The organism is Stenotrophomonas pictorum JCM 9942 (assembly GCF_001431585.1).
In the GTDB taxonomy this organism is placed as follows: domain Bacteria; phylum Pseudomonadota; class Gammaproteobacteria; order Xanthomonadales; family Xanthomonadaceae; genus Stenotrophomonas; species Stenotrophomonas pictorum.
This window is the reverse complement of the sequence record NZ_LLXS01000001.1, coordinates 1-57,237: the sequence shown is the minus strand read 5'-3', so window position 1 is coordinate 57,237 and position 57,237 is coordinate 1. Positions and strand designations below refer to the sequence as shown.

Sequence of the window (57,237 nt, the reverse complement as noted above, 5' to 3'; positions counted from 1 at the left end):
AGCGCTCCAGCGAGGGGATGTCGGCCGTGGCGGCAATCGTGTCCTTGTGGAAGGCGTGGGCGTACTCGCCCAGCCGCGCCGGGGTGTCCCGTTCCGGGTCCACCGAAACCAGCACTACGCGCGGACGCAGGCTGTCGGGCAGGGATTCCCATTGCTTCTGCGCGGCGGCCAGCTCGGTCAACGTGGTCGGGCACACATCCGGGCAGGAGGTGAAGCCGAGGAAGACCAGGGTCCAGTGCCCGCGCAGCTCGCCGGGAATCAGGCGGGTGCCGTCGGACTGGGCCAGATCAAACTCCGGCAAGGTGCGCGGCGTGCCGTAGAAGATGATCGAGCTGTCGCCCCCGACCGGGGTCTTGCCGGGGCCGAACACCTTCTGCGCCAGGACCAGACCGAGGCCGGCGGCCAGGGCGATGGCCAGGATGATGCCGACATTGCGATTGAACATGGGCGGTTTTTCCGTACAGGTGCCAGGCGTCGCAGCAGGCGCTCGGCCATGGGCAGGACCCGGGAGTGTAGGGGATTGCAGTGGCCCACCAGCACGCGAGGGCGCGGTTTGCCGTCGGATTCGGCGCCTGATGGCGGGTGTTGCCGAAGTTTCGGCTGCAACTGGGCGCTCAATATACCGGGCACGCGCCTATAATCGCAGGCCATTCTGTACTCCTGTATCGCCATGACTGCCCAAGCGGCCGCTGAACTCCACACGATCGTCGATCTGATCCGCTACGGCGCCAGTCGTTTCAATGCCACCGGCCTGACCTTCGGTCACAGCTATGACAACGCGTTGGACGAGGCGACCCAGCTGGTCCTGCACAGCCTGCACCTGCCGCCGGACCTCGGCCCGGCCTATGGCTCGGCGCGCCTGCTGCAGGAAGAGCGCGAGCAGGTGCTGGCGCTGTTCCAGCGCCGTATCGATGAGCGTCTGCCGGCGGCCTATCTGACCGGCGAGGCCTGGTTTGCCGGGCTGAGCTTCAAGAGCGATGCGCGCGCGCTGGTGCCGCGTTCGCCGATCGCCGAGCTGATCCTGGGCGGTTTCGAGCCGTGGCTGGCCGGCCGTGAGGTCACCCGTGCACTGGACCTGTGCACCGGTTCGGGCTGCATCGCCATCGCCATGGGTCACTACTACCCGAACTGGCAGGTGGATGGCAGCGACATCAATGATGCCGCGCTGTCGCTGGCCCATGAGAACAAGCAGCGCCTGCTCGCGCACAACGTCGAAATCATCAAGTCCGACCTGTTCGACGGGCTGGAAGGGCGCGTCTACGATCTGATCGTCACCAATCCGCCGTACGTCACCAACGACGAGACCGATGCGCTGCCGCAGGAGTATTCGCACGAGCCGGATCTGGCGCTGCGCGCCGGCGACGACGGCCTGGACCTGGTGCTGAAGATCCTGCGCGACGCGCCGGAGCATCTCACCGAAGACGGTCTGCTGATCTGCGAAGTGGGTGATTCCGAGCAGCACCTGATCAAGCTGCTGCCGGAAGTCTATTTCGCCTGGATCGAATTCAAGGTCGGGCAGATGGGTATTTTCGCCGTCGAAGCGGCCGAACTGCGCGCCCACCACGCGCGTATCGCTGAACTGGCCAGCGTCCGCTGAGGGCGCCGGTTTCACAGAACAACGCCGGTGGTATCCACGCCGGCACGCAGGCGTCTGCAAAGGTCGTGCATGTCCAGTAACTCGTTCGGAAAGCTGCTTACGGTCACCACCTTCGGCGAGTCACACGGGCCGGCCATCGGCTGCGTGATCGACGGGTGTCCGCCGGGACTGGAGATCAGCGCCGAAGAGTTCGCCCACGATCTGCAGCGCCGGGCCACCGGCAAGAGCCGCCACACCTCGGCGCGGCGCGAAGCCGACCAGGTGGAGATCCTGTCCGGTATCTACGAGGGCAGGACGACCGGTACCCCGATCGGTCTGCTGATCCGCAACACCGACCAGCGCAGCAAGGATTACAGCACCATCGCCGCGCAGTTCCGTCCTGGCCATGCCGATTACAGCTACTGGCAGAAGTACGGCATCCGTGACCCGCGCGGTGGTGGCCGCTCCTCGGCGCGCGAAACCACCATGCGCGTGGCCGCCGGCGTCATCGCCAAGAAGTGGCTCAAGCAGCGCTATGGGGTGAGCGTGCGCGGCTATCTGTCGCAGCTGGGCGAGATCGTCCCGGCGGGGCACGACTGGAGCGCGGTCGAGGACAATCCGTTTTTCTGGCCCGATGCCGCCCAGGTGCCGGCGCTGGAGGCGTACATGGATGCGCTGCGCAAGTCCGGCGATTCGGTCGGTGCGCGCGTGACCGTGGTCGCCGACGCTGTGCCGCCCGGTTGGGGCGAGCCGATCTACGGCAAGCTCGACGGCGATATCGCCGCGGCACTGATGAGTATCAACGCGGTCAAGGGCGTGGAGATCGGCGACGGTTTCGCCAGTGCCGCGCAGAAGGGTACCGAACACCGGGACCTGATCACCCCGGACGGCTTCCAGTCCAACCATGCCGGTGGAATCCTCGGCGGCATCGCCACCGGCCAGCAGATCGTCGCGTCGATGGTGCTCAAGCCGACCTCCAGCCTGCGCCTGCCCGGTGCCACCGTGGACACGGGCGGCAACGCGGTGGAGGTCATCACCACCGGTCGCCACGATCCGTGCGTCGGCATTCGCGCCACCCCGATCGCCGAGGCGATGCTGGCGCTGGTGCTGATGGACCAGGCCCTGCGCCACCGCGCGCAATGCGCTGATGTGGGCGAGATGACACCGCGTATTCCCGGCAGTGTCGATGGCTGAGCAGCGGCCACGCGTCTGGGTATCGCAGCCCCTGTTCGACGATACCGTCGCGCAGCTGGGGGCGTACTGCGATGTGGTGGCTACCCCGGAAGTCACCGCGCACGACAGTGCCGCATTGGCCGCGCAGCTGGCAGGCATGGACGGTGCGCTGGTCACGCTCAACGACCGTATCGGTGCGGCGGAAGTTGCCGGCGCGGCGCGCCTGAAGGTCATCGCCAATGTCGGCGTCGGCTACAACAACCTCGATATCCCCGCGTTGAGTGCGGCCGGCATCCTCGCCACCAACACGCCGGATGTGTTGACCGAAACCACGGCCGATCTGGGATTTTCCTTGCTGATGGCGGCGGCGCGGCGCATCGTCGAATCCGACCGCTGGCTGCGTGAAGGCCAGTGGGGGCAGTGGTCGTTCACCACCATGCTCGGTGCCGATCTGCATGGCAGCACGCTGGGCATCCTGGGCATGGGGCGGATCGGCCAGGCGATTGCTCGCCGCGGCCACCAGGGCTTCGGCATGCCGGTGCTGTACCACAACCGCTCACAACTGCCGGCCGAGCAGGAGCAGGCCGTCGGTGCGCGCTACGTCGGCTTCGATGAATTGCTGGCCCGTGCCGATCATCTGCTGCTGGTGCTGCCGTATACCGCGCAGAACCACCACATCATCGATGCCGCTGCGCTGGCGAAGATGAAACCGACCGCCACGCTGGTCAACATCGCCCGCGGCGGCATTGTCGATGAGCGGGCGCTGGCCGACGCACTGGCCAACGGCCGGCTGGCTGCAGCGGGGCTGGATGTCTACGAGAACGAGCCACAGGTGCCCCCAGAACTGCTTGGCCTGCGCAATATCGTGCTGACCCCGCATATCGGCAGCGCCTCGCTGGCCACGCGCCGGGCGATGGTGCAGCTGGCGGTGGACAATCTGCTCGCCGGCTTGGGGCTGGGGCCGGATGCCGGCCATCCGGCCAATGCGATCAATGCCGACCTGCTGACCTCCGGTGCGGCGCGGCTGGCTGTTGCCCGCAGCAAAACCATCATCAAAAAACGGTAGGGAGCCTCCGCGGCGGTTCGCCGGAGGTTCCCCGAACCTGGCTCGACGTGTGTCCCCCCTCTCCCTTTTTTCGAGTGCACCCCATGAGCAATGAAGCCCGTCGTTTCCATGTAGCCGTTGTTGGCGCCACCGGCGCGGTCGGCCAGACCATGTTGTCGATCCTGGCCGAGCGCAACTTCCCGATCAGCACGCTGACCCTGCTTGCTTCCGAGCGTTCGGCCGGCCAGCAGGTCGACTTTGAAAGCGACAAGATCACCATCCAGGACCTGGCCACGTTCGACCCGGCCGGCGTCGAGATCGCCCTGTTCTCGGCCGGTGGCGGTATTTCCCGGGAATTCGCGCCCAAGTTCGCCGCTGCTGGCGCCGTGGTGATCGACAACTCCTCCACCTTCCGTTATGACGATGACGTGCCGCTGGTGGTGTCCGAGGTCAACCCGGAAGCGGCGAAGAACCGTCCGCGCGGCATCATCGCCAACCCGAACTGCTCGACCATGCAGCTGATGCCGGTGCTGGCGCCGATCCACCGCGAATACGGCATCGAGCGCGTCAACATCGCCACCTACCAGTCCGTGTCCGGTGCCGGCCAGACCGGTATGGAAGAACTGGGCAAGCAGACCGCGCAGCTGCTCGGTTTCCAGGAGATCGAGCCGAGCAAGTTCCCGGTGCAGATCGCCTTCAACCTGATCCCGCATATCGACGAGTTCCTCGACAACGGCTTCACCAAGGAGGAAATGAAGCTGGTCTGGGAAACCCGCAAGATCCTCGGCGACGACAGCATCCTGGTGAACCCGACCGCGGTGCGGGTGCCGGTGTTCTACGGTCACTCCGAGGCGGTGAACATCGAGACGAAGAAGAAGATCAGCACCGAGCAGGCACGCGAACTGCTGTCCGCCGCACCGGGGGTGAAGGTGGTGGACGAGCGCAAGGCCGGCGGCTATCCGACCCCGGTCACCCATGCCTCGGGTACCGATCCGGTCTATGTCGGCCGCATCCGCGAGGACATCTCGCACCCGCGGGGGCTGAACATGTGGGTGGTGGCGGACAACATCCGCAAGGGGGCCGCGCTCAACGCCGTGCAGATCGCCGAGCTGGTGGCCGCCGGCGGGTGATCGGAAACAGCGGGGCCGGCCCGCCTGGCCGGCTCGCGAATCGGCACCTGTTTCCTGCGGTATTCGAAATCGGGGCGAGCCGTTATATTGGCTCCATGAAAAATAGGGGCAGGAGCGCCATGCGCTCGATACAAGGCGTGCTTGTTCTCATCCTGGCGCTGTTCAGCAGCGCCGCGATGGCCTTGGGGCTGGGCGACATCCGCGTGCTGTCCAAGCCGGGCCAGCCCTTTCTGGCGGAGATCCCGATCATTTCCAGCGATCCGGGGGAGCTGGAAAACGCCACGGTTGGTCTGGCTTCGCCGGTCACCTTCGAACGTGTGGGCCTGGCCCGCCCGCAAGGACTGGTCAGCGAGTTGCAGTTCCAGTTCGCGCAGGACCGTGAGGGACGTGCGGTCATCCGCGTTACCAGCGCCGCGCCGGTACAGGTGCCGGCGCTGGGCTTCCTGATCGAAGTCGATTGGGGCCAGGGGCGGCTGGTGCGCGAATATTCGGCATTGGTGGCCGCGCCGGAAACCGCCACCGCGGTGGCCGAGCCGGTGATTGAAGCCCCGGCGGCGGCACCTTCCAACCTGATCGTGCGCGAGCCCGAACCGCTGCGCGAAGCGCCGCTGCCCAACGCACCGGCGGCTCCCGCCGCGGCGCCGGCGACGCCAGCTCCGGCGCCCGCGCGTCCGGCGGCGCAGGTGCCGGGCCAGCTGGCGCCGGTACAGCGTGGCCAGAGCCTGTCGCAGGTCGCCAGGGAACTCTCGCGCGAAAGCGGCACTTCGCTGAACCAGACGATGGTGGCGCTGATGCGCGCCAATCCGGAGGCCTTCATCCGCGGCAACATCCACCTGCTCAAGCAGGGCGCGGTGTTGCGTACGCCATCGCAGGAAGAGTTGGCACGGGTGGATGCGGCCGAGGCACGGGCCATGGTGCGTGAGCAGACCGCGCAGTGGCGGCAGGCTCGCGCGCCGGTTCCGCAGCCGGCGGTCGCCGATGCCGCCGCACAGCCGGCGCGTTCCGCTTCTCCGGCGGCCGCGGCCACCGGCGCGCGGCTGGAGATCGCCGCGGCGGCCGCCGGTGCACAACAGACCGCAGGAATGACAACCGGCCTCGACGCCGGGGGCGAGGGTGACATGCTGGCAAATGAACAACTGCGGCAGGCCAAAGAAGATCTGGCCACGCGTGATGCCGAATTGCAGGAACTGCGTGATCGCGTCGGTGAGCTGGAGAAACTGCAACAGCAGCAGCAAGCGCTCATCGCGATGAAGGATTCGGACCTGGCGGCCGCCCAGATGCGACTGGCCGAGGCCGGCAGGCGTGAGGACGGGGCTTCATTGGGCTGGTTGTGGTTGGGTCTCATACTGGTGGTGGTTGCCGCGCTGGGCTGGTGGCTGGCGCGCCGTCGCAAGCCGCTGCCGCCTGCCCCGCGCCGCGACTTTGGTGCCGACGGGCTGGTGGCGGCGATGCCGGTGATGGGCATGGCCGCCGATCAGGTGGACGATCAGAGCGCAGATGTCGCCCGGGGGCGGGATTCCGGGGCTGAAGCGGTTATGGTCCAGCCAGTGGCAGAAGACCACGTCGCGGTGCAGCCGGACGCCTATGAAGAGCCGATGCCGGCATGGCTGAGGGGCGGTCCGGCGATCTATGCCGAGCCGCTGCCGCCGACTGTTGAGCCGGCGCCCGCGGCGCTGGGGGAGGCCTCGCCCCCGGTGGTGGAAGCGCCCGAGCTGTCGGCGATAGTGCAAGCGGAAGTACCCGAATCGGCCTGGGATGCGGCTGACACCGCGCCGGTGGCGCCCCTGAGCCCGGCACCGGCCGGTCGCGAGCGGCTGGAGCTGGCCATCGCCTATCTGGACCTGGGGGACGCGGAAACCGCGCGCACGCTGCTGGGCGAAGTGATGCAGGGCGGCGATCCGCAGGCGCGGGACGAAGCGCTGGAACTGCTCGGCCGGATGCGGTGACGGAGGTTGCGATGAAGCGCGAGCGTGGTATCGATTACGTGGAATTTGCCTCATCCGACCCGGCCGCCAGTCGCCGCTTCTTCGAGCAGGTGTTCGGCTGGCAGTTCGAGGACTACGGCCCGGACTACACCGCGTTCGATGACGGCCAGCTGCAGGGTGGTTTCTTCCGCGGCACGCCGGTGACCACCAGCGCCGGCGCGCCGCTGGTGGTGCTGTATGCGGCGCAGTTGGCGCCGGTGCAGGCCGCGGTGCTGGCGCATGGCGGCGAGGTGGTGAAGCCGGTGTTCGTGTTTCCCGGCGGCCGCCGCTTCCAGTTCATCGAGCCCGGTGGCAATGAGCTGGCGGTGTGGTCCGAGCGCGACAGCGACTGACCGCGCCGCGATATCCGCGGTAGCGAAATTCCAAGAGGTTTGACGATGCGTTACGCGCTGGGCGTGGAGTACGACGGCAGCGAGTTCAAAGGCTGGCAGCAGCTCGGTGAGAGCGGCTGTGCCAGCGTGCAGGCGACGTTGCAGGATGCGCTGTCCTCGGTGGCGGACGCGCCGATCCATGTGGTCTGTGCCGGCCGTACCGATGCCGGCGTGCATGGCGAATGCCAGGTGGTGCATTTCGACAGCGAGGTTGCGCGCACGCCGCGCGGCTGGATGTTGGGAACGACTACACGGCTGCCGCCCTCGGTCTGCGTGCGCTGGTGCGTGCCGGTCGACGAGGAGTTCAACGCCCGTTTCTCGGCCCGTGCGCGTCGCTACCGCTACCGGCTGATGAACCGGCAGGTCCGGCCCGCACTGTACCGGCAGACCCTGAGCTGGGAGCGGCGGCCGCTGGATGCCGATGCGATGCACCGGGCCGCGCAGGCGCTGCTGGGCGAGAACGATTTCAGCTCGTTCCGCAGCGCGCAGTGCCAGGCGTTGCACGCACGCCGTGAGCTGCAGGCGATCTCGGTCCGCCGTCATGGCGAGGTGGTGGAGGTCGAAGTGCAGGCCAATGCGTTCCTGCACCATATGGTGCGCAATATCGTCGGCTCGCTGCTGATGGTGGGGGCGGGCGAGAAGCCGGAAAGCTGGATCGCCGACGTGCTGGCGGCCCGTGATCGCAATCAGGCCGGGCCCACCGCGCCGCCGCAGGGGCTGGTGTTCGTCGGTCCGCTGTATCCTGAGCACTGGCAATTGCCGGCCGAGGTGACGCTGTGAGTCGCACGCTGTTCCGTACCCGCATCAAGTTCTGCGGCATGACCCGCGCCGGTGACATCCGCCTGGCCAGCGAGCTGGGGGTGGACGCGATCGGCTTCATCTTCGCCAAAGGCAGCGTGCGCCGGGTGGCGCCAGCCGAGGCGCGCGCGATGCGCCAGGCGATCGCGCCGATGGTGGACGTGGTGGCGCTGTTCCAGAACAACAATCGCGAGGAAGTGCGCGAGGTGCTGCGTGCGGTGCGGCCCACCGTGTTGCAGTTCCATGGTGATGAGGACGACGGTTTCTGCCGCAGCTTCAACATGCCGTACCTGAAGGCGATCGCGATGGGCGGTGGCACCGAGATCACCGCACGCGGGCTGCAGCAGCTGTATCCGCATACGGCCGGCTTCCTGTTCGACAGTCACGCGGTCGGCGGCAGTGGTGGCACCGGAGTCTCGTTTGACTGGTCGCAGATTCCGCCGGGCGTGCATCGCCCGTTCCTGCTGGCCGGCGGTCTCCGCCCGGAGAACGTGCACGACGCGATCCTCGCCACCCAGCCGTGGGGCGTGGATGTGTCCAGCGGCATCGAGTCGGCGCCGGGTCTGAAGGACGGTTACAAGATGCGCCAGTTTGTCGAAGAGGTGCGCCGTGCCGACATGGCCGCCGACGACACCACCGAGGCGGGTTCAGCCCTGTAACTGGCGCTGCAGCCACTGTGCCAGCAGTTCCACGCGCGGGTCGTCGCCACGGGTGGTGCACAACCCCCAGCTGCCGTCGGTATCGACAAAGCCCCACGGCGCGACCAGCCGGCCACGGGCCAGCTCTTCGGCCACCAGCGGCTGTGGGGCGATGGCCACACCGAGCCCGGCGACGGCCGCTTCCAGCAGGTAATAGAGATGCTCGAAACCGGTGCCGTAGTGCAGGCGCTGGTGATCGATACCGTTGCGCATGGCCCAGGTTGGCCAGGCCTGCGGGCGCGAGCGGGTGTGCAGCAGCGCGTGCTCGTGCAGGGCGCCGGGCGGCTGCTGTGCCAGTAGCTGCGCGCCGGGCATGGCCGGGCTGAACACCGGCCCGATCCGCTCCTGCGCCAGGGTGTGGACCTTCCAGCCCGGCGGCCACGGCGCCTGGCCGAGCATCAGGGCGGCATCCAGGCCTTCCAGGCGCGGGGTGAAATCGCCTTCCTGCGCGGCCAGGTGCAAGGTCAGCTGCGGCAGGTCGTGCTGCAGGTCGGGCAGGCGCGGAATCACCCAGCGGGCGAGGATGCTGCCGGGGCAGCCAAGCACGAACGCCGCGTCGCGTTGTGGCCGGCGCAGCGCCGCCGCGCAGTCACTGATCTGCGCAAAGGCCGCCGAGCTGGCCTCGAGCAGGCGATGACCTGCGGCACTGGGGCGGATGCCACGGCCATCGCGTTCGAACAGGGCCAGCCCCAGCTCCTCTTCCAGTGCCCGCAACTGGCGGCTGACCGCGCCGTGGGTGACGTGCAGTTCCGCTGCGGCCAAGCTGACGCTGCGCAGCCGTGCGGCGGCCTCGAAAGCACGCAAGGCATTGAGTGAGGGCAGGGCGCGATCGTCTTTCATGGCGCACGTCTGACCGCCACGGATGGCGGGAATGCCGGTTTTGCAGGAGCAAAAGCCGGCCCTGCGCCACCCTTCGGGCGTTTTTGTCGTGAGAAACGACTGTCCTGCTGTTTTTTCATGTGAGTTTTTCTAACACATGAATCAGGATTTATCGATATTCATGTCAGCTTGGCTGGGCTAGATTGCAGTCCTGTTCCTTGTTGCCGTGATTGCCATGACCGCCTCGCCGATCGACGATTTCCACGCCTTCCCGGACGCCCGGGGCCACTTCGGCCGCTATGGCGGCAGTTTTGTCGCCGAAACGCTGGTTGGCCCGCTGCAGGAGCTGGCCGCCGCTTACGACCAGGCGCGGGTTGATCCGGCCTTTATCGCCGCCTACGACAAGGATCTGAAACACTACGTTGGCCGGCCGAGTCCGATCTACCATGCCGAGCGTCTGAGTCGCGATGTGGGCGGTGCGCAGATCCTGCTCAAGCGCGAGGACCTCAACCACACCGGCGCGCACAAGATCAACAACACCATCGGCCAGGCGCTGCTGGCCGCGCGCATGGGCAAGACCCGCATCATCGCCGAGACCGGCGCCGGCCAGCACGGTGTGGCCTCGGCGACGGTGGCCGCGCGGCTGGGCATCGAGTGCGTGGTCTACATGGGGGCCACCGATATCGAGCGGCAGAAGATCAACGTCTACCGGATGAAGCTGCTCGGGGCGACGGTGGTGCCGGTGAGCAGCGGTTCGGCCACGCTCAAGGATGCGCTCAACGAGGCGATGCGCGACTGGGTGACCAATGTGCGCGACACCTTCTACATCATCGGCACCGTGGCCGGTCCGGACCCCTATCCGCGCATGGTGCGCGACTTCAATGCGATTGTCGGGCGCGAGGCGCGCGCGCAGATGCTGGAGGATTACGGCCGCCTGCCCGACGCGATCACCGCCTGCGTTGGCGGCGGCTCCAACGCCATCGGCCTGTTCCACGCCTTCCTCAACGATCCTGAAGTGAAGATCTACGGTGCCGAGGCGGGCGGTGATGGCATCGCTACGGGTCGCCACGCCGCGTCGATATCGGCCGGTCGGCCGGGTGTGCTGCACGGCAATCGCACCTATGTGCTGTGCGATGACGATGGCCAGATTACCGAAACCCATTCGATTTCCGCCGGTCTGGATTACCCGGGCGTCGGTCCGGAGCATGCGTTCCTGGCCGACACCGGTCGCGCCCAGTACGTGGGCATCACCGACGAGGAAGCGCTGGCCGCCTTCCATCGCCTGACCCGTACCGAGGGCATCCTGCCGGCGCTGGAATCCAGCCATGCGGTGGCGCAGGCGATCAAACTGGCACGCGAACTGCCCAAGGATGCGCTGGTGCTGTGCAACCTGTCCGGCCGCGGCGACAAGGATGTGCACACTATCGCCGCGCGTGAGGGGCTGGTGCTGTGAGAGCCGCCGCGATGCGAGCTCCGTTGCTGATCGGCCTGGCCGTGGCATTGACGGCGTGCACGCCTTCTGCGACACCGCGGGCGGCGACGGCGTCCGCCGCGTGTGTATCACCGGAAGGGGATTGCGCCACCTGGACCGGCAACGCCGCCCGCGTGGCCCTGCGCCTGGAAACACTCCATGGTCTGCTGACCCCGCTTTACTGGGGCCAGCCGGACGCGGTTGAACTGATTGAAGGATGTGCCTGAGATGTCCGTAACCCGAATTGACGACTGCTTCGCCCGCCTGCGTGCCTCCGGTCGCAAGGCGCTGATTCCTTTCATCACCGCCGGCGATCCTTCGCTGGAGGCGACCGTGCCGGTGATGCATGCGCTGGTCCAGGCCGGCGCCGATGTGATCGAGCTGGGCGTGCCGTTCTCCGATCCGATGGCCGATGGGCCCACGATCCAGCGCAGCTCCGAACAGGCGCTGGCACGCGGGGCTGGGCGGCAATATGTGCTGGATACGGTGGCGCGCTTCCGCCAGACCGATGTGACCACGCCGGTGGTGCTGATGGGCTATCTCAACCCGGTCGAGATCCGTGGCGCTGTCCGTTATGCACAGGAGGCGGTCGCCGCCGGTGTGGATGGCGTGCTGCTGGTGGATCTGCCCCCGGAAGAGGCCGAGGATATCCGGGCAGCCTTCACTTCCGCCGGCTTGGCGCTGATCCTGCTGGCGTCGCCGACCAGCAGCCCGGTCCGTCTCGATGCCTTGTGCGAAGCGGCGCAGGGGTACCTGTACTACGTGAGTTTCGCCGGCGTCACCGGTGCCTCCGAACGACTGGACAGTGCGGCCGCGGGCGAGCGCCTGCGGCTGTTGCGGGCCGGTGCGAAAGTGCCGGTGGTGGCCGGTTTCGGTATCAAGGACGCCGCCAGTGCGGCGGCGATGGCGGTGGATGCCGATGGCGTGGTGGTTGGCAGTGCGCTGGTGGCGCGAATGTCTGCCGCGGCCGATCCAGCTGGGGCCGCGGCATTGGCGGGCGAGTTCCTGCGGCCGTTGCGCGCGGCGCTGGATGGCGCTGGCTTGAGCCCGGGCAGGCCGGTTGCCCGCGCCCCGTGTAAGGAGTGAAACGTACGCGGGGGTAGGGTTTGCGTCGTCCGGGCATAGGCCCGGATGTGTGCAGGCGGGGGGCGCCACCGTCGCAGGGGTGAGCTAGACTGTGGGCCCTGTCGCGGCCGCAAGGTCGCCCTGAACGGAACCGTCACCCCGCATGAGTTGGCTCAGCAAGTTGATGCCGTCCGGCATCCGTACCGACAACACGCCTTCCAAGAAACGCAGCGTCCCCGAGGGCCTGTGGGAAAAATGCAGCAGCTGCGGCGCGGCCCTGTACCGCCCGGAACTGGAAGAGAATCTCGAGGTCTGCCCCAAGTGTGGCCATCACATGGCCATCCGCGCCCGCGCGCGCCTGGCCTCGTTGTTTGATGCCGACAGCACCACCGAGATCGCCGCCCGCCTCGGGCCGACCGACGTGCTCAAGTTCAAGGACCAGAAGAAGTACGCCGAACGCATCAAGGCCAGCCAGAAGAACACCGGCGAGTACGACGCGCTGGTGGCGATGCGCGGCCTGCTGAAGGGCCGCCCGCTGGTGGCCTCGTCCTTCGATTTCGCGTTCATGGGCGGTTCGATGGGGTCGGTGGTCGGCGAGCGCTTCTCGCTGGCTGCGGAAACCGCACTTGAGCTGGGTTGCCCGTATGTGTGTTTCTCCGCCAGTGGCGGCGCGCGCATGCAGGAAGGCCTGTTCTCGCTGATGCAGATGGCCAAGACCTCGGCCGCGCTAGGCAAGCTGCGTGACGCGGGGTTGCCGTATATCTCGGTGCTGACCCATCCCACCACCGGGGGCGTGTCGGCCTCGTTCGCGATGCTCGGCGATATCAACATCGCCGAGCCGCACGCACTGATCGGCTTTGCCGGCCCGCGCGTGATCGAGCAGACCGTCCGCGAGAAGCTGCCGGAAGGCTTCCAACGCTCGGAATTCCTGCTCGAGCATGGCGCCATCGACCAGATCTGCGACCGTCGCGAAATGCGTGACCGCCTGGCCGAGCTGCTGGCGATGATGATGCGACAGCCTGAGAACGAAGACGAAGCGGCCTGATGAGAACACGCAAGTATTTCGGCACCGACGGCATCCGTGGCCGGGTCGGCCAGGGCGTCATTTCCGCTGATTTCGTGCTGCGTGTGGGCAATGCGCTGGGGCGGGTGTTGCTCGAACGTACCGGGCGCCGGCCGACCGTGGTGATCGGCAAGGACACCCGCATCTCGGGCTACATGTTCGAGGCGGCGCTCGAGTCCGGGCTGGTAGCCGCGGGGGCCGATGTGCAGCTGCTGGGGCCAATGCCGACCCCGGCAGTGGCGTTTCTGGCCCACACGCTGGGTGCCGACGCCGGCATCGTCATCAGTGCCTCACACAATCCGCATCACGACAATGGCATCAAGTTCTTCTCCGGTGAAGGCGAGAAGCTCGACGATGCCACCGAGCTGGCGCTGGAAGCGGCACTGGAGGCGCCATTTTCTACGGTTGAGTCCGACCGGTTGGGCAAGGCAATGCGTGCCCGCGACGCGGTCGGCCGCTATATCGAGTTCTGCAAGGTCAGCGTGCCGCGCGATTTCTACCTGCGCGGGCTCAGGATCGTGCTGGACTGCGCCCATGGCGCGACCTACCACATCGCGCCGCTGCTGTTCCGTGAACTGGGGGCCGAGGTGATCGCCATCGGTGCCGAGCCGAACGGCATCAACATCAATGACGGGGTGGGGTCCACCCATATCGACAACCTGGCGCGCAAGGTTGTCGAGGTGGAGGCCGATCTGGGCATCGCCTTCGACGGTGACGGCGACCGTGTGCTGATGGTGGACGATACGGGCGCCGCCGTGGACGGTGATGGCCTGCTCTATATCCTGGCCAAGGCCTGGCAGGCCAGCGGTCGTTTGCGTGGGCCGGTGGTCGGTACCTTGATGACCAATTACGGGCTGCAGCAGGCGCTGGAACGGCTGGACATCCCGTTCGTGCGGGCCAATGTCGGTGATCGCTATGTGCATCAGGCGCTGGTCGAGGGCAAGGGCGTGCTGGGGGGCGAGGCGTCGGGACATATCCTGTGCCTGGACCGGGCCACGACCGGTGACGCCATCATCAGTGCGTTGCAGGTGCTGGAAGTGCTGGGAAGTGCCGGCCAGACCCTGCGCCAGGCGGGCGCGGGGCTGGTGATGGTGCCGCAGAAGACCATCAATGTGCGCTTGGAGTCGGGGGCGCGCGAAGTGGTCAGGAGCGCGCCGGTGCAGGCGGCGCTGGCCACGGCGCAGGCGGCGGTTGCCGGACGGGGCAGGGCGTTCCTGCGGCCGTCGGGCACCGAGCCGGTGGTGCGGGTCACCGTCGAGGCCGACCAGGCCGGGTTGATGACGGACACGCTCGAAGCACTGGCCGACGCCGTCCGTTCGGCTGCCGCACAGGTTTGAGCTGGATCATGGTGTTGCTGTCGGGGTCCCGGTTCCAATAGCCGGCGCCCCGTTTCCTTCTCTGGAGTAGTTGAATGAGTTCCCGTATTCCCACCCTCGACATCACCCGTTTCGATACCGACCGTGACGCCTTCGTGGCTGAGCTGGGCGCGGCGTATCGCCAGTGGGGGTTTGCCGGTATCCGCAATCACGGTATCCCGCAGGCCGAGATCGATGCCGCCTATGAGGCCTTCAAGGCGTTCTTTGCGCTGCCGGAGGCTGTGAAAAAGCAGTATCACCTGGCCGGTGGTGGTGGTGCTCGCGGTTACACGCCGTTCGGGGTCGAGACCGCCAAGGGTTCCAAGCATTTCGACCTGAAGGAGTTCTGGCATATCGGCCGTGAGATTCCGGACGATTCCAAGTACCGCGAAGTGATGCCGCCGAACCTGTGGCCGAGTGAAGTGCCCGGCTTCAAGGAGTACGGGTACGGTCTTTACCAGAAGCTGGACCAGCTGGGCGCGCGCGTGCTGTCGGCGCTGGCGCTGCACATCAGTCTGCCGGAGGACTATTTCGCCGACAAGACCAACAACGGCAACTCGATCCTGCGGCCGATCCACTACCCGCCGATCACCACCGACGACATCCCCAATGTGCGTGCCGGCGCCCATGGCGACATCAACTTCATCACCCTGCTGGTCGGCGCCAGTGCCGCCGGCCTGGAAGTGCAGTCGCACGAAGGCGAGTGGGTGCCGTTCACCTCCGATGCCGACACCATCGTGGTCAATATCGGCGACATGCTGCAGCGCCTGACCAACCACGTGTACCCGTCGACCATCCATCGCGTGGTCAATCCTCCGGGTGAATTGGCCCGCCAGCCGCGCTACTCGGTGCCGTTCTTCCTGCATCCGAATCCGGATTTCCTGATCGATGTGCTGCCTTCGTGCGTTAGCGCGGAGAATCCGAGTCGTTACCCCGAAGCGATTACGGCCCATGGCTTCCTGGAAGAACGCCTGCGCGAGATCAAGCTGAAGTAACGCGTTGGCCGGCCGGTCTGTCCGGTGCGGCTCCGCCACAACGCCGTCGCGGCCTGCGGGTCCGGCGGCGTTTGTGCATGTTGTCCCGGATTGTCCGGTGTTGTCCTGTCGATGGCCGCAATTCGGCTATCCTTCGCCCACCTTTTTACGGGGAGTCATTCCTGAATGCGCCAGAAGATCGTTGCCGGTAACTGGAAGCTGCATGGCAGCCGTCAATTCGCCACCGAACTGGTGGGGCAGGTGGCCGCTGGCCTGCCGCTTGAGGGGGTGTCGCTGGTGATCTTGCCGCCACTGCCGTATCTGGGCGATCTGATCGAGGACTTCGAGGGCACGGAACTGGCATTCGGGTCGCAGGATGTCAGCAGCAACGAAAAGGGCGCCTATACCGGCGAGGTCTCCGCCGCCATGCTGGTGGATGTCGGGGCAACGCATGGGCTGGTAGGGCACTCGGAGCGCCGCCAGTACCACAACGAAAGCAGTGAGCTGGTGGCACGGAAGTTCCTGGCGGCCATCCATGCCGGACTGATCCCGGTCTTGTGTGTCGGTGAGACGCTGGAGCAGCGTGAGGCCGGTCGGACCGAGCAGGTGATCGCCTCGCAACTGGCGCCGGTCCTGGATCTCGCCGGAGTCGATGCATTTGCCAAAGCGGTGGTGGCCTATGAGCCGGTCTGGGCGATCGGTACCGGAAAGACCGCGACGCCAGAGCAGGCGCAGGCCGTGCATGCGTTCATTCGTGGCGTAGTGGCCAAGGCCGATGCTAGAATCGCTGATTCGTTGTCGCTCCTTTATGGTGGCAGCGTCAAGCCCGACAATGCTGCAGAGCTGTTTTCACAGCCTGACGTCGATGGCGGGCTGGTAGGTGGCGCTTCGCTGGTGGCGGCTGATTTTCTGGCCATCGCGAGAGCAGCGGCCGGTCGCTAATCGGGTGGAATTGTCCGGGACGGATTTCAAATGCTGATGTTGATCCTCAATGTGGTCTATGTGCTGGTGGCGGTCGCGATGATCGCGCTGATCCTGATGCAGCGTGGCTCGGGTGCTGCAGCTGGCTCGGGATTTGGTGCGGGTGCGTCAGGTACGGTGTTCGGCGCGCGTGGCGCCTCGAATTTCCTATCCAAGAGTACCAAGTGGCTGGCGGTGGTGTTTTTCGGTATCAGCCTGTTCATGGCCTGGTATGCAAGCCACGGCGCGCGTCCGGCGGGTGAGGGGCTCGGGGTCATGTCCCAGGCGGTAGCGCCGGCAGTGGCTCCTTCGGTGCCCGTGGGTGAGTTGCAGGCGGTGCCGCAGGTGGCGGCAGTGGGTGATGTGCCGCAGGCGGCCGCTCCCACGGAAAATATTCCGGTCCAGAGTGAAGAAAAGCCCGTCGAGGGCGCACAGAAAGACTGAAGACGGTTACAATACGCGGCGCACTGCAAAACAGTTGCGCTGACGTAAGCCCAGGTGGCGGAATTGGTAGACGCACTACCTTGAGGTGGTAGCGACGAGAGTCGTAGGGGTTCGAGTCCCCTCTTGGGCACCATTAGTATTTGCGGGTTCGCGGGGCGCGTTGGCGCCCCGTCATCACATTCCCGACAATCACCCATGCCGCGGCGCCCGCAGGTGCCAAGGCAGAGGCAAGAGAGAATCGCTGTGCTGGCCGAATATTTGCCGTCTCTGCTGTTTCTGATCGTCGCCACCGGTATCGGTATCGCGCTGATGCTGATCGGCCGGTTCCTCGCTCCGCGTAGCCCGGACAGTCAGAAGCTTTCGCCGTACGAGTGCGGCTTCGAGGCGTTTGAGAACGCGCGCATGAAGTTCGACGTGCGCTACTACCTCATCGCCATCCAGTTCATCGTCTTTGATCTGGAAATCATCTTCATCGTGCCTTGGACCCAGGTCTTCATGGAGCTGGGCGCCCGTTCGCTCGTCACTATGGGGCTGTTCGTAGGCATGCTGTTCCTCGGCTTTATCTATGTGTGGAAGAAGGGAGCGCTGGAATGGGAGTGATTCAAACTCTCGACGGCCTGATGAACAACCCGATCCCGGAAGGGCGGGTCGACGACATCCTGCGGCCTGAAGGCGACAATCCGCTGCTCGAGAAGGGCTATGTGACCACCAGTGTCGATGCGCTGTTGAACTGGGCGCGTACCGGCTCGATGTGGCCGATGACCTTCGGTCTGGCCTGCTGTGCGGTGGAGATGATGCACGCCGGTGCGGCGCGTCTGGATCTGGACCGTTACGGCATCGTGTTCCGCCCGTCGCCGCGTCAGTCGGACGTGATGATCGTGGCCGGCACGTTGGTCAACAAGATGGCGCCGGCGCTGCGCAAGGTCTATGACCAGATGCCGGATCCGAAGTGGGTCATATCGATGGGCAGCTGCGCCAACGGTGGCGGCTACTACCACTATTCGTATTCGGTGGTCCGTGGCTGTGATCGCGTGGTGCCGGTGGACGTGTACGTCCCGGGTTGCCCGCCGACCGCCGAGGCGCTGGTGTACGGCATTTTGCAGTTGCAGAAGAAGATCTGGCGCACCCAGACCATCTCTCGCTGATTTCCCTTTCAAATCAAGAGCACGCCAGCCCCCATGGCCCAGCAAGCACATTCATTGATCGATCGACTTCGCGCCCGTTTTGCCGGTGCGCAGGTCTTCGTGATCGAACCGCGCGGCGAAGTTACGTTGGAGGTGGCTGCGGCCGACTGGCACGCAACCGCCTTGGCGCTGCGTGACGAGTTCGGCTTCGAGCACCTCACCGATCTTTGCGGCGTCGACTATCTCGGCTACGGCAGTGACGAGTGGGATACCTCGGACGTGTCCTCGCACGGCTTCAGTCGTGGTGTGGAAGGAAAGAGCACGGGCCGCTTTGCCTGGGGCGAGTTCCCCAGTCATGAGTCGACCGCTGGGGCGATGCCTGACGCCATGCCGAAGCAGCGTTTTGCCGTGGTTGCCCAGCTGCGTTCCTACCAGCACAACCAGCTGCTGCGCATCCGCTGTTTTGCGCCGAACGAAGAGTTGCCGGTGGTCGCTTCGTTGACCAGCGTCTGGCCGGGTGTGAACTGGTTCGAACGCGAGGCGTTCGATCTGTTCGGCGTGATTTTTGAAGGGCATCCGGACCTGCGTCGGATCCTGACCGACTATGGTTTCGTGGGCCATCCGTTCCGCAAGGATTTCCCGCTGATCGGCAACGTCGAAGTGCGTTACGACGAAGAGAAGAAGCGCGTGATCTATGAGCCGGTGACGTCGGTTGAACCGCGCGTCGGCGTGCCACGCGTTATCCGCGACGACGCTCGCTTCCAGACCGCGGAAGGCGAGCGCGCGCAGACGGAGGCAAGCAAGTGAGTGAGTTCAAGCAGGCCTCGCAGGCCTTCGCCAGCAATCCTGTTGAAGCCCAGCAGGAGATCCGCAACTACACGATGAACTTCGGTCCGCAGCATCCGTCTGCTCACGGTGTGTTGCGTCTGATCCTTGAGATGGATGGCGAGACCATCATGCGCGCCGATCCGCATATCGGCCTGCTGCATCGTGGTACCGAAAAGCTGGCCGAATCCAAGCCGTTCAACCAGTCGATCGGCTACATGGATCGCCTGGATTACTGCTCGATGATGTGCAACGAGCATGCCTATGTGCGTGCCATCGAGAATCTGGTCGGTATCGAAGCGCCGGAGCGGGCGCAGTACATCCGTACCATGTTCGACGAAATCACCCGCATCCTGAACCACCTGATGAACATCGGCACCGGTGCGCTGGACCTGGGTGCGATGGCGGTGATGTTGTACACCTTCCGTGAGCGTGAAGAGTTGATGGACTGCTACGAGGCCGTTTCCGGTGCTCGCATGCATGCAGCCTATTACCGCCCGGGTGGTGTCTATCGCGACCTTCCCGATGCGATGCCCAAGTACAAGGAATCGCGCTGGCACAAGGGCAATGCGCTGAAGCGTCTGAATGCTTCGCGCGAGGGTTCGATGCTCGACTTCCTGGAGAATTTCACCAATGAATTTCCCAAGCGTGTCGACGAATACGAAACCCTGCTGACCGACAACCGCATCTGGAAGCAGCGTACCGTCGGTATCGGCGTGATCACGCCCGAACATGCGATGGCATGGGGCATGACCGGCGTGATGCTGCGTGGTTCGGGTGTGGCCTGGGATCTGCGCAAGAAGCAGCCCTACGCCAAGTACGATGCGGTGGATTTCGACATTCCGCTCGGCACCAATGGCGATTGCTATGACCGCTACCTGGTCCGTGTTGCCGAGATGCGCGAATCCAACCGCATCATCAAACAGTGCGTGCAGTGGCTCAAAGCCAATCCCGGTCCGGTGATGGTCCAGAACTTCAAGGTCGCGCCGCCCTCGCGCGCGGAAATGAAGGACGACATGGAAGCGCTGATCCATCACTTCAAGCTGTTCAGCGAAGGCTATTGCGTGCCAGCCGGTGAGACTTACGCGGCCGTCGAGGCGCCGAAGGGCGAATTCGGTTGCTATCTGCTCTCCGATGGTGCCAACAAGCCGTTCCGCGTGCATCTGCGCGCGCCTGGCTTCGCCCATCTGTCCTCGCTCGACTCGGTCGTGCGTGGTCACATGCTGGGTGACGTGGTGGCGATGATCGGTACCTACGATCTCGTGTTCGGTGAGGTCGACCGGTAATGCCGGTGAACTGCACAACGCTCGATGCCCGCGTGGCTCTGCTGCCGCGGGCCTCGCTTTTCCAGAATTTGCTATTCGTTGAGGTCGGCCGATGAAGGCGACAGGTAATTTCGAGGCGGCGCGTGACGTCGACCCGATGGTGGTGCTGAGCGACAAGACCCGTGCTCACATCGATCACTGGCTGGCAAAGTTTCCGCCCGATCGCAAGCGCTCGGCGGTGCTGCAGGGCCTGCATGCGGCCCAGGAGCAGAATCAGGGCTGGTTGAGCGATGAACTGATCGCCGCCGTGGCCAAGTATCTGGATCTGCCGTTCGTGTGGGCGTACGAAGTGGCGACTTTCTACTCGATGTTCGAGACCGAGAAGGTCGGCCGCAACAACGTTGCGATCTGCACCAATATCAGCTGCTGGCTCAACGGTGCCGAGGATATCGTGCACCATTGCGAGAAGAAGCTGGGCATCAAGCACGGCGAGTCGACCGCTGACGGCCGTGTCTACCTCAAGAAAGAGGAAGAGTGCCTGGCCGGCTGCGCGGGCGCGCCGATGATGGTCATCAACGGTCACTACCATGAGCGCCTGACGCTGGACCAGGTCGATGCGCTGCTGGACGGGCTGGAGTAAGACATGGCACACCACGAATCCAAGGGGCCGGTAGGACCGGCACCGCTTCCGCACAACGTGGTCTACACCACGTTGCATTACGACACCCCGTGGTCGTACGAAAGCTATCTGAAGACCGGTGGCTACGCCGCGCTGCGCAAGATCCTCGAAGAGAGGATCCCGCCGGCCGACGTCATCGAGATGGTCAAACAGTCCGGCCTGCGTGGCCGTGGCGGCGCCGGCTTCCCGACCGGCCTGAAGTGGTCCTTCATGCCCAAGGGCGACATGCAGAAGTACATTCTCTGCAACTCGGATGAATCCGAGCCGGGCACCTGCAAGGACCGCGACATCCTGCGCTACAACCCGCACTCGGTGGTCGAGGGCATGGCGATCGCCTGCTACGCCACCGGTTCCACCGTCGGTTACAACTACCTGCGCGGCGAGTTCCACCACGAGCCGTTCGAACATTTCGAACAGGCCCTGGCCGATGCCTACAAGCACGGCTGGCTGGGCAAGAACGTGATGGGCAGCGGTGTCGATATCGACATCTATGGCGCCCTGGGCGCCGGTGCGTATATCTGCGGCGAAGAAACCGCGCTGATGGAGTCGCTGGAAGGCAAGAAGGGCCAGCCGCGCTACAAGCCGCCGTTCCCGGCCAATTTCGGCCTGTATGGCAAGCCGTCGACGATCAACAACACCGAGACCTACGGCTCGGTGCCGGCGATCATCCGCAACGGCCCGGAGTGGTTCAAGGGCCTGAGCAAGACCGCTAATGGCGGCCCGAAGTGCTTCTCGGTCTCCGGTTGCGTGCAGCGCGGTGGCAATTTCGAGGTACCGCTGGGCACCACGTTCGACGAGCTGCTGGAAATGGCCGGTGGCCTGCGTCCGGGCCGCACGCTGAAAGGCGCCATCCCGGGCGGTGTGTCGATGCCGGTGCTGACCGCAGCCGAGCTCAAGGGACTGCCGATGGACTACGACACCATCCGTGCGCTGGGCTCAGGTCTGGGCTCTGGGGCGATCGTGGTGATCGACGACAGCGTGTGCTGCGTGAAGTTCGCCTGCCGTATCAGCCAGTTCTTCCACAAGGAATCCTGTGGCCAGTGCACCCCGTGCCGTGAAGGTACCGGCTGGATGCACCGCGTGCTGGAGCGCATCGTCGCCGGTCAGGCCACGATGGAAGACCTGCACCAGCTCAAGACGGTGGCCGGCCAGATTGAAGGCCACACCATCTGCGCATTCGGTGAAGCCGCCGCATGGCCGATCCAGGGTTTCCTGCGTCAGTTCTGGGACGAATTCGAGTACTACATCGTCAACGGTCATTCGATGGTTGACGGCAAGAAGGTGGAGGCTGCTGTCGCATGAGCGCGCAACCGGTAAATCCCAATGAGACGACTGTGGTTGTGCCCGAAGGGCACGTGACCATCGAGATCGATGGCCAGTCGCTGGTCGTTCCCAAGGGTTCGATGATCATCCAGGCCGCCGACAAGGCCGGCATTCCGATTCCGCGCTTCTGCTATCACGAGAAGCTGCCGATCGCGGCCAACTGTCGCATGTGCCTGGTCGATGTGGAAAAGTCGCCCAAGCCGTCGCCAGCCTGTGCCACCCCGGTCATGGATGGCATGAAGATCCAGACCCGCAACGAGAAGGCGCTCAAGTACCAGCGTTCGGTGATGGAGTTCCTGCTCATCAACCATCCGCTGGACTGCCCGATCTGCGATCAGGGCGGCGAGTGCGAGCTGCAGGACGTGTCGCTGGGCTACGGCCGCTCGGTCAGCCGCTTCAACGAGCGCAAGCGCGTGGTGGTGGACGAGGACATGGGGCCGCTGGTCGCCACCGAGATGACCCGCTGCATCCAGTGCACCCGCTGCGTGCGCTTCACCGCCGAAGTGGCGGGCACCTACGAGCTGGGTGGCATGTACCGCGGCGAAAACCTGCAGATCGGCACCTACGACGGCAAGCCGCTGACCACCGAGCTGTCCGGCAACGTCATCGACGTGTGTCCGGTCGGTGCGCTGACCAACAAGGTGTTCCAGTTCAAGGCGCGCCCGTGGGAGCTGACCGCACGCGAGTCGCTGGGTTACCACGACGCGATGGGCTCGAACCTGTTCCTGCACGTGCGCCGTGGCGAAGTGCTGCGCGCGGTGCCGCGCGACAACGAGCTGGTCAACGAATGCTGGCTGTCCGACCGCGACCGCTATTCGCACCAGGGCCTGTACGCCGCCGATCGCGCGGTCAAGCCGCTGCAGAAGGTCAATGGCGAATGGAAGGAAGTGAGCTGGGCCGAAGGTCTGGCCGCGGCCCGCGAAATCTTTGAAGCCAACCGTGGCGACGATCTGGGCGTGCTGGTACATCCGTCGACCTCGAATGAGGAGGGCGCATTGCTGGCACGTCTGGCGGCCGGACTGGGTTCGACCAATATCGACCACCGCATCAACAACCGCGATTTCTCCGACGCTCCTGTCGCACAAGCGTTCGGCATGTCGCTGGCCGAGATCGAGAAGGCTGATCGCATCGTCGTGCTGGGTAGCAATATCCGCCACGAGCTGCCGTTGCTGCACGCCCGTCTGCGCAAGGCGCAGACCAGCAACGGGGCGCAGATCCATGTGGTCAACCCGGTCGATTTCGACTTCGCGTTCAAGCTGGCTGGCAAGCAGATCGTTGCACCGTCGCGCTTTGCCGAAGTGCTGGGCAGCGCGCAGTTGGTCGAGGCGGTGAAGGGCGGCAGCAACTCCGTCATCATCGTTGGCGCGATTGCCGAAAACCACCCGCAGGCTGCCGCCATCCGTGCTGCTGCCGGCGCGTTTGCCTCGGGTACCGGCGCCAAGCTGTGTCGCATTCCGCAGGGCGCCAACGCGCTTGGCCTGACCCGTGCTGGCGTGCTGCCGGCCGGCAAGGATGTCAACGCGATGCTGGCGCAGCCGCGCAAGGCCTATGCGCTGTATGGCATTGAGCCGGGCCTGGATTTTGCCGATGCCGCCGCTGCCCGCAAGGCGCTGGCCGGTGCCAAGGTCGTGGCTTTCAGCCAGTTCGCCTGTGCCTCGACCCGCGATGTGGCCGACGTGATCCTGCCGATCGGCGCGCTGCCGGAAATCGAGGGCACGCTGACCAATCTCGATGGTCGCGACCAGATTGCCCGCGCTGGCGGCAAGTTGCAGGGCGAGGCCCGCGAGGGCTGGCGCGTGCTGCGTGCGCTGGGGGGTGACATGCAACTGGCCGGGTTCGGTTTCACCGATCTGGCGGGTCTGCGTGCCAGCCTGCAGTCTGTGGCGGTGAAGGTTGCCGCTTCGGCGCAGCCGCTGCTGGCGGGCGAGGGCCTGGAAGTGGCTTCGACGCCGGCGATCTACCGCATCGATGCGGTGGTCCGTCGCGCCGAAGCGCTGCAGTCGCATCCGTTGAACAACGCACCGCGCATTGTGCTCAATGTGGAAGACGCCGCGCGTCTTCAGCTGACCGAAGGCCAGATGGCCAAGGTCGGTACGGAAGCGGGCAAGGCGACATTGCCGGTCGTCGTCGACGCACGCGTCGCCGCCGGTACGGTGTGGATTGAATCGGGCCACGGCGCAACCGCGCCGCTGGGCGCTGCACGGGTAACGGTGGTGGCTGCATGAACGAGTTGCTGTTGAACGCGGTCGACCCGCTGCACCAGTGGTTCCTCGCCTTGGGCGATATCGGCATCGTGCTGTGGACGGTGCTGAAGATCCTGGTGATCGCGATGCCGATCATCATCTCGGTGGCGTTCTACGTGTTGTGGGAACGCAAGCTGATCGGCTGGATGCACGTCCGCCACGGGCCGATGTATGTCGGCCTGGGGGGGCTGCTGCAGGCTTTTGCAGACGTCACCAAGCTGCTGTTCAAGGAGATCATAGCCCCGACCAGCGCCCACAAGGCGATGTACGTGATCGCGCCGCTGATCGTGCTGGCACCTTCTTTCGCCGCGTGGGCGGTGGTGCCGTTCGACGCCAAGCTGGTGCTGTCCAACTCCAACGTGGGTCTGCTGTATCTGCTGGCCATGACCTCGCTGGGCGTGTATGGCGTGATCCTCGCCGGCTGGGCCTCCAACTCCAAGTACGCCTTCCTCGGCGCGATGCGTTCTGCCGCGCAGGTGGTCAGCTATGAGATCGCGATGGGGTTCGCGCTGGTTGGCGTGATGATCGCCGCGGGCAGCCTGAACCTGAGCGAGATCGTGCTGGCGCAGAAGGGCAATTCGGGCCTGTTTGACTGGTTCCTGCTGCCGCTGTTCCCGCTGTTCGTGGTGTATTGGGTGTCCGGTGTGGCCGAGACCAACCGCGCGCCGTTCGACGTGGTGGAAGGCGAATCGGAAATCGTTGCCGGCCACATGGTCGAATACTCCGGTGGTGCGTTCGCGCTGTTCTTCCTGGCCGAATACGCCAACATGATCCTGATCAGCTTCCTGATCGCGATCTTCTTCCTCGGTGGTTGGTTGAGCCCGATCCAGGGCTGGGTCACGGCGGATATCTCGCCGTGGATCAACTGGATCTGGAACGGTGGCTGGCCGTGGCTGCTGCTGAAGGTGTTGTTCTTCGCCAGTGCCTACATCTGGTTCCGTGCAAGCTTCCCCCGTTTCCGTTATGACCAGATCATGCGTCTGGGCTGGAGAGTGTTCATCCCGCTGACCATTTTCTGGATCGCGGTGACGGCACTGATGGTGTTCTACGGCGTGATCCAGAAGGGCGTTTGATTCATGAATAAGATCACCCACTATTTCAAGAGCCTGCTGCTGCTCGAGCTGATCGGGGGTATGTGGCTGACGTTGAAATACACGTTCAAGCCCAAGTACACCGTGCTGTACCCGATGGAGAAGTTTCCGCAGTCGCCGCGTTTCCGTGGTCTGCATGCACTGCGTCGCTACCCGAACGGGGAAGAGCGCTGCATCGCCTGCAAGCTCTGCGAAGCGGTGTGCCCGGCATTGGCGATCACCATCGATTCGGCCAAGCGCGAAGACGGCACCCGCCGTACCACGCGGTACGAGATCGATCTGTTCAAGTGCATCTTCTGCGGCTTCTGTGAGGAAAGCTGCCCGGTGGATTCGATCGTCGAGACCCACATCCTCGAGTACCACTTCGAGAATCGTGGCGAGAACATCATCACCAAGCCGCAGCTGCTGGCCATTGGCGATCGGCTTGAAGCCGAAATCGCCGAGCGCCGCGCCGCCGACGCTGCCTTCCGCTGAGGTCTTGAGATGGATTGGGTAAATATTTCGTTCTGGTTTTTCTCGATCGTCGCCGGCATATCAGCCGCTTCGGTGATCAGTGTGCGCAACCCGGTGTACGCGGTGTTGTGCCTGATCCTGACGTTCTTCTCGGTGGCCTGCGTGTGGCTGCTGGTGGGAGCCGAGTTCCTGGGCGTCACGCTGGTGCTGGTGTATGTCGGCGCGGTGATGGTGCTGTTCCTGTTCGTGGTGATGATGCTCGACATCGATACCTCCGACTTGCGTGAAGGCTGGGTGCGTTACCTGCCGCTCGGGCTGGTCGTGGCGGTCGTGATGCTGGTGCAGATGTTGATCCTGATCGGTGTAAAGGCCCGTTCTGCGGCGCCCTTCCCGGTGGACAACGCGGCGGCGATCGCGGCCGACACCTCCAATATCACCTGGCTGGCGCGCAGCCTGTTCACCGAATACCTGCTGCCGTTCGAGTTCGCGGCCGTGATCCTGACTGTGGCCGTGGTTGCCGCGGTGATGCTGACCCTGCGTCGCCGCCCGGGTCTGAAGAAGCAGGATCCGACCGAGCAGACCATGGTCAAGGCGAAAGATCGTCTGCGCATGGTGAAGATGACGGCCGAAAAGCCGGTCGTGCAGGTTGACGTCAAAAATTCCGGTGGCGAGGAGGCCAAGCCATGATTTCCCTGGGCCATATGCTCGCGCTGGGTGCGGTTATGTTCTGCATCAGCGTTGCCGGCATTTTTCTGAACCGCAAGAACATCATCGTTTTGCTGATGTCGATCGAGTTGATGCTGCTGTCGGTGAACATCAACTTCATCGCGTTCTCGCGCGAGCTGGGCGACACCGCAGGCCAGCTGTTCGTGTTCTTCATCCTGACCGTGGCCGCAGCCGAAGCTGCAATCGGCCTCGCGATCCTGGTGACCTTGTTCCGTACTCGCCACACCATCAACGTGGGCGAAGTTGATTCGCTGAAGGGCTGATCCGAAGATGGAAATCACTCTCTCCAAGAGTCTGTTGATTGCGGTGGTGCTCGCACCGCTGCTAGGCAGCATCGTCGCCGGCCTGTTCGGTCGCCAGGTGGGGCGCAAGGGCGCCCAGTACATCACCATTCTTGGCGTGGCCGTCAGCTGCGCGCTGTCGGCTTACGTGTTCTCGCAGTTGCTGTGGGGTGGCGCACAACCGTTCAATCAGAACGTCTACACGTTCTTCGAAGTCGGCCAGTATTCGGCGCACGTCGGTTTCATGATCGACAAGCTGACCGCGATGATGATGGTGGTGGTGACGTTCGTGTCGCTGCTGGTGCATATCTACTCGATCGGCTACATGGCCGAGGATGACGGCTACCAGCGTTTCTTCAGCTACATTTCGCTGTTCACCTTCTCCATGCTCACCCTGGTGATGAGCAACAACTTCCTGCAGCTGTTCTTCGGGTGGGAAGCGGTGGGTCTGGTGTCGTACCTGTTGATCGGCTTCTACTTCAAGCGGCCGACTGCGATCTTCGCCAACATGAAGGCGTTCCTGGTCAATCGCGTGGGTGACTTCGGTTTCCTGCTGGGTATCGCGGCGATCTTGTGGGTGTTTGGCTCGCTCGACTACGCGACGGTGTTTGCCAATGCCGGCGTGCTGGGTGATCCCAATGCGCTGATGCAGGTCTGGTCGGGTTCGATCAACCTGTTCGGACAGCAGATCCAGATTCTCAGCGAGCCGCTGATCTGGTCGGTGGCCACGGTGATCTGCATCTGTCTGTTCATCGGCGCGATGGGCAAATCCGCGCAGGTGCCGCTGCACGTGTGGCTGCCGGACTCGATGGAAGGCCCGACGCCGATTTCGGCGCTGATCCATGCCGCGACCATGGTGACCGCGGGTATTTTCATGGTCACCCGCATGTCGCCGCTGTTCGAGCTGTCGCAGACCGCGCTGGACTTCATTCTGTTCATCGGCGCCACCACGGCCTTCTTCACCGGCCTGATCGGTATCGTGCAGACCGACATCAAGCGGGTGGTGGCCTATTCGACCCTTTCCCAGCTGGGCTACATGACGGTTGCACTGGGCGTGTCGGCCTACTCGGGCGCCGTGTTCCACCTGATGACCCACGCCTTCTTCAAGGCGCTGCTGTTCCTCGGCGCCGGTTCGGTGATCATGGGCATGCACCATGAGCAGAACATGATGAAGATGGGCGGCCTGCGCAAGTACATGCCTATCACCCACATCACCATGTGGATCGGTACGTTGGCCCTGGTGGGTACGCCGTTCTTCGCCGGTTTCTACTCGAAGGACACCATCATCGAAGCTGCCGCGATGCACGCGCACGCTGCCGATGCCGGCTGGGTTGCCCTGTACGGTTACTGGGCGGTGCTCGGTGGCGTGATCGTCACCAGTTTCTACAGCTTCCGCCTGCTGTTCCTGACCTTCTTCGGCAAGGAACGCTTCCGCGACGCACATGATGATCACCACGCCGATCATGGCCACGGCCACGATGACCACCACGGGCATGGTGCCCACGAGCCGCACGAGTCGCCGCTGGTGGTGACCGTGCCGCTGATCCTGCTGGCTATCCCGTCCATCCTGATCGGCTTCTTCACCATCGGCCCGATGCTGTTTGGTACCGGCTGGGATGGCCATACCGCCGCTGGCGGCATCCCCGGCCAGGCCATGTCGTTCTTCACCGGTATCGTCGACTTCTACGACCCGGCGCGTGACACCATTGCCGAAGTAGGCAAGGAGTTCTGGCACGGTTCGGTGGCCTATGCGGTACATGGCATGCAGATGCCGGCGTTCTGGCTGACGGTTGCAGGTTTCGTGCTGGCCTGGGTGTTCTACATCTGGAAGCCGGAACTGGCAGGCAAGGCCCGCAAGACTCTGGCGCCGGCGGTTTCGGTGCTGGAAAACAAGTACGGCTTCGACAAGCTCTGGATCGACGGCTTTGCCGGCGGTGGTGTGCAGCTCGGCAAGGCCGCCCGTGCCGTGGATAGCACGGTCGTTGACGGGGTGGTGGTCAACGGTTCGGCCCGCGTGGTCGAGCTGGCTGCCAACCTGCTGCGCCGCACCCAATCCGGTTTCCTCTACCACTACGCCTTCGCAATGATCATCGGCCTGATTGCCCTGTTGGGCGTCCTGATGCATTTCTGGCGTTGACCTGTACGGAATAGAAGACGTGTCGAACTGGCCTCTACTTAGTATCCTCATCTGGCTGCCGATCATCGGCGGTGCGTTGATCCTCGCCGTGCGCAACGCCCAGGCAGCCCGGTGGGCCTCCTTGGCGGTGGCATTGCTCACCTTCCTGTTCAGTCTCGGTCTGCTCAGCGGCTACGACCGCACCGCGGCCGACGTGATGCAGTTTGTCGAACAGCATCCGTGGATTCCGGCATTCGGTATCGGCTACAACCTCGCCGTTGACGGCATCGCGATCGCGCTGGTGCTGCTGACCACGCTGGTCGGTGTGCTGGCGCTGATCGGCGCCTGGGGCGTGGTCGACAAGCGTGTCAACCAGTACGTGGCGTCCTTCCTGATCCTGGAAGGCGTCACCGTCGGTATCTTCGCTGCGACCGACGCGATGCTGTTCTACGTGTTCTTCGAAGCCATGCTGATTCCGATGTTCCTGATCATCGGCGTCTGGGGCGGTCCGCGTCGCATCTACGCGGCGATGAAGTTCTTCCTCTACACCTTCCTCGGCTCGGTGCTGATGCTGGTTGCGCTGATCTACCTGTATCTGAAGGGGGGCAGCTTCCAGTTGGCCGACCTGTATCAGCTGCAGCTTTCGGGCAAGGAACAGACCTGGATCTTCTTCGCGTTCCTGATCGCTTTCGCGGTCAAGGTGCCGATGTTCCCGGTCCACACCTGGCTGCCGGATGCGCACGTGGAGGCGCCGACCGCCGGTTCGGTGATCCTGGCCGCGATCGCGCTGAAGATCGGCGGCTATGGCTTCCTGCGTTTCAATCTGCCGATCGTTCCCGATGCCAGCCACGAGTGGGCATGGCTGGTGATCGCGCTGTCGCTGGTGGCGGTCATCTACGTCGGTCTGGTGGCCATGGTGCAGGACGACATGAAGAAGCTGATCGCCTATTCGTCGGTCGCGCACATGGGCTTTGTCACACTGGGTACGTTCACCGCGCTCTGGCTGGTGCGGGAAGCCGGCAATGCCGATGCCGCGCGACTTGGCTTGCAGGGCGCGATGGTGCAGATGGTCTCGCACGGGTTCGTGTCCGGCGCCATGTTCTCCTGCGTGGGCGTGCTGTATGACCGCATGCACAGTCGCCGCATCGCCGATTACGGCGGCGTGGTCAACGTGATGCCATGGTTTGCCGCGTTCTCGCTGCTGTTCTTCATGGCCAACTCGGGCCTGCCGGGTACCAGTGGTTTCGTCGGTGAATTCATGATCGTGCTGGCGGCGTTCCAGTGGAATCCGCTGGCTGCCTTTGGCGCCGCGACCACGCTGATCATCAGCGCGGCCTATTCACTGTGGCTGTACAAGCGCGTGTTCTTCGGCGAAGTGGGCAATGCCCATGTGGCCGAGCTGAAGGACATCAATGGTCGCGAATGGCTGGTGTTGGGTGTATTTGCCGTCGGTACGCTGGTGCTGGGTTTCTACCCGATGCCGCTGACCGACCTGATGGAGCCGTCCATCGCCAAGCTGGCGATGCAGATCGCTTCGAGCAAGCTGCTGTAAGCGGCCCGTCGAGAGTATTGATTCCAGGATTTGATGATGACCACGCCGACGTCTCTGCCGTTGACCACCGCTGACCTCCTGCCGTTGCTGCCCGAACTGGCGGTGATTGGCGGCGCTTTCGCCCTGCTGATGATCGACCTGTTTATCAGCAGCAAGCACAAGGTCTGGACCCACTTCCTGTCGGTGGCCGTTCTGGCTGTCGCCTTCGTGCTGCTGCTGTCCGATGTGGGCGGGCAGGGCGAGGTGTTCCACGGGATGTTCATCCGTGACAATGCCGCCGATGTCATGAAGACCGTTATCGTGCTGGTCAGCGGTCTGAGCCTGGTCTATGGCTGGAGCTACCTGCGCGAGCGGGATCTGTACCAGGGCGAGATCCCGGTGCTGGTTCTGTTCGCCACCGCCGGCATGATGATCCTGGTCTCGGCCGGCAGTCTGCTGATGGTCTATCTCGGTCTGGAGTTGCTGGCGCTGTGCTCCTACGCGCTGGTGGCCAGCAATCGCGACAACAAGCTCGCCGCCGAAGCAGGCATGAAGTACATCGTGCTCGGTTCGCTGGCATCGGGCCTGCTGCTGTACGGCATGTCGTTGATCTACGGCGCGACCGGCTCGCTGCACCTGGATGTGATCCACGGCTCCATCGCGCATTCCGATGAGCGTCTGCTGCTGCTGACCGGTGCGGTGTTCATGGTCGCTGGCGTCGCCTTCAAGCTGGGTGCTGCGCCGTTCCACATGTGGCTGCCTGACGTCTATCAGGGTGCGCCGGCACCGATCGCGCTGTTCATCAGCTCGGCACCGAAACTGGCCGCATTCGGTATGGCCTACCGTCTGCTCGAAGCCGGTGTCGGTCCGCTGTCAACTGAATTGCAGTATGTATTGGCTGGATTGGCCGCTCTGTCGCTGATCGTCGGTAATCTGATGGCCATCGCCCAGGCCAACCTGAAGCGCATGCTGGCCTACTCGACTGTCTCGCATATCGGCTTCCTGCTGATGGGTATTGCCGGCGGTGGCGAGCAGGGCTACTCAGCGGCCATGTTCTATGCGATCGCCTACGCCATCATGTCCACCGCCGCGTTCGGCGCGATCATCGCGCTGTCGCGGGCCGGCTTTGAAGCCGAGAATATCGAGGACTTCAAGGGGTTGAATGCCCGCAGTCCATGGATGGCCGGTCTGGTGCTGTGCATCATGGCGTCGCTGGCCGGCATTCCGCCGTTCCTCGGCTTCTGGACCAAGCTGGCGGTGCTCGGTGCGGCGCTCAATGGCGGCCTGCTGTGGCTGGCCATGGTCGGTGTGATCTGCGCTGTCATCGGCTGCTTCTACTACCTGCGGGTCATCAAGGTGATGTATTTCGATGAGCCGGTCGGTGAGCCACTGCCGCGCAACAATGACCGCATCCTGGGCATCGTGCTGGGTGTCAATTCGATCCTGTTGCTGTTCCTGCCGCTGGGCTTGGGGCCGATCATGGAGTGGATGCGCAATTCTTTTGCACATTTGTCCTGAAAACAGGTGCAAATCTGCGGGATTCGTGTATTATTCACAGCCTGAGTTGTCGATGCAGCGGTTCAGCCAGAACGACGTTGCGGCAGGTTCCTCTTAGGTGAGGGCAATTCAATAACTTCCGGTGCGGGGTGGAGCAGTCTGGCAGCTCGTCGGGCTCATAACCCGAAGGTCGCAGGTTCAAATCCTGCCCCCGCTACCAACGCCAAGCCGGTTGTTTGTGGCTTGGTTGATGAGAGGCGCTTGCATTCACTGAGGCGATCCTTCATCATTCCGCTTCTGATGCGGGGTGGAGCAGTCTGGCAGCTCGTCGGGCTCATAACCCGAAGGTCGCAGGTTCAAATCCTGCCCCCGCTACCAGCTTCGGTCTTTGCTGCACATTGTGTGGGTAGGGGCATAGGTTGGGCTCGCAGGAACGATTGCTTCCGTTTCTGCAACCGGGACCCGGTCAACGGGTTCATATCGGACAAAGGGCCCAGTTGGGCCCTTTGTTGTTTCCAGAGCGCGGAAATCCCGGCAGGGTGGCAGTCGCGCTCTCATTTACGAATCAAGGCTGGCTGTGAGCGACAAGGCTACTGAAATCGCGAATCTGCTGCGCCCCGCCGTGCAGGCATTGGGGCTCGAGTTGCTTGGTGCCGAGTATTTGCCGGCGCCGGGTGGGGCCACGTTGCGTCTGTATATCGACGTGCCGTTGGCCGAGCAGCCTGAGCGCATGGTGAACATTGACGACTGTGAGCGGGTGAGCCGAGAGGTGTCCGCGCAGCTGGATGTGGAAGATCCGATCAGCGGCAATTACACGCTGGAAGTGTCTTCGCCCGGCGTTGACCGTCCGCTGTTCACCCTGGAGCAGTTTGAGCGCGCTATTGGCGAATCCGCCAAGGTCGGGTTGAAGCTGCCACAGGAAAATCGCCGTCGCCTGCAAGGGGAGATCGTTGCGGTCGACCACGCGCAGGGTACGGTGGCGTTCGTCGTTGATGGCAAGCCATTTGTGGCTTCGTTCGACAATATCGACAAGGCGCGCATCATTCCGGACTGGGCTGCATTGGGCCTGGCTCCCACCAAACCGACAGGTCCGGCGCCCAAGCAGGGTGGCAAGGCCAAAAATAAATCCAACAACGAAACGGCGGCGGACAAGCCGCGCGCGGAGTGAGTCGATGAGCAAGGAACTTTTGCTGGTAGTTGACGCAGTCGCCAATGAAAAAGGCGTGCCGCGTGAAGTGATTTTCGATGCGATCGAAGCGGCGCTCGCGTCGGCTGCGAAGAAGCGTTACGTGGATCAGGATGTGCTGACCCGTGTTTCCATCGATCACAAGGATGGCACCTACGAAACCTTCCGTCGTTGGGAAGTGGTCGCCGATGATGTGGTGATGGAGTCGCCGGATCGCCAGATCCGCATGATGGACGCCGTGGAAGAGGCCGATGATGTGGAAATCGGCGATTACATCGAAGAGCAGATTGAAAACCCCGATTTCGGACGCATTGCCGCGCAGGCCGCCAAGCAGGTGATCGTGCAGCGCGTGCGTGAAGCCGAGCGCCAGCAGGTGGTCGACGCGTGGAAGGATCGCGTGGGCGAGCTGGTAACGGGTGTGGTCAAGCGCGCCGAGCGCGGCAACATCTATGTGGACCTGGGTGGCAACGCCGAGGCCTTTATTCCCAAGGACAAGGGTATTCCGCGCGATGTGCTGCGTGCCGGAGACCGCGTGCGCGGTTACCTGGCCGAAGTGCGCTCGGAGCCCCGTGGTCCGCAGCTGTTCATCAGCCGTGCCGCGCCGGAGTTCATGATCGAGCTGTTCAAGCTGGAAGTGCCGGAAGTCGGTCAGGGTCTGGTTGAGATCAAGGCATGTGCACGTGATCCGGGCGATCGCGCCAAGATCGCGGTGCTCGCCCATGACAGCCGCACCGATCCGATCGGTGCCTGCATCGGCATGCGGGGTTCGCGTGTGCAGGCGGTCTCCAACGAGCTCAATGGCGAGCGTGTTGATATCGTGCTGTGGAACGAAAGTCCTGCCAATTTCGTCATCAATGCGATGGCGCCGGCGGAAGTGCAGTCCATCATCGTCGACGAAGACCGTCACTCGATGGACCTGGCGGTCGCTGAGGACCGTCTGGCCCAGGCTATCGGCAAGGGCGGGCAGAACGTTCGTTTGGCCAGCCGTTTGACCGGTTGGCAGCTGAATGTGATGACGCAGGACCAGGTGACAGCCAAGTCCGAGGCTGAACAGGCTGTGGCCCGCCAGTTGTTCATGGACAAGCTGGAAGTGGACGAGGAAATCGCCGGTATTCTGGTCAGCGAAGGCTTCAATACGGTTGAAGAAATCGCCTATGTGCCGGTGGGTGAGCTGCTGGCAGTGGAAGGCTTTGACGAGGACATCGTCGAAGAGCTGCGAGCCCGCGCCCGTGATGCACTGCTGAACGACGCGCTGGCGATTGAAGAGAACGCTGAAAGCGGCGTGCCGGCGGCGGACCTGCTGGCATTGGACGGCATGGATGAGGCCACTGCCTACGCGTTGGCCGGTAACGGCGTGCGTACAAGTGAGGATCTGTCGGACCTGGCTGCCGACGAGATTCTGGAATTCGGCATTGAGGGTATGGATCTGGAGCGCGCCGCGGCGCTGGTCCTGGCAGCCCGCGCCGAGGAGATCGCCCGCCTGGAGCGTGGCGAATGAGCCAGCGATGAACAGTGCCCTGATCCGCTCAGGGCGTAGACTCCGCGCTGCCTTCGCTTGTGTCGAGGGGGCGCCAACAAGATCATAGGATCCGAATGTCGCAGCAAACCACCATCCGCAAGCTCGCCGAACTGGTCAATACGCCGGTCGAGAAACTGCTGGAGCAGCTGGCTCAGGCCGGTATGAAGTTCAGCGGTCCCGACCAGATCGTGACCAGTGCCGAGAAAGTGAAGCTGCTTGGCTTCTTGCGCCGTTCGCACGGCAAGGAAGAGCAGCCCGCCGAAGAAGCTGAAGCCGCACCGAAGAAGATCACCCTGAATCGCCGCAAGGTGCAGGAAGTTACTGTCAATGCGGGCCGCAGCAAAACCACGGTCAATGTCGAAGTGCGCCAGAAGCGTACCTACGTCAAGCCGGAGGGCGGCAAGACGGCGATGACGCCGGACGAAGAGCGCGCGGACATCCTGCGCAAGCTCGAAGAGTCGCGTCAGCGCAATCTCGATGAACAGCGGATGCTGGCCGAGAAGGATCGCCTGCGCGACGAGGAAATCGCCGCGCGCCAGAAGGCTGCCGAGGAAGCTGAGCGGCAGCGCGAAGATGCGGCGCGCAAGGCTGCCGAGGATGCGATCAAGGCGGCAGAGGCCCCGCCGGCGCCTGCAGTCCGGCAGCCGATCATTGAAGAGCTGGCCAAGCCGCGCAAAGCCCCGGCAGCGTCGCGCGCCGCTGCGGCAACGCCAGCAGCGCCTGCGCGTGATGATCGCGGTGGTGCGGCAGCCAAACCCGGCAACAAGTCGCGAGGCTCCGATGGGGACGGTGGCAACCGTTTCGGTGGCCAGCTGCACCTGTCGGCGGCCGATCGTGCCCGTCGCGGCAACAGCAACAACAATTCCCGTGGTCGTCCGGGCGGCCGTGCACCGCAGGGTCGTCGTGGCAACGAGCAGTCCCGCAGCGGTGCTGGCAGCCATGGCTTCGAGCGCCCCACCGCGCCGGTGGTGCGTGAAGTGGCGATCGGCGACACCATCACCGTGGCCGATCTGGCCCAGAAGCTGGCCCTGAAGGGCGGCGAAGTGGTCAAGGCGCTGTTCAAGATGGGCGTCATGGCGACCATCACCCAGAGCATCGATCACGATACCGCCGCGCTGGTGACCGAGGAACTCGGCCATACGGTGGTGCGTGCAAGCAACAACGACGCCGAAGACGCGTTGCTGGCGATCGCCGACACCAACCAGGGTGAGGCAGTGCCGCGTCCGCCGGTGGTTACCATCATGGGTCACGTCGACCATGGCAAGACCTCGCTGCTGGACTACATCCGCCGCACCAAGGTGGCGACCGGTGAAGCCGGTGGCATCACCCAGCATATCGGTGCCTATCATGTGACCACGCCCAAGGGCGTGATCAGCTTCCTCGACACCCCCGGCCATGCCGCGTTCTCGTCGATGCGTGCCCGTGGTGCGCAGCTGACCGACGTGGTGGTGGTGGTGGTGGCGGCCGATGACGGCGTCATGCCGCAGACCAAGGAAGCGATCAAGCACGCTCGCGCGGCCAATGCGCCGATCGTGGTGGCGATCAACAAGATCGACAAGTCCTCGGCCGATCCGATGCGGGTCAAGAACGAGCTGCTCGCCGAGCAGGTCGTGGCCGAAGATTTCGGTGGTGACATCCAGATGGTGGAAATTTCCGCCAAGACCGGCCTTGGTATCGATGACCTGTTGGACGCGATCTCGCTGCAGGCCGAATTGCTCGAACTTAAGGCCGTGGCCGAAGGCCGCGCCAGCGGCGTGGTCATCGAATCGTCGCTGGACAAGGGCCGTGGCCCGGTCGCGACGGTGCTGGTGCAGCAGGGTACGCTGAAGAAGGGCGACTACCTGGTCTGCGGTATCCAGTACGGCCGTGTGCGTGCCCTGTTCGATGAGACCGGCAGTCAGGCGGCTGAAGCCGGCCCGTCGATCCCGGTGCAGGTGCTGGGTCTGTCCGGCGTGCCCGAAGCCGGCGATGACTTCGTGGTCGTGGAAGACGAGCGTCTGGCCAAGGAAGTCGCGCAGACGCGTGAAACCAAGCGCCGCGAGTCGCGCCTGGTCGCCACGGCGGGCAGCCGCATGGAAGACATCATGGCGCAGCTGGGCAAGGGCGAAGGCCAGCAGGTGCTCAACCTGCTGATCAAGGCCGACGTCCAGGGCTCGGTGCAGGCGCTGAGCCAGGCGCTGGTTGCGTTGTCCAACGATGACATCCGTATCAACGTGATCCACTCCGGCGTGGGTGGCATTACCGAGTCGGACGCCAACTCGGCCGCTGCCTCCAAGGCCACTGTGATCGGCTTCAATGTGCGCGCCGACGCTTCGGCCCGTCGCATCATCGAATCGCACGGTGTGGATCTGCGTTACTTCTCGATCATCTATGACGTGATTGACCAGGTGAAGCAGGTGGCCTCGGGTCTGCTGGGTGTGGAGATCCGCGAAGAGATCATCGGTATCGCCGAGGTCCGCGATGTCTTCCGCAGCTCGAAGCTGGGCGCTATCGCCGGTTGTATGGTGGTCGAGGGCGTGGTCAAGCGGAACAAGCCGATCCGCGTGCTGCGTGACAGCGTGGTGGTGTTCGAAGGTGAATTGGAATCGCTGCGCCGCTTCAAGGAAAACGTGGAAGAGGTGCGCAACGGTACCGAGTGCGGTATCGGCGTGAAGGCCTACAACGACGTCAAGCCGGGCGACCAGATCGAGTGCTTCGAACGTATCGAAGTGCCGCGCACGCTGTAACTGCGACAACGGCCGTTCCGCCATCTGGCGGGCGGCCGGTTTCCCCCGTATCGAATCAGAAGAGCCAAGCAACGTGCCGAAGACTTTCCATCGTACCGACCGTGTTTCCGCGCAGATCCGCCGTGATCTGGGCACTCTGGTGCATGCCGCCGTGCGTGAGCACGGGCTGCCCTCGGTCAGCGTTTCGGACGTGGAGGTCACGCGTGATATGGCCCATGCCAAGGTGTTCGTGACGGCCTTGATGCCGGAGCGCTCGCTGGAGGCGGTCAAGGGGCTGCGGGAGCTGGCTGGCGAGTTGCGTACCGGCCTGGCCCGGGCGATGAAGCTGCGGCATGTGCCGGAGCTGCATTTCCACTACGACGATTCGGTGGATCGGGGCGAGCGAATCGACAATCTTCTGCGTGATCTTCCCGATACGTTGGCGGCGCAGAACAAGTCCGACGAAGAGTGATGCCGAGACAGCCCGCGAGGGCTGTTCTGGTATTGGGCTTCCCGTGGGCGTGCGTTGACCGCCTTGCGGTTTGATATTCCCTGTGTCGCGGTGGGCCAGGCCTGCCGCGCAGATACATGAGTGGGTGTTACATGCGTCCTCGAATCCAATTCCGTCGGCTGGATGGCATCGTCCTGCTCGATAAGCCCGCCGGTATGAGCTCCAATACGGCATTGCAGGTGGCGCGGCGGCTGTTCCGGGCGGAGAAAGGCGGCCATACCGGCAGTCTGGATCCTCTGGCGACCGGACTGTTGCCCCTGTGCTTTGGTGAGGCGACCAAAATCGCCGGATTGTTGTTGGGCTCGGCCAAGGCCTATGACGCCGATATCGTGCTGGGCGTGACTACAGATACGGACGATTCCGATGGTGCGGAGCTGCTGCGTCGCCCGGTGCCGGTCATCGCGGAAGCGACGCTGGCGGCGGCGCTGGCGTCGCTTACCGGGCATATCCGCCAGCGTGCACCCATCTATTCGGCGCTCAAGCAGGGCGGTGAGCCGCTGTACGCCAAGGCCAGACGTGGTGAAGTCATCGAAGCGCCAGAGCGCGAGGTGCATGTGCAGGCCATCGAGGTGCTGTCGCACGACGGCGCGCGACTGTCGCTGCGGGTGACCTGCGGCTCGGGCACCTACATCCGGGCGCTGGCGCGTGATCTGGGCGAGCTGCTCGGATGCGGTGCACATATCACCGGGTTGCGCCGGTTGTGGGTGGAGCCGTTTCTGGCGCCCCGCATGATCGGGCTGGACGAGTTGCGGGTGGTAGCCGAGCGGGGCGATGAGGCTGCGCTGATGGACTGGCTGCTGCCCATCGAGGCCGGGTTGAGCCATTTTCCGCGCGTCGAGATCGAGGCTGAACAGGCGCGGCGCTTCCGGATGGGGCAGCGTCAGCGCAATGCCGGCTGGCCCGAAGGACTGGTTGCGGTGTTCGAGCAAAATGCGGGCGCCGTCGGCCTGGGGCAGGTGACAGACGGTGGACTTCTGTCGCCTCAGCGCCTGTTCAACCTCTGAGCGCATCCCTGCACTCCGGCCCTGCGCCTTGTGACGGGGGGCAGGGATCGTTACAATTTCGCGGTCCCCTTGTGGGGCACCGTCTGCCGTCGGCAGGCGGCATTCCTGAAACGGCGAGCTGGGCGGTGCGTCATTGGACGTTCCTGCCGGCCACGCATCAACGAGAAAAAACAATGTCGATCGACACCCAGAAGGTTATTGAAGAAAACAAGCGCGGCGCTGCCGACACCGGTTCGCCGGAAGTCCAGGTCGCCCTGCTGACCGCCCGCATCGAGCTGCTGACCGGTCACTTCAAGACCCACAAGAAGGATCACCACAGCCGTCGCGGCCTGCTGCAGATGGTCAATCGCCGCCGCAGCCTGCTCGACTACCTGAAGAAGAAGGATGTCGAACGTTACAAGGCTCTGATCGAAAAGCTCGGTCTGCGCCGCTAAGAGATTTCCGGCCGCGGCGCAGCGATGCGCCGCGGTTTTGCTTTTAGAGTTTCAACCGCAGTAGATAGGCCGGAACCGCCCGGCAAACCATGGCTGGCAAGGGTCGGCAATGGTCCATCTGAAGAATGCATCATCCAAGGACACCCCCGTGGCAAAAATCACCAAAACCTTCCAGTACGGCAAGCACACCGTCACGCTTGAAACCGGCGAAATCGCCCGTCAGGCCGGCGGCGCCGTCATCGTCAAGATGGACGACACCGTGCTGCTGGTCACTGCCGTGGCCGCCAAAAGCGCACGTGAAGGCCAGGACTTCTTCCCGCTGACCGTCGATTACCAGGAAAAGTTCTACGCCGGCGGCCGTATCCCCGGGGGGTTCTTCAAGCGTGAAGGCCGTGCGACCGAGAAGGAGACGCTGATCTCGCGTCTGATCGATCGCCCGATCCGCCCGCTGTTCCCGGAAGACTACCGGAACGAAGTGCAGATCATCGCCACGGTGATGTCGCTGAACCCGGAAGTGGACGGTGATATCGCTGCGCTGATCGGCGCCTCGGCCGCCCTGTCGCTGGCCGGTACGCCGTTCAAGGGCCCGATCGGTGCCGCCAAGGTGGGTTACAAGGATGGCGAATACATCCTCAATCCGACCGTTTCGGAGCTGAAGGAATCGCAGCTGGAGCTGGTCGTCGCCGGTACCGCCAACGCCGTGCTGATGGTGGAATCCGAAGCCGCGCTGCTGTCTGAAGACGTGATGCTGGGCGCCGTGACCTTCGGTCATCGCGAGATGCAGAAGGTCATCAACGCGATCAACGAGCTGACCGTTGAAGCCGGCACCAAGCCGAGCGACTGGGTCGCTCCGGCCAAGAACACCGCGCTGATCAGCGCGCTGCAGGAAGCTGTCGGCACCAAGCTGGCGGAAGCGTTCCAGGTGCGTGACAAGCTGCAGCGCCGCGACGCCATCGCCGCCATCAAGAAGGATGTGACCGAAGCCCTGGCTGGCCGCGTCGCCGCGGAAGGCTGGAGCCTGGCCGAGCTGTCGAAGGAATTCGGCGAGCTGGAATACAGCACCATGCGCAACTCGGTGCTGGACACCAAGGTCCGCATCGATGGCCGTGCGCTGGACACCGTCCGCCCGATCGCCGTGAAGACCAGCGTGCTGCCGCGCACCCACGGCTCGGCGCTGTTCACCCGCGGCGAAACCCAGGCCATCGTGACCATCACGCTGGGCACAGCACGCGACGGCCAGATCATTGACGCCGTTGCCGGTGAGTACAAGGAAAACTTCCTGTTCCATTACAACTTCCCGCCCTACTCGGTCGGTGAGTGCGGTCGTTTCGGTGCGCCGAAGCGTCGTGAAATCGGCCACGGCCGTCTGGCCAAGCGCGGTGTGCTGGCTGTGATGCCGTCGCTGGAAGCCTTCCCGTACACCATCCGCGTGGTGTCGGAAATCACCGAATCCAACGGCTCCTCGTCGATGGCATCGGTCTGCGGTTCCTCGCTGGCCCTGATGGACGCCGGCGTGCCGGTCAAGTCGCCGGTGGCCGGTATCGCCATGGGTCTGGTCAAGGAAGGCGAGCGTTTCGTCGTGCTGTCCGACATCCTGGGTGATGAAGATCACCTGGGCGACATGGACTTCAAGGTTGCCGGTACCGCCGAGGGCATCTCCGCCCTGCAGATGGATATCAAGATCGAAGGCATCACCGAAGAGATCATGAAGCAGGCCCTGCAGCAGGCCAAGGCTGGCCGTCTGCACATCCTGGGTGAAATGGCCCACGGCCTGACCACCCCGCGTGCCGAGCTGTCGGACTACGCGCCGCGTCTGCTGACCATCAAGATCCACCCGGACAAGATCCGCGAAGTGATCGGCAAGGGTGGTTCCACCATCCAGGCCATCACCAAGGAAACCGGCACCCAGATCGACATCCAGGACGATGGCACCATCACCATCGCTTCGGTGAACAACGCCGCTGCCCAGGCCGCCAAGGCCCGCATCGAGCAGATCACCTCGGACGTCGAGCCGGGCCGCATCTACGAAGGCAAGGTCGCCAAGATCATGGACTTCGGTGCGTTCGTCACCATCCTGCCGGGCAAGGACGGTCTGGTCCACGTGTCGCAGATCTCCAGCGACCGCGTCGAGAAGGTTGGCGACGTGCTGAAGGAAGGCGATGTGGTCAAGGTCAAGGTGCTGGAAGTCGACAAGCAGGGCCGTATCCGCCTGTCGATGAAGGCCGTGGAAGAGGGTGAAGGCGAAACCGCCTCGGCCGAATAAGCCGCAGCGCGATTGCTGATCCAGGAAAAGCGGGCTTCGGCCCGCTTTTCTTTTGCCTGCGGCTTCGCGTTTTCCCTACGGTCACGACTCCGTTTGCCTGATATCGGGCTGGCGTTGTGGGCCTCAGCATCCGTCTGGTCATAGCGGGGGATGCTGCTGATGAAGTCCGAACCGGTATCGCTGAAATCCCGGGCGCGCTCTGTCCTGGCAAGTGGCGATGCACCCGCGCCGTTTGGCAAGTCGGTGGCGGTGCTGTTCGTCACCGGCATCTGCGCGGCACTGTGGGCGCCGGCATTGCCGCCGTTTTCCTTGCGGGTGCTGCTGCTGACCAGCGGGCTGGCAAGCTGGCTGCTGGGAGGAAGGTTGCGATGGATCGGGGCCTTGCTTGCGGGTGCCGGCTGGGCCGCGTTGCACGCCGGGTGGGCGTTGACAGGACAATTGCCCGCCGCGCGGGAAGGACAGGTAGCGCAGCTGGTGGGGACCGTCGAGGGGCTGCCCGATGTCGAGGCGCGGCGCACCCGCTTTCTATTGCGTGTGGATGGCGACCCGGGGCAGCCGGTGCCGCTGCGTGGTCGCTTGCTGCAGCTGGCCTGGTATGACGATTTCGACGCCACGGCGGTCGGCCCGCGGCGTGAGCTGCATGCCGGCTCCCGCTGGCGCTTTTCCGCGAAACTCCGGGCGCCGCGCGGGCTGCAGAATCCGGGCGGTTTCGATGCCGAGCGGCATGCACTGGCGCAGCGGATCGCCGCGACCGGAATAGTCGGTGAAGCGGGTGGGCAGGCCCTGGGCGTGCCCCGTGGCCTGGATGCATGGCGCGAGCGTATGGCGCAGCGGATCGACGTCGCCGTCAGTTCGCGTTCTTCGCGCTATGTGCGGGCATTGGCACTGGGGGATACGCGGGGGCTGGATGAGGCGGACTGGCAGGTGTTGCGTGCGACCGGGTTGACCCATCTGATCGCGATCTCCGGTTTCCACGTGGGCATGGTGGCGGGATGCGTGGCCTGGCTGACATGCCTGCTCTGGTGGTGCATGCCGGGGCTGGCGCGGCATATCCCCCGGCCGCAGGCCGCGGCCCTGGCGGCGTTGGGCGGCGCATTCGGCTATGCGGCGATTGCCGGTTTCTCGCTGCCGACTGTACGCACCGTGCTGATGATTGCCGTGGTGGTCGCAGCGCGTCTATGGCGCCGCCCGGCCGGCCTGGGCAGCTGTCTTGCGCTGGCGGCACTTGCCGTTTCCCTGTGGGATCCGCTGTCGATCCTGGCGGCCGGGTTCTGGCTGAGTTTTGCCGGCGTGGCATGGCTGATCTGGTGTCTGCCGGAGCGAACGCACTGGTTCCGTGGATTCTTGTCGGCGCAATGGGTGGCGACGGTCGGCCTGCTGCCGTTGACGGTGATGCTGTTCGGGCAGGCATCGGTGATCGGGCCGATGGCCAATCTGCTGGCGATTCCCTGGTGGACGCTGGTGGTGGTGCCGCTGGCGCTGCTGGGAACCGCAGTGGAAGCCGTGCTGCCCGGCGTCGGCGGATGGCTGTGGCGGGCTTCCGGTGCATGCTTTGATATGAGTTGGCCATTGTTCGGCTGGCTTGCCAAAAGCCGGTTCGCGCTGTGGTGGCTGCCGGAGAGCGGATGGGGGGCGCTGCTGCTGGCGGTGGCGGGAGCGCTGTGGATGCTGCTTCCGAGGGGTGTGCCGGGGAAGTGGATGGCGTGTGTGCTGTGGCTGCCGCTGCTTTGGCCTTCCCGTGGACTGCCGGCTGCCGGCGAGGTCCAGCTGCAGGTACTGGACGTGGGGCAGGGGCTGTCGGTGCTGGTGCGGACCGCCACGCATCAGCTGCTGTACGACGCCGGGCCGGCTGTCCGGGATGGGTTCGATGCCGGGGAGCGGGTTGTGGTGCCCGCGCTGCGCGCGCAGGGGATCGGGCATCTGGATGCCATCGTGATCAGCCATGGCGATGCCGATCATGCCGGGGGTGCCGACGCGGTTCGCGCCGGAGTGCCGGCGGCACGCTGGCAGGCGCCGCCGGGCCTGAGCCTGGCGGCGGCCACTCCCTGCGTGGCCGGGCAGCGCTGGCGGTGGGATGGCGTGGAATTCCAGTTCCTGCATCCCACACCGGGGTTTCCCTATCTGGGGAACGAGTCCAGCTGTGTGCTGCGTGTGGCATCACCCCATGGCACGGTACTGCTGACCGGGGATATCGGCGAGGTGATCGAGCAGGGGCTGGTGAAGCGCAGCCGGGCGCTGCTGAAGGCCGATGTCGTGGTGGCCCCGCACCATGGCAGTGGCGGATCCTCGCGCCCGGATTTTGTCGCCGCCATCCGGCCCCGGCTGGTGGTGGTCTCTACCGGGCATGGCAACCGCTTTGGCCATCCGCGCGCGGACGTTGTCCGGCGCTGGCAGCACGCGGGGGCCGAAGTGCTGAATACCGCAACCAGTGGCGCGGTCAGCGTCTGGCTGGGTGGTCAGGATCTGCAGGTGCGTGAACGCCGGATCTGGCGCTCGCATGTATGGGATGCAGCGGAGCGGGCCCGGGCGGCTGCTATCCTATCGCCGATCGAACAGATGGCCGCAGTGCCAGAGGGTTGAAACGTGTGGGAACTGGTCAAGGCGGGCGGCTGGCCGATGGTGCCGCTGCTGTTGTTGGGCGTACTGGCTTTGGCGATTGTCCTGGAGCGTTTCTGGACACTGCGGCGTAACGAAGTGCTGCCGCCGGGGTTGGGGCAGGAAGTCCGCAACTGGGCCGCACGGGGCAAGCTCGATGCCTCGCATATCGAATCCCTGCGTGCCAATTCTCCCCTGGGGGCGTTGCTGGCGGCGGCATTGGAAGCGCGCAACCGGCCGCGCGACCAGATCCGCGAGCGAATCGAAGACACCGGTCGCCATCTGGTTCACCGCATGGGCCGTTTCCTCAATGCGCTGGGCACCATCGCTTCGGCGGGCCCGTTGCTGGGCTTGCTGGGTACCGTGGTCGGCATGATCCAGATGTTCCTGGGGATACTGGACCATGGTGTGGGCGATGTGAATCAGCTGGCTGGCGGTATCGGCAAGGCGCTGGTGTGCACGGCCACGGGCATGATGGTGGCGATTCCGGCGTTGATGTTCCATCGCTATTTCCGCGGGGTCATCGACGGCTATGTGATCGAAATGGAGCAGGAAGCCGGTGCCCTGCTGGATTCGCTCGATGGCCGTCCGGCGGTGCTGGCGGCCAACAAGGCCACCGGTGTCCAGCGTCCGGCTGCGATGGAAAAGGCCTGAGCCGTGCGTATCCGTGACAACCGCTTGCAGGATGAGCCGCAGATCGATTTGGTTCCGCTGATCGATGTGATTCTGGTGCTGATCATCTTCTTCGTGGTCACCACCACGTTCGATGCGCGCTCCACCTTGCAGCTGCAGTTGCCCACTGCCAGCGACCAGAACAACCCCGAGCCGCCCCGCTCGCTGAGCGTGCTGGTCAATGCCGATGGCCGTTATTTCATCAATGACCAGGAAGTGCTGCGCACCGACATCGAGTCGTTGAAGCAGACCATCGGTCAACTGGCCGGTGCTGATCGCGAGCAGACGGTGCTGCTGCGCGCCGACGCCCGCACACCTTATCAAGCCGTGGTCACCGCGCAGGACGCACTGGGCCAGTTGGGCTTCCGCCGCATCGCCATCGCCACTGCACCGGAAGCCAGGCAATGAGCGTACTGGCCAGCCCATGGCAGACCTACAAGCGCCTGCTCGGCTTTGCCAGGCCCTACCGGGTGCTGCTGCTCATGGCCTTGGCGGGCATGCTGATCGAAGCGGCCGCCGGCATGGGCTTTCTGGCGTTGATGAGCCCGATCACCGACAACCTGGTGAATCCGGAGGACATCAATCCATGGATGCCCTTGGCGATCATCGGCCTGTTTCTGCTGCGGGGTGTGGCCGGTTACCTGACCGACATCGGCATGGGCAAGGCCGCGCGCAGCATTGCGCGGGACCTGCGGGTGCGGGTGCTGGGCAAGTATCTGCGGCTTCCCGGCCAGCGCTTTGATGCCGAGCCGGTTCCATCGATGCTGGTGCGATTGGGCTCGGACAGTGACCAGGTCGCGCAGGCCGCCATTGATGCGATGAAGGTGGTATTGCAGCAGTCGCTGCAGGCACTGGGTTCGCTGGCGATGATGTTCTATTACAGCTGGCAGGTGACGCTGGCCATCTTCGTGCTGGCCCCGCCGCTGGCATGGGTGATGAACAAGGTGGCCAAGCGCTACCGCCGTATCAGCCACCGGATCCAGGAAAGCAGTGCCGAACTGTTGCAGGCGGCCGACCAGACCTTGTCCAGTCAGCAGGAAGTGAAGATCTACGGTGCCCAGCCCCGTGAGATGGCGCGTTATTCCGGCCTTGCCAACACCAATCTGCGACTGGCGATGAAGGTGGAGGCGACGCGCAGTATTTCTTCGGGGATGGTGCAGCTGATCGGTGCCATCGGTCTGGCCGCGCTGCTGTTTATCGCCGGTCACGAAGCCGCGGCAGGGCGGCTGACCGTGGGAGATTTTGTCGCCTTGATGATGGCGATGCTGACCATCATTCCAGCGCTCAAGCAGTTGACCAATGTGCAGAACATGACCCAGCGTGGCATTGCTTCCGCACAGCGTCTTTTCACGGTGCTGGATGCGGCCGACGAGACGGACACCGGGAGCGTGCCTTTGACGCGTGCACGGGGAGAGCTGGAATTCCGGCATGTCAGCGCCCGTTACGAAGGCCAGACCAAGCCCGCGCTGGAAGACATAAGCTTCATCGCCAGGCCCGGTACGGTGACGGCCATCGTCGGCCGTTCCGGCAGCGGCAAGTCGACGTTGATCAAGTTGATTCCACGTTTCTACGAGATCGAAAGTGGGCAGATCCTGCTCGACGGGCATCCGCTGCAGGACTACAGGTTGGCCGACCTGCGTCGTCAGATCGCACTGGTCGGACAGCATGTGACGCTGTTCAACGGCAGCGTCGCCGAGAATGTGGCGTATGGCGAGCTGGCCTCCAGTAGTGATGAACAGCTGGAACGGGCCATTGCCGGTGCCAATGCGCGGGAGTTCGTCGGACAGATGCCGATGGGTGTGGACGAGCAGGTTGGGGCGAAGGGCGGCAAGCTTTCCGGCGGCCAGCGCCAGCGTCTGGCCATCGCCCGCGCGATGCTCAAGGATGCGCCGATCCTGATCCTGGATGAAGCCACCGCCGCGCTGGACAACGAGTCCGAGCGTCTGGTGCAGGATGCGCTGCAGAAACTGATGCCTGATCGCACCACGCTGGTCATCGCCCATCGCCTTTCGACCATCGAACACGCCGACCAGGTGCTGGTGATGGACCAGGGGCGCATTGTGGAGCGCGGCACCCATGCCGAACTGATGGCGCACGGCGGCCTGTATGAGCACCTGCACCGTATGCAGTTCCGGGAGAGCCAGGGCTGATGGCACGGCAAGGTCCACAGACACCGGCGTACTGGTACGACGGTGGCCAGGTGCCGGCGGTCGCGAAAGTGCTGGCGCCGCTGTATGGCGCCGTTTCCGGCCTGCGTCGCTGGTTGTATCGCCGGGGGGTTCTGCGCAGCCGGCAGGTGCCGGTACCGGTGATCGTGGTGGGGAACATCACCGCCGGCGGTACGGGCAAGACGCCATTGACCATCGAACTGGTCACGCGCCTGCGCGAAGCCGGCTGGAAACCGGGTGTCGCCAGTCGCGGCTATGGCCGTGATGAGGCCGATACGGCGCGATGGGTCACTCCGGAGATGCCGCCGGGCCTGGCGGGCGATGAACCCCTGCTCATCGCATGGAAAACCGGGGTGCCGGTACGCGTGGACAAGGATCGCGTCGCCGCCGCCAAGGCCCTGCTGGGCGCCGGGTGCGACGTGGTCGTCTGCGATGACGGATTGCAGCATTATCGTCTGGCGCGCGATATCGAGATCGAAGTGGTTGATGCGCAGCGTCGTTACGGCAACGGCCGCCTGTTGCCGGCCGGTCCGTTGCGTGAGCCTGTGGCACGCGCCGCTGCCTGCGATTTCCGCGTGGTCAATCTGGGGCAGGCCAGCGATTCGGCAGGTGGAGCGCCGGCATCGGGCTTTGGCGAATGGGCCATGCGTCTTCGAATCGATTCGGCGCGGCCGCTCAACGGCGGGCGTGTGCGCAGCTTGCACAGTTTTGCTGGACAGCGCGTGCATGCCGTGGCGGGAATCGCGCATCCACAGCGCTTCTTCCAGATGCTGCGCGCCCGGGGCATCGGCGTGGTGCCGCATGCGTTCGCCGATCATCACCGCTATCGGCCCGAAGACCTCTCATTCGGTAGCGAGTTGCCGGTACTGATGACCGAGAAAGACGCGGTGAAGTGCCAGGCGTTCGCCAATGACTGGCATTTTGTAGTGCCGTTGCAGGCCGAGCTGCCTGCTGCCTTCTGGGTGGCCTTGCTGGACCGGCTGGTCAAGCTGGCGCGTGGTTGAAAGACTGGATCATTTGATGCCTTCCACTTCCCTGATCCGGGAGCGGATGGACAGGGCGGAATACAGGCAGCTGTTGCCGGTCAAGGAGTGAATATGGGCTCGATTCCCGATTTCGTTGTCGCCATACCGGCGCGTTTTGCCTCCACGCGCCTGCCCGGCAAGCCGCTGGCGCTGCTGGCCGGCGAGCCGATGGTGTTGCATGTCGCCAAACGTGCGCTGGATGCCGGTGCGCGCGAGGTGTGGGTCGCCACGGATGATGCGCGTATCGCCACCGCGCTCGACGGGCTGGAAGGGATCCGTGTGGCGATGACGGATACCGCGCATGCTTCCGGAACGGACCGTCTGGCCGAATGCGCGCGCCATGCCGGCTGGCACGACGATGTGATCGTGGTGAATCTGCAGGGGGACGAGCCGTTCGCGCCCGCCGCCGGCATCCGTGCAGTTGCCGAGGCAGTGGCGCAAAGTGGCGCCCCCATGTCCACCCTGGCTGCGCCGGTGGAAGATGCTCCCACCTTGTTCGATCCCAATGTGGTGAAGCTGGTCCGCACCGCCGACGGTGACGCCCTGTATTTCAGCCGGGCGCCGATCCCGTGGCATCGCGATGCCTTTGCGCAGTCAAAGGACGTTCTGCCTGCCGGGCAATGGCTCCGCCATATCGGCATCTACGGCTATCGCGCGGGTTTCCTGCGCCAGTTCGCGGCGATGCCGCCGGGCGTGCTGGAGCAGGTCGAATCACTGGAGCAACTGCGTGCACTTGAAGCCGGGTTCCGTATCTCGGTCTCGCTGTCGCCGGCACCGTTTCCGCCGGGTATCGATACCCCCGAAGATCTGGAGAGGGCCGAGGCGATGATGAGGGCAGGCGGGTGAGGCTGCTGGTGGTTTGCCTGGGAAATATCTGCCGTTCACCGATGGGCGAGGGCGCCCTGCGGCGGCGGATCGCCCAATCCCCGTTGACCGGGAGGGTCGAGCTGGATTCGGCCGGAACCTCCGATTGGCACATCGGCCGCGCACCGGATCCGCGTGCGATTGCCTGCGCACGCGGACATGGCGTGGATATCGGCGGATTGAAGGCCCGACAGCTGCTGCGCGAGGATTTCGATCGCTTTGACCTGATCCTGTGCGCCGATCAGGGCAACCTGGAAGATGCGCGGGCGCTGGCGCCCGCCGGTGCGGCGCACAAGGCGGTGCTGTGGCTGCCGTGGGCCGGGATGCCCGGGGAAGCCGTGCCAGACCCCTATTACGGCGATGGGCGGGATTTCGAACACAGCTGGGCGCTGGTGGACGCGGCGGCGCAGGCGACCGTGCGCCGCCTGTCAGCGGCAGCCGACTCCGGCATAATCGGCCCATGAACGTTCAGCTTGCTATGGAGCTTCCCAAGTCCGGCATCTGGCTCAATGCCGCGCCGTCGACCCTGCAGGACTATCGCGGAAGGCCGCTGGTGCTGGCCTTCGTCAATGGTGCCTCGGTGTGGTGTGCGCAACGGCTGGCCGAGATCGCGCAGTGGCAGGCACGCAACCCCGGGCGTATCCAGCTGCTGGTGGTGCAGGTGCCGCGCTTTGATTTCGAGCGCGAACCGCAGCCGGCTTTGAAGCTGTTGCGGCGCCATGGTGTCAGTGCGCCGGTCATCCTGGATGCGCAGTGGGAGACCTGGCGCAGGTTCGGTATCGAAAGCTGGCCCACGCTGGTGCTGATTGATGCGCAGGGGCAGGAGCGCGAGCGCATCGTCGGCGGTGGGGCTGATCTGGAGCGCATGCTGAATGGTCTGTGCGATGGGTTGATGCGTCCGTTGGACGGGGATACCAGCGACGGGCGCGAGATCAATGCCGAGCCGATGCTGCCGCTGCGCTTTCCGGCGGGGCTGCTGGCAACGGAGGATCGGCTGTACGTGGCAGACACCGGCCATCACCGCATCCTCGAGTGTGCCCACAGCGGACGTGTGCTGCGCCAGTTCGGCGTTGGTACCGCTGACATGATCAATGGCGCAGCTGCCGAGGCCGCGTTCAACCGTCCGCATGGCATGGCGCTGGTGCGTGACGTGCTCTACGTCGCCGACACCGGCAATCATGCGCTGCGCCGTATCCACCTGCTTTCCGGGCAGGTGGAAACCCTGTGTGGCACCGGGCGTGCCGGCGATCCGGTGGAAGGCATCCTCGCCCAGCCCTGGGACAGTCCGCTGAACCATCCGATGGATGTGGCCGTTGCAGACAACCAGTTGCATATCGCCATGGCCGGTGACAACCACATCTGGAGTTATGACCTCGGCAGTCGCGCGCTTCGCTGGCGGGCCGGTGCCGGTTCTGCGGAAGTCCGTGATGGCAGCGGCCATCTGGCCGCATTCGCGCAGCCATGCGCACTGGTGGCCGTGCAGCAGGTCATGTACGTCTGTGACGCGCTGGGCTCGGCGATCCGCTCGGTACAGTTGCGTGGCGATCTGGTGCAAACCTTGATCGGTAAAGGCGTCTGGGAGTTTGGCAGCGAGGATGGCGTTCGCGCGCAGGCACAGCTGCAGTATCCCCAAGGCTTGGCGATGGGGGCTGATTCCCCGCTGCTGTGGATTGCCGATGCCGGCAACGGCACCCTGCGGACTCTGCGGTTGGGCGGGGGTGTTCTTTCCACGGTCAACCTTCCCCGACGATTGCATGGCCCGTGCGCGCTGGCGGTCGCCGCCGGCGTGGTCTGGATTGCTGAAACCGATGCGCACGCGATTTTGCGATTCGACCCGGTCAGCGGCGAATTGAGTGACGTGCCGATAGACGGATGAGTGGCAAGAGCTCCAGTGAATTTGACGGCAAGGCCTTCGCGGCGGGATTGAGTACGGCGCCCGGGGTTTACCGCATGTATGCGGCCGACGATACCTTGCTGTATGTCGGCAAGGCCGGTGCGTTGCGCAAGCGGGTGGGCAGCTATTTCAACGGTTCGCCCAAAAGCCGGCGGATCATGATGATGCTGTCACAGGTGGCGCGGATGGATGTCACCGTCACGCGTACCGAGGCGGAGGCGTTGCTGCTCGAGAACCAGCTGATCAAGTCGCTGGCGCCGCGCTACAACGTGTCCCTGCGCGATGACAAGACCTATCCCCAGGTGCTGCTCACGCGGGAAGCTTGGCCGCGTATCGCGCTGCACCGCGGGCCGCGCGCGGTTCCGGGCAGGTACTTCGGCCCCTATCCGGGCGTAGGCGCGGTGCGTGAAACCTTGAATCTGATGCACAAGCTGTTCCGCTTGCGCAGCTGCGAGGACAGCGTCTTCCGCAACCGTTCGCGTCCGTGCCTGCAGTATCAGATCGGACGCTGCAGTGCGCCGTGTGTGGAGCTGGTGGCGCCGCAGGAATATGCCGAATCCGTTCACCGGGCCGCGCTGTTCCTGGAAGGAAAGAGCGACCTGCTCGCGCAGGAACTTGGCCAGCAGATGCAGGAAGCCAGTGATGCCCTGGAGTTCGAGCGTGCCGCGCGTCTGCGCGATCTGATCACCTCCCTGCGCAGCATGCAGAATCGCCAGTACGTCGATGGACGGGCCGCGGATCTGGATGTGCTGGCATGTGCCATGCAGGGAGCCAGTGCATGCGTGATGCTGCTGTCCTTCCGCGATGGCCGCAATCTGGGGACACGTGCATTTTTTCCGCGGACCAATGGCGAAGACAGTGCTGAAGAAGTGCTGGCGGCATTTGTTTCGCAGTACTACGGTGAGCATGCGCCGCCAGCGGAGATTCTCCTGGATCGCGAGATCCCGGATGTGGACGTGATCGAGCTTGCCCTGAGCGAGGCCGCCGAGCACAAGGTCGCGTTGAAGTGGAATGTGCGCGGTGAGCGCGCCGGTTACGTTGAACTGGCCAGTCGCAACGCGCAGATCACACTGGTGAGCGAGCTCGACAGTCGTGGCGCGCAGCAAGCGCGCAGCGACGCGTTGCGTGACCTGCTTGGCCTGGCCGAGCCGGTCAAGCGCGTGGAATGTTTCGACATCAGTCACACCATGGGCGAGGCGACCGTCGCCTCCTGCGTGGTGTTCGATGCGGCAGGGCCGGTCCGGGCGCAGTACCGGCGTTTCAATATCAGCGGGATCGAGCCGGGCGACGACTACGCAGCCATGCATCAGGCCATCGAACGTAGATTCCGTCGCGCGGTCGAGGAGGGAGGGGCGCTGCCGGATATCCTGTTGATCGACGGTGGCGCCGGACAGCTTGCGCAAGCCGCTGCTGCCTTGGCCGATCTCGGAGTTGAAGGGGTGATGCTGGTGGGTGTCGCCAAGGGCGTTGAACGCCGCGCGGGCGACGAGACGCTGGTGTTGCCCGACGGGCGTGAGCTCCGTCCCGGCGCGGCTTCACCCGCGCTCCAGTTCATCCAGCAGGTTCGTGACGAAGCGCACCGGTTTGCGATCACCGGACACCGCGGTCGCAGGCAGAAGGCGCGTATGACCAGCAAACTGGAAGATATTCCGGGCATTGGTCCTCGCCGCAGAGCCAGCTTGCTGAAACATTTTGGTGGCCTGGCCGGGCTCAAGGCTGCCGGCGAGGCGGAGATCGCGCGCGTGGATGGCATCAACGCGGCCCTCGCGGCGCGGATCTACGCTAACCTTCATGGACTGTCGATTCCGGATGCGGCAGCGGAGTAGCGTTTTAATGAATTTGACTGTCCCCACCTGGCTGACGTTGCTGCGGATCCTGATGATCCCGGTGCTGGTGCTGGTGTTCTACCTGCCCTATGCCTGGACCAACTTCGCCTCCGCGGCGATTTTCGGTCTGGCGGCGATCACCGACTGGCTTGATGGCTGGGTGGCGCGCCGCTACCAGATGCATTCGGCCTTTGGTGCCTTTCTGGATCCGGTTGCAGACAAGCTGATGGTGGCAGTGGCGCTGTTCCTGATTGTGCAGGGACATCCCACCCCATGGATGGCGTTCTGGGCGGCGGTGATCGTCGGACGTGAGATCGCAGTGTCGGCGCTGCGCGAATGGATGGCTGAGATCGGCCAGCGCGCCAAGGTGCGTGTGGCGATGATCGGCAAGGTCAAAACCACCGCGCAGATGGTCGCGCTGCTGTGTCTGTTGTATTCGGTTTCACCCAATACTCCAGCCGCTGACATCTGGATGGGAGTGCCGGTTTTCCATATGGGCGACTGGATGCTGGCGATCGCCGCACTGCTGACCTTGATCTCCGGTGCGCAATATCTGATGGCGGCGTGGCCGAGCCTGCGCGAAGAGGAAAAAGCCGCGCGGCAGAAGATCAAAAAAAGTTGAAGGGGCTGTTGACAGGTGGGTGAATGCCTGTAGAATTTCGCCTCCCAAGCGGGAATAGCTCAGTTGGTAGAGCGCAACCTTGCCAAGGTTGAGGTCGCGAGTTCGAGTCTCGTTTCCCGCTCCAGTTTGGGTGTGAATTGGATCCCGCCAAGCGGGAATAGCTCAGTTGGTAGAGCGCAACCTTGCCAAGGTTGAGGTCGCGAGTTCGAGTCTCGTTTCCCGCTCCAGTTCATGGTGAAGCCGCTGCTGTAAAGGTGGTTTCATCCTGGAAATCCACGCCGGCAACGACATGGGTTTTCATGAGGCGCGTTGAAAACACGTCCCTCGAGATGTGAAGAAATTTGTTAAAAGTGCTGGCGCATTGTTTCGGAAGACTGTAGAATGCGTTGCATCAAACGCGGGAATAGCTCAGTTGGTAGAGCGCAACCTTGCCAAGGTTGAGGTCGCGAGTTCGAGTCTCGTTTCCCGCTCCAAATTCGGAAAAGGCCCCGTAAAAGGGGTTTTTTCATATCGGGAATGAATCCCCCGGCGTTTCAGATTTTGGCCTGGTAGCAGAGTGGTTATGCAGCGGATTGCAAATCCGCGTACGCCGGTTCGATTCCGACCCAGGCCTCCAATTGAAAAAATGCAAAATTTTGGCCCGCGCAAGCGGGCCTTTTGTTTTGCATGATTTTTGAAGCGGGTTTGTAGTTCCTGGCGTGAAGCCTGCCTCAAGTCAAGGTGCTGGCGGTGAGGACTGCCGCCGCGAAGCAGATCAGCATTGCGCCGGCAAAAACCAGCGGCTTGATGCGCAATGATTTTTTTTCATCTGTCTGGCCCGCTGCGATATGGGTTCGGCGTATCAGGCCTGCGGGGAATCGGTGCCGGACCATGCTGCTGTCGCAGGCATCGACGCAGGCAGCGCATTCAATGCAGTTGCTGGAGTGTCCGGTCCGGATATCCAGGCCGATCGGACAGGCGCCGACGCACGCACCGCAGTCGATGCAATCCCCCAGGTGCGCCGGAGCGAACTTGGGCAGGGCCCCGGCGATTTCCGGATGGGCGGCGCGAAAGGCGTAGTCACGCGCAGTCTCGGGATCCAGCAGGCCTCTGGGGCGATTCAGGACGCTTTCACTGTGGCCGCTGCGCATACCGCGGGGCTCGCCGCGTGCGGCGTCGTATTGGATGGATGGCGTGCGGCTGTCGGTGATCAGGTGTTGCACGCGGTTGTAGGGGCATAGATACGTGCATACCTGCTCATGCAGGTACAGCACATTGGCCCAGGTGGCCAGCGCATAGAAGCTGATCCAGAAAATCTCCCAGCCGTTGAGGGAGAAACCCGCCAGGTTGCGAGCCAGATCCGCGATCGGCGTGAAGTAGCCGACGAAGGTGACGCCGGTCCACAGTGCGATGCCTGCCCAGCTGGCGTGGCGGATCGCCACTCCGAATGAGGTGTAGGGGGCGGGCAGTGTTGTCAGTCGGGCCAAGTTGCGGAACAGGCGGGTCAGCACGCTTTGCGGGCAGGCATAGCCACACCAGATGCGGCCATAAAGGTTTGTCACCAGGAAAAGTGCGGCGATCAGTGCCAAGGCGATCCAGAGCAGCAGGACGGATTGCTCTGGTTGCATGGACAGGCCGAAGGCATGGAACTGGCGAGTGCCGATATCAAGCAGAAATCCCGGCTTGCCGTTCCAGGTCAGCCAAGGTATCGCGTAGAAGGCGCCGAGCATGATCGCCATCGCGGCGGCCCGGGTGCAGCTGCGGCTGGTCAAAGGCAAGGCCGGACAGGCGCCTGTCATTCAAAGATCTCCGGGGCTTCGCGGGAGGGGCGCAGTAGCAAGGCGGTGACGCTGCAGGCGCACAGCGTGCCCAGCCAGAACGCGAAGAAGCCCAGCGAATAGCCCAGTTCGCGACTGATGGAGAGCGCGGGAAAGCTGATCCGCTGCAGTTCAACCGGATCCACGCGTGCGAACAGCACCGCCGACATCGCTGCGGCGGTGAAGAAGCTGGGCCACAGTACGGCACCGAGCAGTTGGAGCAGCGGTCGTGGTTCGGTCGGTGCGGGCTTGTCGGGAGCGGTCATCGCGGAATCCAAGTGGGCCGTATTGAGAGAGCACGACGCCGGGTTGCACGCAGGGCAATGCCTGAATGCACGCGGGGCGCCAATGTGCAAGGCTAGGTGGCGCCCGTCGTGCGGTCCTTGATCCTGATCAAGTGGATACCATCGGAGGGCGGTTGTAGGGAAAGGAGAACGGCGGTGAAGCCTGAAGTGAATGTGTGCACCGAACAGGAGGTGGAAGCGCTGGTGCGGCGCTTCTATGCGCGCGTGCGCGAAGACGAGGTGCTTGGCCCGATTTTCGAGGCGCGGGTACATGACTGGCAGTCGCACCTGCTGTTGCTGATCGATTTCTGGTCGACGATGTTGCGCGGCACATCCCGCTTCAGCGGGGCACCGATGCCCAAGCATCTGGCGATACCGGGGCTGCAGTGGTCGATGTTCCAGCGTTGGCTGGAGCTGTTCGGGCAGACCACCGCGGAGCTTGGCAACCCGCAGATGAAGCAGCTGGCAGATGCCGCGGCGCAACGGGTTGCCACTGCCATCTGGCGCCGCTACAGCGCACCGGCCTTCCCGGTTCTTTGAATCAGGCGTACATGACACATCCGGACGGCGGTTGACCGGACCACTGGCTGAATGGATGGGCGCGCCTTTTTGACGCGGGCGGGCACGATTGATCCAGCTCAAGGCAGCGATGGCGGGACTGGGGCACGCTGGCTCCATGGACATGCAACCTGTACCGCTGAACCCGCTGGGCTGGACGTTTGATCCGGAGCTGCTGCGCCGCCATGACCGCCCGGGGCCGCGCTATACCTCGTATCCCACCGCGCCACATTTCCATGACGGTTACGGCGAGGCGCAGTTCCGCGCGGCGATTGCGCGTAGCAATGCGTCCGGGCGGCATTTGTCGCTGTATGTGCATGTTCCTTACTGCACCAGCCCCTGCTTCTACTGCGGCTGCAACCGGGTCATCAGCCGTGACCGGAGCAAGGGGGAGGCGTATGTCGAGCGGGTGCTGCTGGAAGCCGATCGCGTCGCGCCATTGTTCGCGCCTGGGCGCGATGTCATCCAGCTGCACCTGGGCGGCGGCACGCCCAATTTCCTGGAGCCTGCGCAGCTGGAGCGGCTGATCGACGGATTGGGACAGCGCTTTGACTTCAGTACCCGCGCCGCGCGGGATTTCTCCATCGAGCTGGACCCGCGCTCGGTCAGTGCCGACGACATCGGGCGCCTGGCCCGGTTGGGTTTCAACCGCGCCAGTCTTGGCGTGCAGGACTTCGATCCGGCGGTGCAGCAGGCGATCAATCGCGAACAGGGTGTGGCCGAGACATTGGCGATCATCGATGCCTGTCGCGCATCGGGCATGCGCTCGGTGAATGTGGATCTGATCTACGGCTTGCCGCGACAGACCCTGGAGGGCTTCGGCCGCACGCTGGACACCGTGCTGCAGGCAAGGCCGGACCGGCTGGCGATCTACGGCTACGCGCATCTGCCGCACATGTTCAAGGCTCAACGGCAGATCGCCGATGGCGACCTGCCGGGGCCCGAGCAGAAGCTGGCCTTGCTGGGACTTGCAGTGGAGCGGCTGTCGGCGGCGGGCTACCAGTACATCGGCATGGATCACTTCGCATTGCCCGAAGAAGATCTTTCACGGGCGCAGCGCGAAGGTTCGCTGCATCGCAACTTCATGGGTTATACCACCCATGCCGACACCGATCTGATCGGATTGGGCGTCAGCGCGATCAGTCGCATCGATACCGGCTACAGCCAGAATCCCCGGGAATTGAAAGACTGGCAGGCGCGTATCGATGCCGGGGTAATCCCCCCATTAAC

51 protein-coding genes, 7 tRNA genes and 1 pseudogene (1 of these 59 only partly in view) are annotated in these 57,237 nt (G+C 64.2%); 55 read left to right on the top strand and 4 right to left on the bottom strand.

What is annotated here, in order from left to right; all coding sequences use genetic code 11:
- Positions 1-445 carry the 5' portion of an SCO family protein gene (locus ARC78_RS00295; RefSeq protein WP_057505476.1) on the bottom strand. The gene continues 203 nt to the left of window position 1, outside the view, so 445 of the gene's 648 nt are visible here — the first part of the coding sequence; its start codon is at positions 443-445; its stop codon lies off the left edge, out of view.
- Positions 446-670: 225 nt separating this feature from the next.
- On the opposite strand from ARC78_RS00295, the gene prmB reads away from it, so the two are divergent.
- The 8 genes from prmB (at position 671) to ARC78_RS00255 (ending at position 8,737) form a co-directional block, all read left to right on the top strand.
- Positions 671-1,597: a 50S ribosomal protein L3 N(5)-glutamine methyltransferase gene (gene prmB, locus ARC78_RS00290; protein WP_054659337.1), complete on the top strand. Its 927-nt coding sequence runs from the start codon at positions 671-673 to the stop codon at positions 1,595-1,597.
- Between the two features lie 69 nt (positions 1,598-1,666).
- A complete protein-coding gene (gene aroC / locus ARC78_RS00285) occupies positions 1,667-2,770 on the top strand; it encodes a chorismate synthase (protein ID WP_054659339.1) in 1,104 nt (367 codons plus the stop codon).
- Positions 2,763-3,815 (top strand): 2-hydroxyacid dehydrogenase, encoded by a 1,053-nt coding sequence (locus ARC78_RS00280; RefSeq protein ID WP_054659340.1) that lies wholly within the window; start codon positions 2,763-2,765, stop codon positions 3,813-3,815. Before aroC ends, ARC78_RS00280 begins: the two co-directional genes overlap by 8 nt.
- A gap of 83 nt (positions 3,816-3,898) precedes the next feature.
- The gene (locus ARC78_RS00275) at positions 3,899-4,924 is read left to right on the top strand and encodes an aspartate-semialdehyde dehydrogenase (RefSeq protein WP_054659342.1); all 1,026 of its coding nucleotides are present in this window, start codon (positions 3,899-3,901) and stop codon (positions 4,922-4,924) included.
- A gap of 95 nt (positions 4,925-5,019) precedes the next feature.
- Entirely contained in the window at positions 5,020-6,870 is a 1,851-nt protein-coding gene (locus tag ARC78_RS00270; RefSeq protein WP_057505475.1) for a type IV pilus assembly protein FimV, read from the top strand.
- An 11-nt stretch (positions 6,871-6,881) separates the two neighbouring features.
- Positions 6,882-7,241: a VOC family protein gene (locus tag ARC78_RS00265; RefSeq protein WP_054660349.1), complete on the top strand. Its 360-nt coding sequence runs from the start codon at positions 6,882-6,884 to the stop codon at positions 7,239-7,241.
- A gap of 45 nt (positions 7,242-7,286) precedes the next feature.
- A complete protein-coding gene (gene truA, locus ARC78_RS00260; RefSeq protein WP_054660351.1) occupies positions 7,287-8,060 on the top strand; it encodes a tRNA pseudouridine(38-40) synthase TruA in 774 nt (257 codons plus the stop codon).
- A complete protein-coding gene (locus ARC78_RS00255) occupies positions 8,057-8,737 on the top strand; it encodes a phosphoribosylanthranilate isomerase (protein WP_057505474.1) in 681 nt (226 codons plus the stop codon). Before truA ends, ARC78_RS00255 begins: the two co-directional genes overlap by 4 nt.
- Here ARC78_RS00255 and ARC78_RS00250 read toward each other — a convergent pair.
- A complete protein-coding gene (locus ARC78_RS00250) occupies positions 8,726-9,616 on the bottom strand; it encodes a LysR family transcriptional regulator (RefSeq protein ID WP_057505473.1) in 891 nt (296 codons plus the stop codon). The two genes, ARC78_RS00255 and ARC78_RS00250, sit on opposite strands and share 12 nt — an antisense overlap.
- Before the next feature lie 214 nt (positions 9,617-9,830).
- Here ARC78_RS00250 and trpB point away from each other — a divergent pair, with 214 nt between their 5' ends.
- The 45 genes and pseudogenes from trpB to ARC78_RS00025 all read left to right on the top strand — a co-directional run bounded on the left by trpB (position 9,831) and on the right by ARC78_RS00025 (position 53,985).
- Positions 9,831-11,048 carry a tryptophan synthase subunit beta gene (trpB, locus tag ARC78_RS00245; protein WP_054660338.1) on the top strand — a complete coding sequence of 406 codons (1,218 nt, stop codon included), beginning with the start codon at positions 9,831-9,833 and terminating at the stop codon, positions 11,046-11,048.
- Positions 11,049-11,294: 246 nt separating this feature from the next.
- Entirely contained in the window at positions 11,295-12,152 is an 858-nt protein-coding gene (trpA, locus tag ARC78_RS00240) for a tryptophan synthase subunit alpha (protein WP_057505472.1), read from the top strand.
- A 142-nt stretch (positions 12,153-12,294) separates the two neighbouring features.
- Positions 12,295-13,176 (top strand): acetyl-CoA carboxylase, carboxyltransferase subunit beta, encoded by an 882-nt coding sequence (gene accD / locus ARC78_RS00235; RefSeq protein ID WP_054660516.1) that lies wholly within the window; start codon positions 12,295-12,297, stop codon positions 13,174-13,176.
- Complete coding sequence (gene glmM, locus ARC78_RS00230) at positions 13,176-14,531, top strand: phosphoglucosamine mutase (protein ID WP_057505471.1); 1,356 nt, start codon at positions 13,176-13,178, stop codon at positions 14,529-14,531. Before accD ends, glmM begins: the two co-directional genes overlap by 1 nt.
- 74 nt (positions 14,532-14,605) lie before the next feature.
- The gene (locus tag ARC78_RS00225) at positions 14,606-15,544 is read left to right on the top strand and encodes an isopenicillin N synthase family dioxygenase (RefSeq protein ID WP_057505470.1); all 939 of its coding nucleotides are present in this window, start codon (positions 14,606-14,608) and stop codon (positions 15,542-15,544) included.
- 165 nt (positions 15,545-15,709) lie between these two features.
- On the top strand, positions 15,710-16,465 hold the full coding sequence (tpiA, locus tag ARC78_RS00220; RefSeq protein WP_054656925.1) for a triose-phosphate isomerase: 756 nt from the start codon (positions 15,710-15,712) through the stop codon (positions 16,463-16,465).
- A 30-nt stretch (positions 16,466-16,495) separates the two neighbouring features.
- Positions 16,496-16,927 carry a preprotein translocase subunit SecG gene (secG, locus tag ARC78_RS00215; RefSeq protein ID WP_054656927.1) on the top strand — a complete coding sequence of 144 codons (432 nt, stop codon included), beginning with the start codon at positions 16,496-16,498 and terminating at the stop codon, positions 16,925-16,927.
- Between the two features lie 48 nt (positions 16,928-16,975).
- Positions 16,976-17,060 (top strand) — tRNA-Leu (locus tag ARC78_RS00210).
- Between the two features lie 110 nt (positions 17,061-17,170).
- A complete protein-coding gene (locus ARC78_RS00205) occupies positions 17,171-17,527 on the top strand; it encodes an NADH-quinone oxidoreductase subunit A (protein WP_054656929.1) in 357 nt (118 codons plus the stop codon).
- Entirely contained in the window at positions 17,518-18,072 is a 555-nt protein-coding gene (locus ARC78_RS00200) for a NuoB/complex I 20 kDa subunit family protein (RefSeq protein WP_054656931.1), read from the top strand. The genes ARC78_RS00205 and ARC78_RS00200 overlap by 10 nt, the downstream gene beginning before the upstream one ends.
- Positions 18,073-18,105: 33 nt before the next feature.
- The gene (locus ARC78_RS00195; protein ID WP_054656933.1) at positions 18,106-18,858 is read left to right on the top strand and encodes an NADH-quinone oxidoreductase subunit C; all 753 of its coding nucleotides are present in this window, start codon (positions 18,106-18,108) and stop codon (positions 18,856-18,858) included.
- Entirely contained in the window at positions 18,855-20,162 is a 1,308-nt protein-coding gene (locus tag ARC78_RS00190; protein ID WP_054656935.1) for an NADH-quinone oxidoreductase subunit D, read from the top strand. The genes ARC78_RS00195 and ARC78_RS00190 overlap by 4 nt, the downstream gene beginning before the upstream one ends.
- 91 nt (positions 20,163-20,253) lie before the next feature.
- Positions 20,254-20,781 carry an NADH-quinone oxidoreductase subunit NuoE gene (nuoE, locus tag ARC78_RS00185; protein WP_054656937.1) on the top strand — a complete coding sequence of 176 codons (528 nt, stop codon included), beginning with the start codon at positions 20,254-20,256 and terminating at the stop codon, positions 20,779-20,781.
- A 3-nt stretch (positions 20,782-20,784) separates the two neighbouring features.
- Positions 20,785-22,122, top strand: coding sequence for an NADH-quinone oxidoreductase subunit NuoF (gene nuoF, locus ARC78_RS00180; RefSeq protein ID WP_054656939.1), 1,338 nt, complete (start codon positions 20,785-20,787; stop codon positions 22,120-22,122).
- Entirely contained in the window at positions 22,119-24,368 is a 2,250-nt protein-coding gene (gene nuoG, locus ARC78_RS00175; RefSeq protein WP_057505469.1) for an NADH-quinone oxidoreductase subunit NuoG, read from the top strand. The genes nuoF and nuoG overlap by 4 nt, the downstream gene beginning before the upstream one ends.
- Positions 24,365-25,459, top strand: a complete 1,095-nt coding sequence (gene nuoH, locus ARC78_RS00170) for an NADH-quinone oxidoreductase subunit NuoH (RefSeq protein ID WP_054656943.1) — start codon at positions 24,365-24,367, stop codon at positions 25,457-25,459. The genes nuoG and nuoH overlap by 4 nt, the downstream gene beginning before the upstream one ends.
- A 3-nt stretch (positions 25,460-25,462) precedes the next feature.
- The gene (gene nuoI, locus ARC78_RS00165; RefSeq protein ID WP_054656945.1) at positions 25,463-25,951 is read left to right on the top strand and encodes an NADH-quinone oxidoreductase subunit NuoI; all 489 of its coding nucleotides are present in this window, start codon (positions 25,463-25,465) and stop codon (positions 25,949-25,951) included.
- A gap of 9 nt (positions 25,952-25,960) precedes the next feature.
- Complete coding sequence (locus ARC78_RS00160) at positions 25,961-26,617, top strand: NADH-quinone oxidoreductase subunit J (protein ID WP_054656947.1); 657 nt, start codon at positions 25,961-25,963, stop codon at positions 26,615-26,617.
- On the top strand, positions 26,614-26,919 hold the full coding sequence (nuoK, locus tag ARC78_RS00155) for an NADH-quinone oxidoreductase subunit NuoK (RefSeq protein ID WP_054656949.1): 306 nt from the start codon (positions 26,614-26,616) through the stop codon (positions 26,917-26,919). The genes ARC78_RS00160 and nuoK overlap by 4 nt, the downstream gene beginning before the upstream one ends.
- A 7-nt stretch (positions 26,920-26,926) precedes the next feature.
- Positions 26,927-29,074, top strand: coding sequence for an NADH-quinone oxidoreductase subunit L (gene nuoL, locus ARC78_RS00150; protein WP_054656951.1), 2,148 nt, complete (start codon positions 26,927-26,929; stop codon positions 29,072-29,074).
- A 19-nt stretch (positions 29,075-29,093) separates the two neighbouring features.
- Positions 29,094-30,605: an NADH-quinone oxidoreductase subunit M gene (locus ARC78_RS00145; protein WP_057505468.1), complete on the top strand. Its 1,512-nt coding sequence runs from the start codon at positions 29,094-29,096 to the stop codon at positions 30,603-30,605.
- A 36-nt stretch (positions 30,606-30,641) separates the two neighbouring features.
- On the top strand, positions 30,642-32,102 hold the full coding sequence (gene nuoN, locus ARC78_RS00140; protein WP_057505467.1) for an NADH-quinone oxidoreductase subunit NuoN: 1,461 nt from the start codon (positions 30,642-30,644) through the stop codon (positions 32,100-32,102).
- Between the two features lie 122 nt (positions 32,103-32,224).
- Positions 32,225-32,301, top strand: a tRNA-Met gene (locus ARC78_RS00135).
- Positions 32,302-32,382: 81 nt separating this feature from the next.
- A tRNA-Met gene (locus ARC78_RS00130) sits at positions 32,383-32,459 on the top strand.
- Between the two features lie 199 nt (positions 32,460-32,658).
- Entirely contained in the window at positions 32,659-33,249 is a 591-nt protein-coding gene (rimP, locus tag ARC78_RS00125) for a ribosome maturation factor RimP (RefSeq protein ID WP_054656953.1), read from the top strand.
- A gap of 4 nt (positions 33,250-33,253) precedes the next feature.
- On the top strand, positions 33,254-34,765 hold the full coding sequence (gene nusA / locus ARC78_RS00120) for a transcription termination factor NusA (RefSeq protein WP_054656955.1): 1,512 nt from the start codon (positions 33,254-33,256) through the stop codon (positions 34,763-34,765).
- 95 nt (positions 34,766-34,860) lie between these two features.
- Positions 34,861-37,512, top strand: a complete 2,652-nt coding sequence (gene infB / locus ARC78_RS00115; protein WP_054656957.1) for a translation initiation factor IF-2 — start codon at positions 34,861-34,863, stop codon at positions 37,510-37,512.
- A 73-nt stretch (positions 37,513-37,585) separates the two neighbouring features.
- On the top strand, positions 37,586-37,963 hold the full coding sequence (gene rbfA, locus ARC78_RS00110) for a 30S ribosome-binding factor RbfA (RefSeq protein ID WP_054656960.1): 378 nt from the start codon (positions 37,586-37,588) through the stop codon (positions 37,961-37,963).
- A 131-nt stretch (positions 37,964-38,094) separates the two neighbouring features.
- Positions 38,095-39,006 carry a tRNA pseudouridine(55) synthase TruB gene (gene truB / locus ARC78_RS00105; protein ID WP_083468357.1) on the top strand — a complete coding sequence of 304 codons (912 nt, stop codon included), beginning with the start codon at positions 38,095-38,097 and terminating at the stop codon, positions 39,004-39,006.
- 173 nt (positions 39,007-39,179) lie between these two features.
- Positions 39,180-39,440, top strand: coding sequence for a 30S ribosomal protein S15 (rpsO, locus tag ARC78_RS00100; protein WP_054656964.1), 261 nt, complete (start codon positions 39,180-39,182; stop codon positions 39,438-39,440).
- A gap of 148 nt (positions 39,441-39,588) precedes the next feature.
- Positions 39,589-41,703 (top strand): polyribonucleotide nucleotidyltransferase, encoded by a 2,115-nt coding sequence (gene pnp / locus ARC78_RS00095; RefSeq protein ID WP_054656968.1) that lies wholly within the window; start codon positions 39,589-39,591, stop codon positions 41,701-41,703.
- Positions 41,704-41,862: 159 nt separating this feature from the next.
- Positions 41,863-44,393 (top strand): annotated as a pseudogene (locus ARC78_RS00090) (DNA internalization-related competence protein ComEC/Rec2).
- Positions 44,287-44,952 carry a MotA/TolQ/ExbB proton channel family protein gene (locus ARC78_RS00085; protein ID WP_054659409.1) on the top strand — a complete coding sequence of 222 codons (666 nt, stop codon included), beginning with the start codon at positions 44,287-44,289 and terminating at the stop codon, positions 44,950-44,952. Before ARC78_RS00090 ends, ARC78_RS00085 begins: the two are co-directional and overlap by 107 nt.
- A gap of 3 nt (positions 44,953-44,955) precedes the next feature.
- Positions 44,956-45,378 carry an ExbD/TolR family protein gene (locus ARC78_RS00080; RefSeq protein ID WP_054659411.1) on the top strand — a complete coding sequence of 141 codons (423 nt, stop codon included), beginning with the start codon at positions 44,956-44,958 and terminating at the stop codon, positions 45,376-45,378.
- On the top strand, positions 45,375-47,120 hold the full coding sequence (msbA, locus tag ARC78_RS00075; protein WP_057505466.1) for a lipid A export permease/ATP-binding protein MsbA: 1,746 nt from the start codon (positions 45,375-45,377) through the stop codon (positions 47,118-47,120). The genes ARC78_RS00080 and msbA overlap by 4 nt, the downstream gene beginning before the upstream one ends.
- Positions 47,120-48,142 carry a tetraacyldisaccharide 4'-kinase gene (lpxK, locus tag ARC78_RS00070; RefSeq protein WP_054659413.1) on the top strand — a complete coding sequence of 341 codons (1,023 nt, stop codon included), beginning with the start codon at positions 47,120-47,122 and terminating at the stop codon, positions 48,140-48,142. The genes msbA and lpxK overlap by 1 nt, the downstream gene beginning before the upstream one ends.
- Positions 48,143-48,244: 102 nt before the next feature.
- Complete coding sequence (gene kdsB, locus ARC78_RS00065) at positions 48,245-49,009, top strand: 3-deoxy-manno-octulosonate cytidylyltransferase (RefSeq protein WP_054659415.1); 765 nt, start codon at positions 48,245-48,247, stop codon at positions 49,007-49,009.
- Entirely contained in the window at positions 49,006-49,491 is a 486-nt protein-coding gene (locus ARC78_RS00060) for a low molecular weight protein-tyrosine-phosphatase (protein WP_057505465.1), read from the top strand. Before kdsB ends, ARC78_RS00060 begins: the two co-directional genes overlap by 4 nt.
- Complete coding sequence (locus ARC78_RS00055; RefSeq protein WP_054658883.1) at positions 49,488-50,903, top strand: hypothetical protein; 1,416 nt, start codon at positions 49,488-49,490, stop codon at positions 50,901-50,903. Before ARC78_RS00060 ends, ARC78_RS00055 begins: the two co-directional genes overlap by 4 nt.
- Positions 50,900-52,747, top strand: coding sequence for an excinuclease ABC subunit UvrC (uvrC, locus tag ARC78_RS00050; RefSeq protein WP_054658884.1), 1,848 nt, complete (start codon positions 50,900-50,902; stop codon positions 52,745-52,747). Before ARC78_RS00055 ends, uvrC begins: the two co-directional genes overlap by 4 nt.
- A 7-nt stretch (positions 52,748-52,754) precedes the next feature.
- Entirely contained in the window at positions 52,755-53,369 is a 615-nt protein-coding gene (gene pgsA / locus ARC78_RS00045) for a CDP-diacylglycerol--glycerol-3-phosphate 3-phosphatidyltransferase (RefSeq protein WP_054658885.1), read from the top strand.
- 48 nt (positions 53,370-53,417) lie between these two features.
- A tRNA-Gly gene (locus ARC78_RS00040) sits at positions 53,418-53,493 on the top strand.
- A gap of 27 nt (positions 53,494-53,520) precedes the next feature.
- A tRNA-Gly gene (locus tag ARC78_RS00035) sits at positions 53,521-53,596 on the top strand.
- Between the two features lie 170 nt (positions 53,597-53,766).
- Positions 53,767-53,842 (top strand) — tRNA-Gly (locus ARC78_RS00030).
- 69 nt (positions 53,843-53,911) lie between these two features.
- Positions 53,912-53,985, top strand: a tRNA-Cys gene (locus tag ARC78_RS00025).
- A 94-nt stretch (positions 53,986-54,079) separates the two neighbouring features.
- Here the strand turns inward: ARC78_RS00025 and ARC78_RS00020 are convergent.
- Positions 54,080-55,147, bottom strand: a complete 1,068-nt coding sequence (locus ARC78_RS00020) for a 4Fe-4S dicluster domain-containing protein (protein ID WP_054658886.1) — start codon at positions 55,145-55,147, stop codon at positions 54,080-54,082.
- Positions 55,144-55,431: a hypothetical protein gene (locus ARC78_RS00015; RefSeq protein ID WP_054658888.1), complete on the bottom strand. Its 288-nt coding sequence runs from the start codon at positions 55,429-55,431 to the stop codon at positions 55,144-55,146. Before ARC78_RS00015 ends, ARC78_RS00020 begins: the two co-directional genes overlap by 4 nt.
- A 174-nt stretch (positions 55,432-55,605) precedes the next feature.
- Between ARC78_RS00015 and ARC78_RS00010 the strand changes: the two genes are divergently transcribed.
- Positions 55,606-55,989 carry a group III truncated hemoglobin gene (locus tag ARC78_RS00010; protein WP_057505464.1) on the top strand — a complete coding sequence of 128 codons (384 nt, stop codon included), beginning with the start codon at positions 55,606-55,608 and terminating at the stop codon, positions 55,987-55,989.
- Between the two features lie 136 nt (positions 55,990-56,125).
- Positions 56,126-57,237 (top strand): oxygen-independent coproporphyrinogen III oxidase (hemN, locus tag ARC78_RS00005; protein ID WP_057505463.1); only part of this gene is annotated, 1,112 nt, incomplete at its 3' end.

Excerpts from the sequence above, each read along its gene's own strand:
- ARC78_RS00200 (WP_054656931.1), top strand. The coding sequence starts at position 17,518 with ATGGGAGTGATTCAAACTCTCGACGGCCTGATGAACAACCCGATCCCG.
- aroC (WP_054659339.1), top strand. The coding sequence starts at position 1,667 with ATGTCCAGTAACTCGTTCGGAAAGCTGCTTACGGTCACCACCTTCGGC.
- nuoN (WP_057505467.1), top strand. The coding sequence starts at position 30,642 with ATGACCACGCCGACGTCTCTGCCGTTGACCACCGCTGACCTCCTGCCG.
- nusA (WP_054656955.1), top strand. The coding sequence starts at position 33,254 with ATGAGCAAGGAACTTTTGCTGGTAGTTGACGCAGTCGCCAATGAAAAA.
- nuoG (WP_057505469.1), top strand. The coding sequence starts at position 22,119 with ATGAGCGCGCAACCGGTAAATCCCAATGAGACGACTGTGGTTGTGCCC.
- nuoL (WP_054656951.1), top strand. The coding sequence starts at position 26,927 with ATGGAAATCACTCTCTCCAAGAGTCTGTTGATTGCGGTGGTGCTCGCA.
- rpsO (WP_054656964.1), top strand. The coding sequence starts at position 39,180 with ATGTCGATCGACACCCAGAAGGTTATTGAAGAAAACAAGCGCGGCGCT.
- ARC78_RS00160 (WP_054656947.1), top strand. The coding sequence starts at position 25,961 with ATGGATTGGGTAAATATTTCGTTCTGGTTTTTCTCGATCGTCGCCGGC.
- nuoH (WP_054656943.1), top strand. The coding sequence starts at position 24,365 with ATGAACGAGTTGCTGTTGAACGCGGTCGACCCGCTGCACCAGTGGTTC.
- ARC78_RS00280 (WP_054659340.1), top strand. The coding sequence starts at position 2,763 with ATGGCTGAGCAGCGGCCACGCGTCTGGGTATCGCAGCCCCTGTTCGAC.
- ARC78_RS00055 (WP_054658883.1), top strand. The coding sequence starts at position 49,488 with ATGAACGTTCAGCTTGCTATGGAGCTTCCCAAGTCCGGCATCTGGCTC.
- secG (WP_054656927.1), top strand. The coding sequence starts at position 16,496 with ATGCTGATGTTGATCCTCAATGTGGTCTATGTGCTGGTGGCGGTCGCG.
- accD (WP_054660516.1), top strand. The coding sequence starts at position 12,295 with ATGAGTTGGCTCAGCAAGTTGATGCCGTCCGGCATCCGTACCGACAAC.
- trpA (WP_057505472.1), top strand. The coding sequence starts at position 11,295 with ATGTCCGTAACCCGAATTGACGACTGCTTCGCCCGCCTGCGTGCCTCC.
- ARC78_RS00270 (WP_057505475.1), top strand. The coding sequence starts at position 5,020 with ATGAAAAATAGGGGCAGGAGCGCCATGCGCTCGATACAAGGCGTGCTT.
- infB (WP_054656957.1), top strand. The coding sequence starts at position 34,861 with ATGTCGCAGCAAACCACCATCCGCAAGCTCGCCGAACTGGTCAATACG.
- ARC78_RS00225 (WP_057505470.1), top strand. The coding sequence starts at position 14,606 with ATGAGTTCCCGTATTCCCACCCTCGACATCACCCGTTTCGATACCGAC.
- trpB (WP_054660338.1), top strand. The coding sequence starts at position 9,831 with ATGACCGCCTCGCCGATCGACGATTTCCACGCCTTCCCGGACGCCCGG.
- ARC78_RS00265 (WP_054660349.1), top strand. The coding sequence starts at position 6,882 with ATGAAGCGCGAGCGTGGTATCGATTACGTGGAATTTGCCTCATCCGAC.
- uvrC (WP_054658884.1), top strand. The coding sequence starts at position 50,900 with ATGAGTGGCAAGAGCTCCAGTGAATTTGACGGCAAGGCCTTCGCGGCG.
- nuoE (WP_054656937.1), top strand. The coding sequence starts at position 20,254 with ATGAAGGCGACAGGTAATTTCGAGGCGGCGCGTGACGTCGACCCGATG.
- truB (WP_083468357.1), top strand. The coding sequence starts at position 38,095 with ATGCGTCCTCGAATCCAATTCCGTCGGCTGGATGGCATCGTCCTGCTC.
- ARC78_RS00275 (WP_054659342.1), top strand. The coding sequence starts at position 3,899 with ATGAGCAATGAAGCCCGTCGTTTCCATGTAGCCGTTGTTGGCGCCACC.
- prmB (WP_054659337.1), top strand. The coding sequence starts at position 671 with ATGACTGCCCAAGCGGCCGCTGAACTCCACACGATCGTCGATCTGATC.
- nuoK (WP_054656949.1), top strand. The coding sequence starts at position 26,614 with ATGATTTCCCTGGGCCATATGCTCGCGCTGGGTGCGGTTATGTTCTGC.
- ARC78_RS00020 (WP_054658886.1), bottom strand. The coding sequence starts at position 55,147 with ATGACAGGCGCCTGTCCGGCCTTGCCTTTGACCAGCCGCAGCTGCACC.
- nuoF (WP_054656939.1), top strand. The coding sequence starts at position 20,785 with ATGGCACACCACGAATCCAAGGGGCCGGTAGGACCGGCACCGCTTCCG.
- ARC78_RS00015 (WP_054658888.1), bottom strand. The coding sequence starts at position 55,431 with ATGACCGCTCCCGACAAGCCCGCACCGACCGAACCACGACCGCTGCTC.
- nuoI (WP_054656945.1), top strand. The coding sequence starts at position 25,463 with ATGAATAAGATCACCCACTATTTCAAGAGCCTGCTGCTGCTCGAGCTG.
- truA (WP_054660351.1), top strand. The coding sequence starts at position 7,287 with ATGCGTTACGCGCTGGGCGTGGAGTACGACGGCAGCGAGTTCAAAGGC.
- msbA (WP_057505466.1), top strand. The coding sequence starts at position 45,375 with ATGAGCGTACTGGCCAGCCCATGGCAGACCTACAAGCGCCTGCTCGGC.
- glmM (WP_057505471.1), top strand. The coding sequence starts at position 13,176 with ATGAGAACACGCAAGTATTTCGGCACCGACGGCATCCGTGGCCGGGTC.
- ARC78_RS00250 (WP_057505473.1), bottom strand. The coding sequence starts at position 9,616 with ATGAAAGACGATCGCGCCCTGCCCTCACTCAATGCCTTGCGTGCTTTC.
- ARC78_RS00195 (WP_054656933.1), top strand. The coding sequence starts at position 18,106 with ATGGCCCAGCAAGCACATTCATTGATCGATCGACTTCGCGCCCGTTTT.
- lpxK (WP_054659413.1), top strand. The coding sequence starts at position 47,120 with ATGGCACGGCAAGGTCCACAGACACCGGCGTACTGGTACGACGGTGGC.
- pgsA (WP_054658885.1), top strand. The coding sequence starts at position 52,755 with ATGAATTTGACTGTCCCCACCTGGCTGACGTTGCTGCGGATCCTGATG.
- tpiA (WP_054656925.1), top strand. The coding sequence starts at position 15,710 with ATGCGCCAGAAGATCGTTGCCGGTAACTGGAAGCTGCATGGCAGCCGT.